Source organism: Nocardia brasiliensis IFM 10847 (genome assembly GCF_000710915.1).
Classification (GTDB): domain Bacteria; phylum Actinomycetota; class Actinomycetes; order Mycobacteriales; family Mycobacteriaceae; genus Nocardia; species Nocardia brasiliensis_A.
This window is the reverse complement of the sequence record NZ_BAUA01000091.1, coordinates 1-56158: the sequence shown is the minus strand read 5'-3', so window position 1 is coordinate 56158 and position 56158 is coordinate 1. Positions and strand designations below refer to the sequence as shown.

At 68.9% G+C, this 56158-nt stretch carries 53 protein-coding genes (1 of these 53 cut by a window edge); 22 read left to right on the top strand and 31 right to left on the bottom strand.

What is annotated here, in order from left to right; translation table 11 throughout:
• Window positions 1-1476 carry the 5' portion of an alkaline phosphatase D family protein gene (locus NBRGI_RS20235; RefSeq protein ID WP_029898613.1) on the bottom strand. 177 nt of this gene lie to the left of the window's left edge, so the window shows 1476 of its 1653 coding nt (coding positions 1-1476); the start codon lies at window positions 1474-1476; the stop codon falls past the left edge of the window.
• 89 nt (window positions 1477-1565) lie between these two features.
• On the bottom strand, window positions 1566-2426 hold the full coding sequence (locus NBRGI_RS20230) for a hypothetical protein (protein ID WP_029898611.1): 861 nt from the start codon (window positions 2424-2426) through the stop codon (window positions 1566-1568).
• Between the two features lie 203 nt (window positions 2427-2629).
• On the opposite strand from NBRGI_RS20230, the gene NBRGI_RS20225 reads away from it, so the two are divergent.
• The 3 genes from NBRGI_RS20225 to NBRGI_RS47585 all read left to right on the top strand — a co-directional run bounded on the left by NBRGI_RS20225 (window position 2630) and on the right by NBRGI_RS47585 (window position 6281).
• Entirely contained in the window at window positions 2630-3025 is a 396-nt protein-coding gene (locus NBRGI_RS20225; protein ID WP_029898609.1) for a PPOX class F420-dependent oxidoreductase, read from the top strand.
• A 159-nt stretch (window positions 3026-3184) separates the two neighbouring features.
• Window positions 3185-5188 (top strand): hypothetical protein, encoded by a 2004-nt coding sequence (locus NBRGI_RS20220; protein WP_370627803.1) that lies wholly within the window; start codon window positions 3185-3187, stop codon window positions 5186-5188.
• Window positions 5189-5369: 181 nt separating this feature from the next.
• Entirely contained in the window at window positions 5370-6281 is a 912-nt protein-coding gene (locus NBRGI_RS47585; RefSeq protein ID WP_148310885.1) for a hypothetical protein, read from the top strand.
• Window positions 6282-6347: 66 nt separating this feature from the next.
• Here NBRGI_RS47585 and NBRGI_RS20210 read toward each other — a convergent pair whose 3' ends face one another.
• The 4 genes from NBRGI_RS20210 to sdhC form a co-directional block, all read right to left on the bottom strand.
• On the bottom strand, window positions 6348-7121 hold the full coding sequence (locus tag NBRGI_RS20210) for a succinate dehydrogenase iron-sulfur subunit (protein WP_029898603.1): 774 nt from the start codon (window positions 7119-7121) through the stop codon (window positions 6348-6350).
• Window positions 7121-8872 (bottom strand): succinate dehydrogenase flavoprotein subunit, encoded by a 1752-nt coding sequence (gene sdhA / locus NBRGI_RS20205; RefSeq protein WP_036560010.1) that lies wholly within the window; start codon window positions 8870-8872, stop codon window positions 7121-7123. Before sdhA ends, NBRGI_RS20210 begins: the two co-directional genes overlap by 1 nt.
• A gap of 30 nt (window positions 8873-8902) precedes the next feature.
• Complete coding sequence (locus NBRGI_RS20200) at window positions 8903-9334, bottom strand: succinate dehydrogenase hydrophobic membrane anchor subunit (protein ID WP_014981896.1); 432 nt, start codon at window positions 9332-9334, stop codon at window positions 8903-8905.
• Between the two features lie 81 nt (window positions 9335-9415).
• Entirely contained in the window at window positions 9416-9814 is a 399-nt protein-coding gene (sdhC, locus tag NBRGI_RS20195) for a succinate dehydrogenase, cytochrome b556 subunit (protein WP_081869145.1), read from the bottom strand.
• A gap of 277 nt (window positions 9815-10091) precedes the next feature.
• On the opposite strand from sdhC, the gene NBRGI_RS20190 reads away from it, so the two are divergent.
• Window positions 10092-10493, top strand: coding sequence for a cytidine deaminase (locus tag NBRGI_RS20190; RefSeq protein WP_029898597.1), 402 nt, complete (start codon window positions 10092-10094; stop codon window positions 10491-10493).
• 24 nt (window positions 10494-10517) lie between these two features.
• Here NBRGI_RS20190 and NBRGI_RS20185 read toward each other — a convergent pair whose 3' ends face one another.
• A complete protein-coding gene (locus tag NBRGI_RS20185; RefSeq protein WP_029898595.1) occupies window positions 10518-10757 on the bottom strand; it encodes a hypothetical protein in 240 nt (79 codons plus the stop codon).
• A 99-nt stretch (window positions 10758-10856) separates the two neighbouring features.
• Here NBRGI_RS20185 and NBRGI_RS20180 point away from each other — a divergent pair, with 99 nt between their 5' ends.
• From NBRGI_RS20180 to NBRGI_RS20170, 3 genes are all read left to right on the top strand, one after another.
• Window positions 10857-12146, top strand: a complete 1290-nt coding sequence (locus NBRGI_RS20180; RefSeq protein WP_029898593.1) for a thymidine phosphorylase — start codon at window positions 10857-10859, stop codon at window positions 12144-12146.
• A gap of 213 nt (window positions 12147-12359) precedes the next feature.
• Window positions 12360-13457 (top strand): adenosine deaminase, encoded by a 1098-nt coding sequence (locus NBRGI_RS20175; protein WP_014981901.1) that lies wholly within the window; start codon window positions 12360-12362, stop codon window positions 13455-13457.
• A gap of 61 nt (window positions 13458-13518) precedes the next feature.
• The gene (locus NBRGI_RS20170) at window positions 13519-14175 is read left to right on the top strand and encodes a hypothetical protein (protein WP_029898591.1); all 657 of its coding nucleotides are present in this window, start codon (window positions 13519-13521) and stop codon (window positions 14173-14175) included.
• Window positions 14176-14273: 98 nt separating this feature from the next.
• On the opposite strand, the gene NBRGI_RS20165 is transcribed toward NBRGI_RS20170, so the two are convergent.
• The 5 genes from NBRGI_RS20165 to NBRGI_RS20145 are packed head-to-tail and all read right to left on the bottom strand — an operon-like array spanning window position 14274 to window position 17723.
• The gene (locus NBRGI_RS20165) at window positions 14274-15524 is read right to left on the bottom strand and encodes a hypothetical protein (RefSeq protein WP_029898589.1); all 1251 of its coding nucleotides are present in this window, start codon (window positions 15522-15524) and stop codon (window positions 14274-14276) included.
• 26 nt (window positions 15525-15550) lie between these two features.
• A complete protein-coding gene (locus NBRGI_RS20160) occupies window positions 15551-15898 on the bottom strand; it encodes a YbaB/EbfC family nucleoid-associated protein (protein ID WP_014981904.1) in 348 nt (115 codons plus the stop codon).
• A gap of 34 nt (window positions 15899-15932) precedes the next feature.
• Window positions 15933-16274 carry a hypothetical protein gene (locus NBRGI_RS20155; RefSeq protein WP_029898586.1) on the bottom strand — a complete coding sequence of 114 codons (342 nt, stop codon included), beginning with the start codon at window positions 16272-16274 and terminating at the stop codon, window positions 15933-15935.
• Window positions 16271-17395: a C40 family peptidase gene (locus tag NBRGI_RS20150; RefSeq protein ID WP_029898584.1), complete on the bottom strand. Its 1125-nt coding sequence runs from the start codon at window positions 17393-17395 to the stop codon at window positions 16271-16273. Before NBRGI_RS20150 ends, NBRGI_RS20155 begins: the two co-directional genes overlap by 4 nt.
• 4 nt (window positions 17396-17399) lie before the next feature.
• A complete protein-coding gene (locus NBRGI_RS20145) occupies window positions 17400-17723 on the bottom strand; it encodes a type VII secretion target (RefSeq protein WP_036560002.1) in 324 nt (107 codons plus the stop codon).
• Between the two features lie 146 nt (window positions 17724-17869).
• Here NBRGI_RS20145 and upp point away from each other — a divergent pair, with 146 nt between their 5' ends.
• Entirely contained in the window at window positions 17870-18493 is a 624-nt protein-coding gene (gene upp / locus NBRGI_RS20140; RefSeq protein WP_029898580.1) for a uracil phosphoribosyltransferase, read from the top strand.
• 8 nt (window positions 18494-18501) lie between these two features.
• On the opposite strand, the gene NBRGI_RS20135 is transcribed toward upp, so the two are convergent.
• Genes NBRGI_RS20135 through NBRGI_RS20125 form a run of 3 tightly spaced genes read right to left on the bottom strand, consistent with a single transcriptional unit; the run spans window position 18502 to window position 21024 of the window.
• Entirely contained in the window at window positions 18502-18726 is a 225-nt protein-coding gene (locus NBRGI_RS20135; protein ID WP_014981909.1) for a hypothetical protein, read from the bottom strand.
• A 21-nt stretch (window positions 18727-18747) separates the two neighbouring features.
• On the bottom strand, window positions 18748-20244 hold the full coding sequence (locus NBRGI_RS20130; RefSeq protein WP_029898577.1) for a phospho-sugar mutase: 1497 nt from the start codon (window positions 20242-20244) through the stop codon (window positions 18748-18750).
• Window positions 20245-21024 carry a purine-nucleoside phosphorylase gene (locus NBRGI_RS20125; RefSeq protein ID WP_029898575.1) on the bottom strand — a complete coding sequence of 260 codons (780 nt, stop codon included), beginning with the start codon at window positions 21022-21024 and terminating at the stop codon, window positions 20245-20247. It abuts the gene before it with no gap.
• A 270-nt stretch (window positions 21025-21294) separates the two neighbouring features.
• On the opposite strand from NBRGI_RS20125, the gene NBRGI_RS20120 reads away from it, so the two are divergent.
• From NBRGI_RS20120 to NBRGI_RS20110, 3 genes are all read left to right on the top strand, one after another.
• Window positions 21295-21999 carry an enoyl-CoA hydratase-related protein gene (locus NBRGI_RS20120; RefSeq protein ID WP_029898573.1) on the top strand — a complete coding sequence of 235 codons (705 nt, stop codon included), beginning with the start codon at window positions 21295-21297 and terminating at the stop codon, window positions 21997-21999.
• Window positions 22000-22103: 104 nt separating this feature from the next.
• The gene (locus tag NBRGI_RS20115) at window positions 22104-23342 is read left to right on the top strand and encodes a M20 family metallopeptidase (RefSeq protein WP_228832789.1); all 1239 of its coding nucleotides are present in this window, start codon (window positions 22104-22106) and stop codon (window positions 23340-23342) included.
• Between the two features lie 77 nt (window positions 23343-23419).
• A complete protein-coding gene (locus NBRGI_RS20110) occupies window positions 23420-24607 on the top strand; it encodes a M20 family metallopeptidase (RefSeq protein WP_029898569.1) in 1188 nt (395 codons plus the stop codon).
• A 55-nt stretch (window positions 24608-24662) separates the two neighbouring features.
• Here the strand turns inward: NBRGI_RS20110 and NBRGI_RS20105 are convergent, their stop codons facing one another.
• Window positions 24663-25136: a gamma-glutamylcyclotransferase gene (locus tag NBRGI_RS20105; RefSeq protein WP_014981915.1), complete on the bottom strand. Its 474-nt coding sequence runs from the start codon at window positions 25134-25136 to the stop codon at window positions 24663-24665.
• Between the two features lie 203 nt (window positions 25137-25339).
• Between NBRGI_RS20105 and NBRGI_RS20100 the strand changes: the two genes are divergently transcribed.
• The 4 genes from NBRGI_RS20100 to NBRGI_RS20085 all read left to right on the top strand — a co-directional run bounded on the left by NBRGI_RS20100 (window position 25340) and on the right by NBRGI_RS20085 (window position 30452).
• Complete coding sequence (locus NBRGI_RS20100; RefSeq protein ID WP_014981916.1) at window positions 25340-26743, top strand: NAD(P)H-quinone dehydrogenase; 1404 nt, start codon at window positions 25340-25342, stop codon at window positions 26741-26743.
• A 400-nt stretch (window positions 26744-27143) separates the two neighbouring features.
• On the top strand, window positions 27144-28082 hold the full coding sequence (locus NBRGI_RS20095) for a hypothetical protein (protein ID WP_235211027.1): 939 nt from the start codon (window positions 27144-27146) through the stop codon (window positions 28080-28082).
• 76 nt (window positions 28083-28158) lie between these two features.
• A complete protein-coding gene (locus NBRGI_RS20090; RefSeq protein WP_029898564.1) occupies window positions 28159-29181 on the top strand; it encodes a hypothetical protein in 1023 nt (340 codons plus the stop codon).
• Between the two features lie 95 nt (window positions 29182-29276).
• Window positions 29277-30452 carry an aminotransferase-like domain-containing protein gene (locus NBRGI_RS20085; RefSeq protein WP_029898562.1) on the top strand — a complete coding sequence of 392 codons (1176 nt, stop codon included), beginning with the start codon at window positions 29277-29279 and terminating at the stop codon, window positions 30450-30452.
• A gap of 37 nt (window positions 30453-30489) precedes the next feature.
• Here NBRGI_RS20085 and NBRGI_RS20080 read toward each other — a convergent pair whose 3' ends face one another.
• Together NBRGI_RS20080 and glpK are read right to left on the bottom strand one after the other, a co-directional pair.
• Window positions 30490-30702: a hypothetical protein gene (locus tag NBRGI_RS20080; RefSeq protein WP_029898560.1), complete on the bottom strand. Its 213-nt coding sequence runs from the start codon at window positions 30700-30702 to the stop codon at window positions 30490-30492.
• Between the two features lie 99 nt (window positions 30703-30801).
• Entirely contained in the window at window positions 30802-32301 is a 1500-nt protein-coding gene (gene glpK / locus NBRGI_RS20075) for a glycerol kinase GlpK (RefSeq protein ID WP_029898557.1), read from the bottom strand.
• Between the two features lie 258 nt (window positions 32302-32559).
• On the opposite strand from glpK, the gene glpD reads away from it, so the two are divergent.
• Window positions 32560-34326 carry a glycerol-3-phosphate dehydrogenase gene (glpD, locus tag NBRGI_RS20070; protein ID WP_029898555.1) on the top strand — a complete coding sequence of 589 codons (1767 nt, stop codon included), beginning with the start codon at window positions 32560-32562 and terminating at the stop codon, window positions 34324-34326.
• 4 nt (window positions 34327-34330) lie between these two features.
• Here the strand turns inward: glpD and NBRGI_RS20065 are convergent, their stop codons facing one another.
• From NBRGI_RS20065 to NBRGI_RS20030, 8 genes are all read right to left on the bottom strand, one after another.
• Complete coding sequence (locus tag NBRGI_RS20065; protein ID WP_051727901.1) at window positions 34331-35638, bottom strand: sensor histidine kinase; 1308 nt, start codon at window positions 35636-35638, stop codon at window positions 34331-34333.
• Window positions 35635-36309 carry a winged helix-turn-helix domain-containing protein gene (locus NBRGI_RS20060; protein WP_029898550.1) on the bottom strand — a complete coding sequence of 225 codons (675 nt, stop codon included), beginning with the start codon at window positions 36307-36309 and terminating at the stop codon, window positions 35635-35637. Before NBRGI_RS20060 ends, NBRGI_RS20065 begins: the two co-directional genes overlap by 4 nt.
• Before the next feature lie 48 nt (window positions 36310-36357).
• A complete protein-coding gene (locus NBRGI_RS20055; protein WP_029898549.1) occupies window positions 36358-36579 on the bottom strand; it encodes a hypothetical protein in 222 nt (73 codons plus the stop codon).
• Between the two features lie 90 nt (window positions 36580-36669).
• Entirely contained in the window at window positions 36670-37239 is a 570-nt protein-coding gene (locus NBRGI_RS20050) for a TetR/AcrR family transcriptional regulator (RefSeq protein ID WP_029898547.1), read from the bottom strand.
• A gap of 101 nt (window positions 37240-37340) precedes the next feature.
• The gene (hpnE, locus tag NBRGI_RS20045; protein WP_029898545.1) at window positions 37341-38702 is read right to left on the bottom strand and encodes a hydroxysqualene dehydroxylase HpnE; all 1362 of its coding nucleotides are present in this window, start codon (window positions 38700-38702) and stop codon (window positions 37341-37343) included.
• A gap of 54 nt (window positions 38703-38756) precedes the next feature.
• Window positions 38757-38942 carry a hypothetical protein gene (locus NBRGI_RS20040; RefSeq protein WP_029898543.1) on the bottom strand — a complete coding sequence of 62 codons (186 nt, stop codon included), beginning with the start codon at window positions 38940-38942 and terminating at the stop codon, window positions 38757-38759.
• Between the two features lie 236 nt (window positions 38943-39178).
• On the bottom strand, window positions 39179-39961 hold the full coding sequence (locus NBRGI_RS20035) for a DNA-formamidopyrimidine glycosylase family protein (protein ID WP_029898541.1): 783 nt from the start codon (window positions 39959-39961) through the stop codon (window positions 39179-39181).
• Window positions 39962-39988: 27 nt separating this feature from the next.
• The gene (locus NBRGI_RS20030; protein WP_029898538.1) at window positions 39989-44641 is read right to left on the bottom strand and encodes an ATP-dependent helicase; all 4653 of its coding nucleotides are present in this window, start codon (window positions 44639-44641) and stop codon (window positions 39989-39991) included.
• 203 nt (window positions 44642-44844) lie between these two features.
• Here NBRGI_RS20030 and NBRGI_RS20025 point away from each other — a divergent pair, with 203 nt between their 5' ends.
• On the top strand, window positions 44845-45390 hold the full coding sequence (locus NBRGI_RS20025; RefSeq protein ID WP_029898536.1) for a histidine phosphatase family protein: 546 nt from the start codon (window positions 44845-44847) through the stop codon (window positions 45388-45390).
• Between the two features lie 6 nt (window positions 45391-45396).
• Here the strand turns inward: NBRGI_RS20025 and NBRGI_RS20020 are convergent, their stop codons facing one another.
• A complete protein-coding gene (locus NBRGI_RS20020) occupies window positions 45397-46023 on the bottom strand; it encodes a TetR/AcrR family transcriptional regulator (RefSeq protein ID WP_029898534.1) in 627 nt (208 codons plus the stop codon).
• A 68-nt stretch (window positions 46024-46091) separates the two neighbouring features.
• Between NBRGI_RS20020 and NBRGI_RS20015 the strand changes: the two genes are divergently transcribed.
• Window positions 46092-47039: a patatin-like phospholipase family protein gene (locus NBRGI_RS20015; RefSeq protein ID WP_029898532.1), complete on the top strand. Its 948-nt coding sequence runs from the start codon at window positions 46092-46094 to the stop codon at window positions 47037-47039.
• Window positions 47036-47872 carry an SDR family oxidoreductase gene (locus NBRGI_RS20010; RefSeq protein ID WP_029898530.1) on the top strand — a complete coding sequence of 279 codons (837 nt, stop codon included), beginning with the start codon at window positions 47036-47038 and terminating at the stop codon, window positions 47870-47872. Before NBRGI_RS20015 ends, NBRGI_RS20010 begins: the two co-directional genes overlap by 4 nt.
• Before the next feature lie 117 nt (window positions 47873-47989).
• Here NBRGI_RS20010 and NBRGI_RS20005 read toward each other — a convergent pair whose 3' ends face one another.
• Window positions 47990-49147, bottom strand: a complete 1158-nt coding sequence (locus NBRGI_RS20005; protein ID WP_029898528.1) for a lipase family protein — start codon at window positions 49145-49147, stop codon at window positions 47990-47992.
• 755 nt (window positions 49148-49902) lie between these two features.
• Between NBRGI_RS20005 and NBRGI_RS20000 the strand changes: the two genes are divergently transcribed.
• Window positions 49903-53376: an indolepyruvate ferredoxin oxidoreductase family protein gene (locus tag NBRGI_RS20000; protein ID WP_029898525.1), complete on the top strand. Its 3474-nt coding sequence runs from the start codon at window positions 49903-49905 to the stop codon at window positions 53374-53376.
• 122 nt (window positions 53377-53498) lie between these two features.
• Here the strand turns inward: NBRGI_RS20000 and NBRGI_RS19995 are convergent, their stop codons facing one another.
• Window positions 53499-53798, bottom strand: a complete 300-nt coding sequence (locus tag NBRGI_RS19995) for a hypothetical protein (protein ID WP_029898523.1) — start codon at window positions 53796-53798, stop codon at window positions 53499-53501.
• Between the two features lie 408 nt (window positions 53799-54206).
• Between NBRGI_RS19995 and NBRGI_RS19990 the strand changes: the two genes are divergently transcribed.
• The gene (locus NBRGI_RS19990; RefSeq protein ID WP_051727900.1) at window positions 54207-54965 is read left to right on the top strand and encodes a helix-turn-helix transcriptional regulator; all 759 of its coding nucleotides are present in this window, start codon (window positions 54207-54209) and stop codon (window positions 54963-54965) included.
• Window positions 54966-55042: 77 nt separating this feature from the next.
• Window positions 55043-55300, top strand: coding sequence for a DUF2283 domain-containing protein (locus NBRGI_RS19985; RefSeq protein ID WP_029898519.1), 258 nt, complete (start codon window positions 55043-55045; stop codon window positions 55298-55300).
• A 67-nt stretch (window positions 55301-55367) separates the two neighbouring features.
• On the opposite strand, the gene NBRGI_RS19980 is transcribed toward NBRGI_RS19985, so the two are convergent.
• Complete coding sequence (locus NBRGI_RS19980; protein WP_029898517.1) at window positions 55368-55664, bottom strand: hypothetical protein; 297 nt, start codon at window positions 55662-55664, stop codon at window positions 55368-55370.
• Window positions 55665-55677: 13 nt separating this feature from the next.
• Window positions 55678-55911 carry a hypothetical protein gene (locus tag NBRGI_RS47580; protein WP_148310884.1) on the bottom strand — a complete coding sequence of 78 codons (234 nt, stop codon included), beginning with the start codon at window positions 55909-55911 and terminating at the stop codon, window positions 55678-55680.
• Window positions 55912-56158: the final 247 nt, after the last annotated feature.

Below are 56158 nucleotides of genomic sequence, written 5' to 3'. Positions count from 1 at the left end.
GCGCCACAGGCCGTGCTCGAGTTGCACGCGGACGTAGCCGCGCTGCGCGTTGAAGAACTTCAGATCGGGATTGGCGGCGAGCAGATTGCGACCGGACGGGTTCATGTCCACCCCGTCGCCGCCGCTGCTGATCGACGTACCGATGAATTCCGAAGCGACGACCGGTGATTCGGGGTCGGCGAAGTCGCGGCGCAGGTTCGCGGCATGGTTCTGGTGCCGGTCGCCGGTGATCACCACGAGATTGCGTACACCGAGGTCGGCGGCCGCGCCGAGCACCGCGTTGCGGTCGGCGACGTAGCCGTCCCACGAGTCGGTGCCGACCGCGGTGACCGGTCCGGCGTCCTGATCGGACTGACCCATCGACACCTGATTACCGAGGATCTGCCAGCGCGCCGCCGAGCCGGCGAATCCGTCTATCAGCCAATCGCGTTGCCGCGCACCCAGTATCGTGCGGTCGGCGGCGAGGCGGTCGGCGCAATCGATGACGGTGTTGCCGTCGCCGCAGGCCTGCTTGTCGCGGTACTGCCGGGTGTCGAGCATGGTGATCTCGGCCAGGTCGCCGAAGGCGTAGCGGCGGTGCAGGTGGATCGACGGCCCGGCGGGCAGCTGCGCCAGCCGCAGCGGTTGATGCTCGTACATCGCCTGGAAGGCGGCGGCCTTGCGGCGGCGGAACAGCGCGGGCAGGCGGTAGATGTCGAGGCCGAGACCGGGGGAGTCGCCCGCCCAGTTGTTGTCGATCTCGTGGTCGTCCATGGTGACCAGCCACGGGAACGCGGCATGTGCGTCGCGCAGCGGCGGCTCTGCCTTGGCCTGTGCGTAGCGCAACCGGTACCCGGCCAGGTCCACCGCCTCGCGCTGCATGTGCGGTTCCATCGACATGCCCGCACGCCCGCGGTTCCAGCCCCGCTCATAGATGTAATCGCCCAGGTGCACAACGAGATCCAGGTCCTCGGCAGCCATGTGCTGGTAGGCGGTGAAGAAGCCCGAGGTCCACGACTGGCACGACGCGAACGCGAAACGCATCCGCGCGGTCGGCCGCCCGGGCGGCGGCGCCGTGCGGGTCCGGCCCACCGGCGAGAGCGCCGATCCGGCCCGGAATCGATAGAAGTACCACCGGTCCGGCGCCAACCCGCTGATCTCGGGATGCACGCTGTGTGCCAGTTCGCGGGTCGCGACCGCCGTGCCGCGCGCCACCACCTGCCGGAACTGCTCGTCGTGCGCGATTTCGTAGTCCACGCTCACCGGGGCCAACGGCATCCCGCCCAGTCCGTCGGGTGCGAGCGGATCCGGGGCGAGCCGCGTCCACAACACCACGCCGTCGGCCGTCGGCTCGCCTGAGGCCACGCCGAGCGTGAACGGGTCGTCGGACCAGCGCGGGGCGCGAAAGCGGGTGCTGCTCGCCGCGGCGGTCCCGACCAGCACGGCAAGCGACCCGGCACCCCCGAATCTCAGCAGTTGGCGTCGCGACAGACCCATACGTCAGGGTATATCGGTAATCTGCGGGCCCGCCGGGCGTTGGCTGCTGGTGGGTCGTGTGCGGGTTGTCCGGCCGAGGCCCGGGGAAGTTACTGCCGCGACCTCAGCTGGGCGGGCCGAGCCGGAGCGGCTTGTACTCGGGTTCGGTCTTGCCGGTGCCGGTGCCGAGGTCGGCGTCCGGGGGTGCCCGCGACCGGTGACGCGGCGCTGAGCGAGGCCATTCCGGCACTGCCGGTGGCGATTCCGGCCGCCATCCCCGCCCCGAGGGCGACGCCGAACGGGACGGCGGCGGCGCTGCCGTTGCCGAGCATGGCGCTGCCCGTGCCCGCCATCGCCGCGAACGGTGCGGCCGCCGCGCCCGCGCCCGCCAGGCTGGCACTGCCCGTGCCCGCCGCCGCGCTGCCCGCACCGAGCATGGCCAACGGGGTGCCGAGGCCACCGCTGGCCACGCTGCCCGAGGCTCCCAGAGCCGCGCTGCCGGTGCCGAGGAACGCCGCGCCGGTACCGAGCACGACGCCCAGCGGCGCGAGTGCCGCGCTGCCGGTGCCCGCCGCGGCGCTGCCGGTGCCGAGCACGGCCGCCCATGGCGCGGCGGCGGCGCTGCCGGTCCCCAGCATCGCGCTGCCGGTGCCGATCAGGGCGGCCAGGCCGAGGCCGAGGGCGGCGCCGCCGGTGCCGAGCGGGCCCGCGGTGTCGACCAGACCCGGATACAGCAGGCTGTTGAGCACCGTGCGGCGCGGTGTCGCGATCGGGACGAGGCCCGGGTACAGCAGCGTGCTGAGCACGGCCTGCGATGTGGCCGCTCCGGGGAGATGGGTGGTGACGACCGCGCTCACTGCGGAATCCCGATGTGGCGCATTCCCGGTCGGCGCGGAGGCCGTCGCCGCCGCGGCGACCAGTGCCGGGCAGGTGAGCAGGGTGGCGGCGATCGCGGTGCGGAGCATGAACATGAATGAGCGCCTTCCTCCGGGCCACGCACGGTGAGCGGTGTGGCGTGGCTGACGATGTATCGGCAACCTGGAGAACACGTCCAAGATCAACTTACCGGCAACCCGGCAGTAGTGCGGGCACATTGCCCTCGATCGCTGCCGGACGGACCAGGCGGCCCGGAAAACGGTCGAGCGGTGCCCGGCGCTTCGCCTACTGTCCAGACATGGGAATCACGCTCAGCCCCGCCACCATCGCCCTGCTCGACGGCAAGAACTACGCGGTGCTCGCCACCCTGAACGCCGACGGCAGTCCGCAGACCTCCACGATGTGGGTGCTGCGGGACGGCAACGACCTGCTGTTCTCCACCTTGGCAGGCCGGCTCAAGCACCGGAACATGCTGCGCGACCCGCGGGTCAGCGTGACGGTGATCGACTCGGCGGACGGTGAGAGCTACGTCGAACTGCGTGGACGCGCGACCATCACACACGACGACGATCTGCGGGTCGGCCACGAACTGTCCTGGAAGTACGACGGTCGCGACCACGCGCTGCCCGCGCCGGGCGAGGTCCGGGTCGCGGTACGCGTCGAAGTGGAGAAGGCGACCGGCTACGCGGCCTGATCCCGCGCGTCCGCGGTCGCGCTGGTCTCTCGGGGCCTGGTTCAACCGGGACTCATGAACCAGGCCCTAGGGTGAGGCGGCATGGACACCGCTGCGGTCGTACCGAAGGTCGGGTCCGGTCGGGACTCGAGTGGCGTGGCTGCGAGTCCGGCGGGTGCAATGCGGTCTGCGGAGAGCGTGGACGCGGCCTTTGCCGCGCGGCCCGACGGCCTCGTGGCCCGCGTCGGCCGGGCTCGGCGCGTGCCGCCAGTCCTGCTCGTCGCAGGTGGTTTGATCGCGCTGCAGCTCGTACTTCGGGGCTGGGTGGCGGCCGGCGGCTACTTCTACTGGGACGACCTGATCCTGGTCGGCCGGGCCGCTCGATATCCGTTGCTGTCCACGCAACTGTTGCTGCACAACCACGACGGGCATTTCATGCCGCTCGCCTTCGTCGTCGCCTGGGTGGTGACGCGGGTGGCTCCGTTGGTGTGGGCAGGACCGGTGCTGGTGCTGGTCCTCGGACAGCTCGCGGTCTCGGCGGCGGTGCTGCGCCTGTTGCGCCTGCTGCTCGGCCTGCGGTGGGCGCTGCTGGTGCCGCTCGTCTTCTTTCTCTTCTCACCGGTGACGCTGCCTGCCTTCGCGTGGTGGTCGGCCGCATTGAACACACTGCCACTGCAATTCGCGCTCGCCTGGGTCATCGGAGACGCGCTGCTTCTGCTGCGCACCGGTCGCCGCCGCTACGCGGTCTCCGGGGTCGTCGTGCTCGCGATCGCACTCCTGTTCTTCGAGAAGTCGGTGATCGTGCCGTTCGTCGCGTTCACGGTCGCGACGCTGACGCAGTACCTCGACCGACAGCAGCACGGTGGGCGGGGATCTGTTGTGCGAGCGCAAGTCGCCGGGCAGCGGGATGGCGGTGGGCGGGAGTCTGTGGCGCTTGCGCGGTGCGGCGCCGAGCAGCGGGGCGTGGGAAGTCGGGAGTCTGTGGCGCTTGCGCAGCGCGGCGCCGGGCAGCGGGGCGTAGGTGGGCGGGGATCGGTGGTGGGCGAGGTGGTGCGAGGCGGGAAACGTCTGTGGGTGGGTTCGGGTTCGGTGCTGGTGTGCTGGCTGGCGGGGTATCTGGCAGTCGTCGGGGTGTCCGGTGTGCACAACAATCCGGAGGGCATGCGGGATTGGTTGCCCAATGCGACCTCGCTCGGCGTGGTGCCCGCCTTGGTCGGTGGGCCGTGGCGGTGGGAGCGCTGGTTGCCCGCCGCGCCCTGGGCCGATCCGCCGAGCGGCGCCGTCGTGCTGGCCTGGGTGGTGCTGATTTCGGTGGTGGCACTGTCGGTGTACCTGCGGCGCGGGGTGTGGCCGGTGTGGGTGCTCGCCGTCGCCTATGTGCTGTTGCTGCAGTTGCCGGTCGCGCTGGTACGCGGCGGACCGAATACGGCCGCCGAACTCATGCAGTCGCTGCGCTATTTCGCCGATCTGGGCGTGACGTTCGCTGTCGTGGGTGCCTTGCTCCTGCGGGCGCGTCCGCGCCGACCGCTACCTCGGCGGTTCGGGTCCCGTACCGCAGTCGCGCTGACGGCGTTGTTCGTCGTCAGCAGCCTGTGCTCCACTTATACTTTCGTGCGCTCCTGGCGCCCGAGTCCGACGAAAACCTATGTCGCGAACGTGAAGTCGGCCCTCGCGCACTGGGACGGGGTACCGCTGCTGGAACAGGAGGTCCCCTGGGACGTGCTGAACCCGCTGGCCTACCCGCAGAATTTGGCCAGCCGGGTACTCGCCCCCGTCGCCGCGCCGGGCACCTTCGCCGACTCGACCCCGCGCCTGCGCATGATCACCGACACCGGCACCGTCGTCGATGCCCAAGTCTGGTGGAACCGCCGCATCCTGCCGGGCCCGGACCCCCAGTGCGGCTATCGAATTCACGGTGGCGACCCGGTCACCGTCCGACTCGACGGGCCCATGCTCGAACACGAATGGACCGCCCAGCTCAACTATCTGGCCGGCCGCGACGGCAAACTAGCCGTCGCCTTCGAGCACGGCACCCCCGTCACCGTCCCGGTCCAGGCAGGCCTCAACACCGTCTACGTCCGCCTGACCGGCAGCGGCTCCGCCCTCCGCATCTCCTCCCGCACCCCGAACCTCACCACCTGCCTCGGCGTCGGCCCCGTAGGCGTCGCCTCCTACGACAACTAGCGGCTCCGCTCTGTACGGACCATCACGGGCCGGACCCGGTTGGACGAGATTCTTCGATCCATGGGTACCCTTCTGAGGCGCGAAACGTGCTATGTGAGTGCGTAATTGGACGCGTGCATAGTTTTGTTAGATCGACGGCGAATAGATCTCAACGTGGCACATCGCGCCGTACCATCATGAAATGGGGGAGATATTCGATCATTTCAGACGTCTGCTGGGGCTCTTCGCCGGAGTGCTCGAGTACCTGAGCCCTTGGGATGTGCCGTGGCCGCTGACCTTCGCTCTGATCTTCCCGATCATCATGGCGGTAATGGCTGGGGCGGTGTGGTGGTCTCGAGGGAAGGCGTGGCCGGTTCCATGCGAGTACCCGCTGACCACCACAGGCCGTCCGTGTCGTAACCGTGTGCTGGGTGAGTGGCAGCGTTGTCACCATCACCGGCCAGGCCGGCGGCGCCGAAATGGCCGCGAGATACATGAGTTGTTACGTTGGCAGACGGTCAGACGCGGCAACCGGATAGAGCGAGACGACATCTTCGGCCGCGGCTTCTTGCGTGGCCGGACCCGGATGCGCGGGCTGCTGTACTTTCGGGGCTTCGCCCGGCCGCCGCGTGACGTCGCCACCTTTTGGCGGACCTGGCTGAGTGAACGCCGCGACGATCTACGTGCGTTACTGGCCCAGTTCCGTGCCCAAGGAGGTTTCAGTGTTCGTGTGCTGTTCACCGGGCCGATGGACCCTGCCGCACGTGAGGGGGTCTCCGATCGCCTCACACAGGTGATATGGGCAACCCGCCTCGTTCTATTGCTGGTTACCGCAGGATTGTTGCTCGTGGCCTTCGGCGAAGTACGCAACTACCAACCGAAGGAGCCGTTCAGCTACCTCCCGACGCTGATGTTCGTCGCCGCGTGGGCCGTTGTTCGATGGGGCATCTGGGTGAGGGCTACCGAAGGACCGCCGCAAGCCGGCTGGCGTGGCAATTGGCTGTGGCAGGCAGCGAGTCAAACTTGGCGATGGTTCGGGTCTTTCGTGATCATCTCGGTAGTAATCGGTCTGCTCCTGGACCACTTGGAGAAGTTTCCGATCAGCCGAGGATGAGCCCGCCCCCGGGAACGGCGAAGGCCGCCTGCATCTTTCGATGGAGGCGGCCTTCGCGGGGGCTGGTCAGCGGGCGAAGAGGAGGGCGCGCTTGACTTCTTGGATGGCCTTGGTGACCTCGATGCCGCGGGGGCATGCGTCGGTGCAGTTGAAGGTGGTGCGGCAACGCCAGACACCTTCGACATCGTTGAGGATGTCGAGGCGTTCGCGGGCACCCTCGTCGCGGCTGTCGAAAATGAAGCGGTGCGCGTTGACGATGGCGGCGGGACCGAAGTAGCTGCCGTCACTCCAGTACACGGGGCACGAGGTGGTGCAGCACGCACAGAGGATGCACTTGGTGGTGTCATCGAAGCGCGCGCGGTCGGCCTGCGACTGGATGCGCTCGCGGGTCGGCTCGTTGCCCGAGGTCATCAGGTACGGCTTCACCGCGCGGAACGCGTCGAAGAACGGCTCCATGTTCACCACGAGGTCCTTCTCCACGGGCAGGCCGCGGATCGGCTCGACGGTGATGGTGAGGGTCTTGTCGCCCTTGGGCAGCATGTCCTTCATCAGCACCTTGCAGGCCAACCGGTTCACCCCGTTGATCCGCATGGCGTCGGAGCCGCACACACCGTGCGCGCAGGACCGCCGGAACGTCAGCGTGCCGTCCAGGTAGGACTTGATGTAGATGAGCACGTTGAGGAATCGGTCCGTCGGCAGCACCGGCACCTGGAACGACTCCCAGTGCGCACCCTTGTCGTCCTCCGGGTTGAACCGGGCCACCTTGACGGTGACCATCACGGAGCCCTCGGGGACCGGCGCGGGCTTGGCCGGAGGGGTCTTCTCGAGTACGGCAGTCATCAGTACTTACGCTCCATCGGCTCGTAACGGGTCTGCACCACCGGCTTGAAGTCGAGGCGGATATCGGAGATCAGATCCGCGCTTTCCTTGTAGGCCATCGTGTGCCGCATGAAGTTCACGTCGTCGCGGTCCGGGTAGTCCTCGCGGGCGTGGCCGCCGCGCGATTCCTTCCGGTTGAGCGCACCGACGACGGTGACTTCGGCCAGCTCCAGCAGGAAGCCGAGCTCGACGGCTTCCAGCAGGTCGCTGTTGTAGCGCTTGCCCTTGTCCTGCACCGTGATCCGGCTGTAGCGCTCCTTCAGCACGTGGATATCGGTGAGGGCCTGCTTGAGGGTGTCCTCGGTGCGGAACACGGCGGCGTTCATGTCCATCGTGTACTGCAACTCGGTGCGGATATCGGCGACCCGCTCGTCGCCGTGCTCGGACAGGATCAGCGCGAGCCAGTCCTGCACCATCTGCGCGGGCTTGTCCGGCAGGTCCACGAACTCGGTGCGGTGTGCGTACTCGGCGGCGGCGATGCCGGCGCGGCGGCCGAACACGTTGATGTCGAGCAGCGAGTTGGTGCCGAGGCGGTTGGAGCCGTGCACCGACACGCAGGCGCACTCGCCCGCGGCGTACAGGCCGGGCACCACGTCGGTGTTGTTGCGCAGCACCTCGCCGCGGATCTTGGTCGGGATACCACCCATCACGTAGTGACAGGTGGGCATGACCGGCACCAGCTCGGTCACCGGGTCGACACCCAGATAGGTGCGCGCGAATTCGGTGATGTCGGGCAGCTTCTCCTCGAGCACGTCCTCGCCGAGGTGGGTCACGTCGATGTAGACGTAGTCCTTGTTCGGCCCGGCGCCGCGACCCTCGAGCACCTCCAGCACCATCGAGCGGGCGACGATGTCGCGCGGCGCGAGGTCCTTGATGGTGGGGGCGTAGCGCTCCATGAAGCGCTCACCGCTGGCGTTGCGCAGGATGCCGCCCTCGCCGCGCACGGCTTCGGAGATCAGGATGCCGAGACCGGCCAGGCCCGTCGGATGGAACTGGTGGAATTCCATGTCCTCCAAGGGAAGACCCTTGCGGAACACGATCGCCATGCCGTCGCCGGTCAGCGTGTGCGCGTTCGAGGTGGTCTTGTACATCCGGCCGGAGCCGCCGGTGGCGAAGATGATCGACTTCGCGTGGAAGACGTGGATGTCACCGGTGGCCAGCTCGTAGGCGACGACGCCGGTGGCGACCTGGCCCCGGTCGGTGTCGCTGAGCACCAGGTCGAGCACGTAGAACTCGTTGAAGAACTCGACGTCGTGCTTGACACAGTTCTGGTACAGCGTCTGCAGGATCATGTGACCGGTGCGGTCGGCCGCGTAGCACGCGCGCCGTACCGGAGCCTTGCCGTGATCGCGGGTGTGACCACCGAAACGACGCTGGTCGATCTTGCCCTCGGGCGTCCGGTTGAACGGCAGACCCATCTTCTCCAGGTCCATCACCGCGTCGATGGCCTCCTTGGCCATGATCTCCGCGGCATCCTGGTCGACCAGGTAGTCGCCACCCTTGACGGTGTCGAAGGTGTGCCATTCCCAGTTGTCTTCTTCGACGTTCGCCAGTGCGGCGCACATGCCACCCTGTGCCGCGCCGGTGTGGCTGCGGGTCGGGTACAACTTGGTCAGGACGGCGGTACGCGCCCGGGGCCCGGCCTCGATCGCCGCGCGCATGCCGGCGCCACCGGCACCGACGATCACGACGTCGTAGCGATGCTCCTGAATCCGCGATTCACTCATCGAAGTGGCCTGTTCCTAACTGATGTTGGGGTCGAAGGTGAAGATGACGTACGTGCCGACGGCCAGGATCAGGATCATCGAAATGGCCAGCAGGGTGTTCAGCCAGAACCGAGTCGAGTCCTTGCGGGAGTAGTCCGCGATCACCGTGCGCAGGCCGTTGCCGCCGTGCAGCTGGGCGAGCCAGAGCATGGTCAGGTCCCAGATCTGCCAGAACGGGCTGGCCCAGCGGCCGGCGACGAAACCGAAGTTGAGCCGCTTCACGCCGCCGTCGAGCAGCAGCATGATCGTCATGTGGCCGAGCACGAGGACGATCAGCAGCAGGCCGGAGAAGCGCATGAACACCCAGGCGTACATCTCGAAGTTGTTCTTCGAGCGGGCGCGGGGCGAGCGCGGCGAATCGAGGCTGGCCGGCCGGTCATAAGACTTACCAAGTACAGGTGCGCTCATGCCTGCACCTCGCTGACGCTCGGCTCCGGCATGACCGCACTGGCGGCTGTTGTCATTTTTTGCTCGCTTCGCTCACGCATCTCAGTGCTCCGTGAAGAGGTAGAAGAACTGGCGACCGATGGCGGGAACCGCCAGCACGAACCAGATCGCGAGGATGATCCAGAGCATCGTGCGCTGGTACTTGGGGCCCTTGGCCCAGAAGTCGACCAGGATCACGCGGACGCCGTTGAGCGCGTGGAAGAGCACGACGACGACCAGGCCCATTTCCATCAGGGCGACGATGGGCGTCTTGTAGGTCTCGATCGCCTGGTTGTAGGTGTCCGGGCTGACTCGGACCAGCGCGGTATCCAAGACGTGCACGAAGAGGAAGAAGAAGATGGTGCAACCGGTGATCCGGTGCAGCGCCCAGGACCACATTCCGGGGTCGCCTCGGTACAGCGTCTTCCGCTTCGGCTGGGCCGGAGCTTCTATCGTGGTCATAGAGTGCGGTGCCTCCAACGTCGTTGATGGACCCGGTTCGCTGATTCGACGCCGGCTGCGTTCCGGGGCATATGCCCAGGTGGCTGCGTTGCGGCCCGCTGCCGGGAACCTGAACCGATCTATTTGGACTCTAATCCTCTCGGTTTGCCGGAACTAATTCGGCGTGCCGTGCGTTGCGCTACAGTCGGGCGGGTTAGGTTTGCCTTTCTTGATGCGTGAAGGGTTCCGCTGAGGGCCCGTTGCGGCCAGGTCGGGCTCGCTCGAGAAGGGGTTCACGATGCCGGAAATCGACTGGAAATCCCTGCGTGACAACGCAATTCAAGTAATGCGTAATGCCTATGTACCGTACTCGCGGTTTCCGGTCGGAGCAGCGGCTCTCAGCGCCGATGGTCGAATTGTGCGGGGCTGCAATGTGGAAAATGTCTCATATGGTTTGACCCTGTGTGCCGAATGCGTACTCATCGGTAACTTGCATTCCGGCGGTGGGGGCCGGTTGCTCGCCCTCGCCGTATGCGATTCCCGCGGCGAAATCCTGATGCCCTGTGGGCGCTGCCGCCAGCTCCTCTACGAGCACGGCGGGTCCGACCTGCTGGTCGATCACCGCCGTGGTCCCGTCCGCCTCGCCGCCCTGCTTCCCGACGCCTTCGGCCCCGACGACCTGGACGCCGGCCAGCTGTAAGCCGTTCGACCAGGCTGGTCGGCCTCAGCAGTCCGCGTCGAGGGCAGCGTCGATGTCGTCCTCCGTGGCGCTGGTGATCGCCGGGATGTCCGCGGCGGGGACGCCGATATGGCGCAAGAGGAGGGCGAAGCTGCGGCGCTGCACCAGTTCTATCCCGGTGACGCGGCGCTTCAGCTCGTACAACGACTCGCTGTGCGTGTCTTCGATATCGGTGACGCGCGTCGCCAGCTCGCGGACGCGGCGGTCGAGGTGTGCCGATGTCATTGGTCCCCCTTGCCCCGTGTTCGATTGATGCGCTGAGGCTATCGGAGGGTACCGACAAGAACCAGCTATCGGCGGCCGGCTCGTGCCAGACTGGCGAATGTGACGGCACTGGACGCGGTTTCGATCATCACTGCCAAGCGTGACGGCGGCGCGCTGTCGGACGCCCAGATCGACTGGGTGATTGACGGGTTCACCAAGGGGGTGGTGGCCGACGAGCAGATGTCGGCCCTGGCCATGGCGATCGTGTGGCGAGGGATGACCCGGCGCGAGACCGCGCGCTGGACCGCCGCGATGATCGCGTCCGGCCGCCGGATGGACTTCACCGATCTGCCCCGGCCCACCGTGGACAAGCATTCGACCGGCGGGGTGGGCGACAAGATCACGCTGCCGTTGGCGCCGTTGGTCGCCGCGTGCGGCGCGGCCGTTCCGCAGCTGTCCGGGCGCGGGCTCGGTCACACCGGCGGCACGCTCGACAAGCTGGAAGCGATTCCCGGCTGGCAGGCCGACGTTTCGGTGCCGCGGATGCGCGAGTTGCTCAGTGACCCCGCTGTCGGCGCGGTGGTGTGCGCGGCGGGCGCCGACCTGGCACCGGCGGACAAACGGCTCTACGCACTGCGTGATGTCACCGGCACCGTGGAATCCATCCCGTTGATCGCCAGTTCGATCATGAGCAAGAAGATCGCGGAGGGCACCGCGGCCTTGGTGCTCGACGTGAAGGTCGGCGCGGGCGCGTTCCTGAAGACGCTCGACGGCGCGCGCGAATTGGCCACGGCCATGGTCGAATTGGGCACTGACGCGGGCGTGCGCACGGTGGCGCTGCTCACCGCGATGGACACCCCGCTCGGCCGGACGGCGGGTAACGCGCTGGAGGTGGCCGAGTCGGTGGAGGTGCTCGCCGGGGGCGGGCCCGCGGACATCGTCGAACTCACCGTCACGCTCGCGCGCGAGATGGTCGCACTGGCCGGGCTCGACGTCGACCCGGCCGACGTGCTGGCCGACGGGCGGGCGATGGATCACTGGCGCGCGATGGTCCGGGCGCAAGGCGGCGACCCGGATGCCGCGCTGCCCACCGCGAAACACACCGAGGTGATCAAGGCCGAGCGTGCCGGCGTGCTCACCCGCCTGGATGCCATGGGCGTCGGCATCGCGGCGTGGCGGCTCGGCGCGGGCCGGGCCAGGCAGGGCGATCCGGTGCAGTTCGGCGCGGGCGTCGAAATGCATGCCAAGCCAGGCGATTCCGTCTCTGCCGGGCAGCCGTTGCTCACCCTGCACACCGACACCCCCGACGCGTTCGCCGGGGCGCAGGACGCGCTGCGGGAGGCTGTCGCCATCGGCGACACCGGTGAGAAGCCCACCGCCCCTTTGCTCCTCGGACGAATCGGCGTCTGAGCGGCCCGCACGGCTCGACGCACGGCGGCTCCGGCTGCACGAAACAGCCTGGTGGACAACGGGAGCACTGCCGCACGCAGCACCGGCTCCGCGAGCAGACCGAGCGTCTGTCCGGTGTCCGGGTGTGGGCCGTCACGGGATGGGCGGGCAACGAGATGGTTGCCACTACGTCAGTCGGGTGCCGTTGCGGCGAGGTGCGGCTACCGTCATTACATGACTGGACCGACCGCATTGACCCTTGCCTCGATCCGACAGGCGCCAAAAGCGCTGCTGCACGACCACCTCGACGGTGGTCTACGGCCCGCCACGGTGCTGGAGCTGGCCGCCGAGTGCGGCTATGCGGACCTACCCGCCACGGACGAGGCGGCGCTGGCCGCCTGGTTCCGCGACGCGGCCGACAGCGGATCGCTGGAACTGTATCTGGAAACTTTCGCGCACACCGTCGCCGTCATGCAGACGCCGGAGGGTCTGCGCCGGGTCGCCCGCGAATGCGCGGAAGACCTCTCCGCGGACGGGGTGGTGTACGCCGAGGTGCGTTTCGCCCCCGAACAGCACCTCGAGCGCGGACTGACCCTCGACGAGGTCGTCGAGCACACCCTGGCCGGCTTCCGGGAGGGCGAGGCGGCGGCCGCGGCCGCAGGCCGCCCGATCGTGGTGACCTGCCTGCTCACCGCCATGCGGCATGCGGCACGCTCGCGCGAGATCGCCGAGCTCACCGTGCGCTTCCGGGATCGCGGCGTGGGCGGCTTCGATATCGCGGGTGCGGAGGCCGGGTTCCCGCCCAGCCGGCACCTGGACGCATTCGAATACATGCGCGCCAACAGCGCGCACTTCACCATTCACGCCGGCGAGGCGTTCGGGCTGCCCTCGATCCACGAGGCGCTCGCCTTCTGCGGCTGTGACCGGCTCGGCCACGGCGTGCGGATCACCGACGACATCAGCGTGCCCGGCGCGATCGAGGACGCCCGCCTGGGACTGGTCGCGAACTACGTGCGGGATATGCGCATCCCGCTGGAGCTCTGTCCGTCGTCGAACGTGCAGACCGGCGCGGTGCCCTCGCTCGACAAGCACCCGTTCGACCTGCTGGCCCGGCTGCGCTTCCGGGTCACGGTGAACACCGACAACCGGCTGATGAGTGACACCACCATGAGCAAGGAGATGCTCAAGCTGGTCGACACGTTCGACTACGGCTGGAGCGATCTCGAACGTTTCACCATCAACGCGATGAAGTCGGCGTTCATCCCGTTCCCGGAGCGGCTGCGGATCATCGACGACATCATCAAGCCGGGCTACGCGGTGCTGCTCGGTTAGGCGGTGTGAACCGGGTGACAGTCCGTGAGTGACTGCACCCGGTTTCGCTAGCGTGGCCGCTATGGCGACACTGCGCATTCCGAGTCGATTCAACGGCCCGCCCGGCACCGGTAACGGCGGATACGTGGGCGGCTTGCTCGCCGAACAGCGCGACGAGGCCGCGGTCACCGTGATCCTGCGCAACCGCCCGCCGCTGGACACTCCGCTCGACCTGCGTGACGGGCACCTGTACGACGGCGATACCCTGGTCGCCGAAAGCAGGGCCGGTGAATTCGACCGCGCCGCACCGCAATCGGTGCCCTACGCGACAGCCGCGGCGGCCGCGAGTTCGTACCGATCCAACGAGATGTTCGCGTCCTGCTTCGTCTGCGGCAGCGGCCGCGCCGACGGCCTGCGCATCGAGGCGGGCGCGGTGGACGCGGGCCGGGTGGCGGCACCGTGGATTCCCGACGCCTCGCTACCGCTCGGCCCCGCCATCGTGTGGGCCGCCATGGATTGCCCCGGTGGCTGGTCGCTGCCCGACATGATGGACCGGCCCGCCCTGCTCGGCTCCATGACCGCGACGGTGCACGACTTGCCCTCGATCGGGGAGCAGTGCGTCGTGGTCGGCGAGGCGCACGGTGCGCAGGGCCGCAAATCGTTCGCGTCCACCGCCGTCTACGGCGCCGACGACCGGCTGCTCGGCCGGGCCGAGCAGATCTGGATCCGGCTGAATTGACCACGGCGGTGAATTGACCACGGCGGCAACCGAAGCCGAAACAAGCCGAGCCCCCGTCGCGGATGCGGCGGGGGCTCGTGGCTACTGCGGGTCCGGGTCTACTGCGGGTTGAGCCGGGATTCGAAATTGCGTTCCAGCTCCCGCCAGGACTGCGCCTCGGCGGCGAACGGCGGGTTGGGCGCCATCCGGCTCGGGTCCGGGTTCAGCAGGTACGACACATACCAGCCGAGCGGAGTGGACTGGGCCAGGGCCTGTTCCACGACATCGTCGCCCGCGTAGTCGGAGGCGTCGGTGAACAATTCGACCGCCAGGTCGAGCTGTTCGATGTCGACCGCTTCCGGGCCCTCGGCCAGATCGTCGGCCAGCCCGGGTAGTACGTAGACGTTCTCGTCGGTGACCTCGACCTCCAGCGAGCCGTCCACCGCGGCGGTCTGCACATCGGTGAAGGTGCTGACGCGCGCCAGGTCGTGCTCGTGATCGTCGGCCAGGTAGCGGGCCAGCGCGCGCTCGGAGGTGAACACCGTGATCGCGTTGTCGCTGCCGAGGAAGATCGGCTCGTCGTCCAGGTAACAGCGCAGCGTGAAGTACGTGCCGTCCGAGGTGACGATCTTGACCGGGTCGATGCCGACCTCGTTCCAGAACGATTCGTCCTCGTCTTCTTCGTCCTCGTCGTCGGCATCCAGGTCGACGGGCTCGAACTCGTCTTCTTCGTTGTCCGCCGCGTCGTCGGCGTCGACCACGTTCTCCTCGGCGGCCAGCAGTTCGGCCTCGGCGACGGCGACCGCCTCCGCGTCGACGTCGGGGGTCTGCACGACCGAGTCGATGGCGTCCAGCACGTCGTCCCAGCCCTTGGCGATGGCGGCGCCGATCTGGTCCCACAGCTCTTCGCCGTCGCGGCCGAGGAAGGCGTTCACACCGCCGGGCAGCGCGCCGAGCACCGGATGCGACCCGAAGAACTTGGTCACCGTCTCCAGTTCGCACACCTCGCCGATGTTGCGGACCATGCTGAGGGTGTCTTCGAGCTCGGCGATGGTCTCCACCTCGGGCTCGCCCGCCGCCAGCTCGGGCACGGCGACCAGATCGAAGGAGAAGTTCTCCTCCGGCTCCAGTTCCACCGCCGACAGCCCGGCGACGACCTTCCACGCCGGATGGTCGACGAGGTCGTTGTCGGAGTTGGTCCGGATGAACGCGGCCAGCTCCGCAACGGTCTCGAAACCGTAGAGGGAGTCCTCGTGTCCGAGGAACGCCTCCCACTCGTCGTCACCGTCTCGCCAGCGCGGTGCCCACAGGGTGACGAGATCGCCGTCGGTCAGGCCGAGCTCGATCGGGACGATGTCTCCAGAAGCCATGAGCGGAAGCCTATCTACCTTCCGCGTCAGGCACTATCCGGCCCGCCCCCAATGGTTCCGCCGGCGGGGTTCGCCGGCGGAACGAACGACTCGTTCAGTGTCGCAACGACCTTCGAGCGCTGGTTGCCCGCGTCCTCCGCGGCCTGCCTGCACGCCCAGACGATCAGCTGTCCGACCTCGGCCGGCGGCAGCGAGGTGACGGTCTCGGCGAGGCTCAGCGCGACGAGCGCGCCGTCGCTGTCCACCTCGACGGTGACCGAGCCGTCGTCGGTGGTGTGGCGACCCCGGACCTGCTTGAGGCCGTACAGCGCCGCCTCCAGCGCCTCCAGCTTCTGCGTCGCGTTGGCGACCAACGCGTCCATCTCGGCACTCATGCGGCAGTAACCATCGCTCGCTCGCTCCGCTCGCTCATACGGGCCTCATCCAGGTCGTCGGTCCGGTGTCCGCGTCGTCGATCCGGTCCAGCTCGTCGACCGCGGCCTGCCGGGTGGGCAGGCCGAGCCGGTCGAGGATGTCGGCGGGCATGCCGGCCTCGGCCAGCAATTCGCGCCTGCGGGCTTTCGCGGCGACGGTGGAGCGCTTGGTGAGCCGCAGGATCTCGTTCGCGAGAGTCTGAGCACCGTAACGGTATTCGCTGCGCTCGAACTTGATCTCCACCGGCATGCCCTGATCGGTGGCGCGCACCGAGATGGTCCCGGACCGGTTGGTGCTGGCGGCCACCGTGACGTTCGGAATCTGCGGCTGCGTCATGAGGTCGGCCGGTAGAAGCCGTGGAAGCCCATTCCTGAGTTCTCCGTTCGAATAGAGCTGATCTGGACCGGGTCACCGGCCTCGACGAACTGTCCGTTGCCGATCACCATGGCGACGTGGCCATCCCAGATGGCCAGATCGCCGGGCATCAGGTCGCCGGGGGAGACCGGACTTCCGGTGGCCTGATCGGCGGCCAGTCTAGGGATGTCGACGCCGGCCTCGCCGTAGGCGAATTTGGTGAGTCCGCTGCAATCCAATCCGGCGCCGGGGGTGTTGCCGCCCCACACATACGGGGTGCCGACCGCGCTGATCGCCGAGCGGACGGCGGTCGCCGCCTTTTCGTTGGGCGCCTCGACGACGCTGCCGTCGGGCAGCGTGATCTTCACGCCCTTGCCGTCGGCCGACAGACCCGACGAACCCGTGTTGGGCTTCGTGGTGGTGCTCGGCGCGTTCTGAGTGTTGGCGGTGGTGCTCGGCATCGACGCCGGGATGGTGGACATCGCCGAACTCATCAGGCCGCTCGCCATCGAACCCGCACCGCTGAGCGCGCTGGTCGCGGTCGACACGAACTGCTGCGCGCTCGCGGCGGAGGTGGCGGTGCCCGCGAGCGACGGCGTGGACGGCGGCGGCGTCAGCTCGGTCATCGAGGCGGTCTGCGTGTCCAGCTCGCTGCGCACCCGGCCGACCACGTTGAGCGCCTGCCCGAGGTGGTCGATCGCGGAACCGACGATCATCGTCATGCCCGCCGGCGTGGCCAGCGCGGGGCCCGCGCTGACGGCGGTGTTCACGAACGATTCGACGATGCCGGTGAGTTCCTTCTGGCCCGTCTCGACCTGGGCCGCGGCCTGATTCACCACGGTTGCCATGTCGTTGCCACGGTCGGAGATGGTGGCGGCGGAGGTCTGCACCCGCAGCGCCTTGGCGGTGGCGGCGTCGGCGGCCTGGCCGTCCCAGGCCGTGTTCATACCGTTGATGCTGTCGCGACCCATCTGGTGGATCTGGTCGACCACGCTGGACGTGCCGCGCAGCGCGTCGGACGGTCCGCCGGACGGCAGTACGCCGGAACCGAAGCTGGACAGCAGCTCGATGATCGGTTTGGCCAGTGCCTCGATATCGATCACGAGCTCACCCGTCCAGTTCGGCGGCCGCGCTCTGCAGCGATCCCGCGTGGTCGACGTCGGTTTCGGTGAGTACCGTGGCTGCGCCGGTGGCCGCGCCGCCCATGCTGGTCAGCACCGCGGACAATTGCCCGATGGCGGCGACGTGCCCGGCGTGCGCCGCGGCGTAAGCGGCCATGAAATCGCCGCCGATGAGTCCCATGATCGGGCCCAGTAATACGGGTTCGGCCGCCGCCGCGCCGGCCGCGGCCGTGGCCATTTCGCCGGCCATCACATGCGCGGTCGCGCCGTAGGCCGCGATGCCCTCGGTATCCGCCGACATCTTCCGCATCAGAGCTTCCCCCATCCTTGTTCCCAGGCAGAGTACGTCATCCACTTGGTTCGACGCGCGCTCTTCCCGTTCGGTTCCCACCGATGCGAAAAAACTTTCGGGGCGAGCTTTCGGCGGCAGACCCTGACTCACTTTATCGTTCCCTCATGCGTACTGACACCGTGGACCACCCGCTCGCCGCCGCCCTGTTGACCACGATGCGAGATGCGCGAACCGACAATTCCGCCTTCCGTACCGCGCTGCGCGATCTCACCCGCATCCTCATCTACGAGGCGCTGCGCGACGCGCCCGCGCAGCGATTCGAGATCAGCACGCCGGTGGCCGTCACCCAGGGTGCGCGGCTGGCCCAGCCGCCGCTGCTGGTGCCGGTGCTGCGGGCGGGCCTGGGCATGGTGGACGCGGCCGCCGAGTTGGTCCCCGACGCCAGGGTCGGCTTCGTCGGTATCGCGCGCGACGAGCAGACCCATCAGCCGGTCCCGTATATGGAGTCGCTGCCCGACGATCTGGCCGGACTCCCGGTCTACGTGCTCGATCCGATGCTGGCCACCGGCGGCTCGATGCGGCACACCCTGGAACTGCTCGCCGCCCGTGGCGCCACCGACATCACCGCGATCTGCGTGGTCGCCGCACCGGAGGGGGTGGCCGCGCTGGCCGCGTCGGGGCATCCGGTACGCCTGGTCACCGCGGCCGTCGACGAGGGCCTGAACGAGAACGCCTACATCGTCCCCGGCCTCGGCGACGCAGGCGATCGGCAGTTCGGCCCCCGCTGAGGCGCTTCTTACTTCTCCTGGGGCCTGGTGAACAGGACCAGGTGCGAGCAGTCCCGACATCGGTAGGCATCGACCAGCCAGTGGGGCCGGCCGGTGCGGATGGCGCCCCAGGAGCCGATCTCCAGGGCGCCCTCGGTCCAGCGGACGTGGCCGCGGGAACTGTCGCCGGAATCCTCGATGAAACCGGGGACCAGGCCGTCGCCGCCGCAGTGAGTACAGTGCATCGCCGTCATCAAATGATGATGCCTGGGCGATCAGAGCTGTCGGCAGTATTCGCGCAGGACGGAAAGGTGTTGTCCCGCAGTTGTCCTGGCGGTGGCCAACTCGGACCGGTCGCCGACCGGGGTCAGCACCTCCAGATAGCACTTGAGTTTCGGCTCGGTGCCGGACGGCCGGACCACCAGACGCGTGCCCGCGCCCTCGAAGATCAACGCGTCGGTGCGCATCCGCCCGCGCACCTGGAGCAGATCGGTGTACTTCACCGGCTCGCCCGCGATCTCGTCCGGCGGGTTCGCCCGCAGTCGGGCGACCACGTCGGCCGCGGCCGCGGGTGAAGCGAGGCGCAGCGACACCTGGTCGGTGCTGTACAGGCCGAATTGGACGGCGTAGTCGTCCAATTCGTCGCGCAGCGTGCGATCCGCCGCCTTCAGCCGCGCCACGAGGTCCACGGCCAGCACGGCGGCCGAGATGCCGTCCTTGTCCCGGACCGTCGCCGGATCGACGCAGTGGCCGATCGCCTCCTCGTACGCGTAGACCAGGCCGTCGCCCGCCCGGGCCAGCCATTTGAACCCGGTGAGCGTCTCGGCATACCGCGCACCGCGCGCAGCGGCGATCCTGGAGAGCAGCCGGGAGGACACGATCGTCGTCGCCACCAGCGCGTCCGGCGGGGCGGTGCGCAGCACACAGTCGCCGAGCAGCACGCCGGTTTCGTCGCCGCGCAGCATGCGCCAGGTGTTGTCCGGCAACGGAATTCCCACGGCGCAGCGGTCGGCATCGGGATCCAGCGCGATCGCCACGTCGGCGTCGACCCGCGCGGCCAGGGCGAGCAGGAGATCGGTGGCGCCCGGCTCCTCCGGGTTCGGGAACGCGACGGTCGGGAAGTCGGGATCCGGTGCGAACTGTTCCTCGACCACGTGCACATCGGTGAAACCCGCCGCGGTCATCGCCTGCCGCACCAGCTCGCCGCCGACGCCGTGCAGCGTGGTGAGCGCGATCCGGATCGGTGCGCGCGCGCCGGGACCGCCGATCAGGGCCGGCAACGACGCCACTCGGGCCAGGTAGCGCCGCACTACGTCGTCGTCCGACGGTACGACCGGCGTGCGTGCGATCGGCTCGGTGACCGCGTCGATACAGCGTTCGATCTCGGTGTCGGCCGGGGCGAGCAACTGGGAGCCGCCGTCGAGATAGACCTTGTAGCCGTTGTCGGTGGCGGGATTGTGCGAGGCGGTGATCTGCACCCCGGCCACCGCGCCGAGTTCGCGCACCGCGTAGGCGACCACCGGGGTGGGCAGCGGGCGCGGCAGCAAGGTCACCGGAAAGCCCGCTGCGGCGAAGATTTCCGCGGTAGCCGTGGCGAACTCGGCGGACCCGTGCCTGGCGTCGCGGCCGACGATCACCGTGCCACCGCCGAGGCAGCGGCCGCGCAACCATTCGACCAGGCCCGCGCTGGCCCTGGACACCGTGTGCACGTTCATGCCGTCAGGGCCGTCCTGCAGCGGACCCCGCAGGCCGGCGGTGCCGAAGCGCAGCATCTAGACCCGTTCCAGCACGCCGCGCAGCAGTTTGCCCAAACGCGGTGCGGCGGCGTGCCCTTCGGCGAGCACCTCGGCGTGCGACAGATGTCCGCCGGTGACACCGGCGGCCAGGTTGGTGACCAGCGAGATACCCAGCACCCGCGCGCCCAGCGCCCGGCACGCGATCACTTCGAGCACCGTCGACATGCCGACCAGATCGGCGCCCATGGTGCGCAACATCCGGATCTCCGCGGGCGTCTCGTACTGCGGGCCGGTCAGGCCCGCGTACACGCCCTCGGTCAGGCTCGAATCGATTTCCTTTGCCAGGGCACGCAATTCGGGATCCCAGGCGTCGACCAGATCGACGAAGGTGGCACCCGTCAGCGGGGTCCGCCCGGTCAGGTTCAAGTGATCGTTGATCAACACCGGCTCGCCGACCCGCAGCCCCTCGCGGATACCGCCCGCGGCGTTGGTGAGCAGCACGATCTCGGCTCCCGCCGCGATCGCGGCACTGACCGGATGCACCACATCACCTGGCTGGTAGCCCTCATAGAGGTGCTGACGACCCATCAACAGCAGCACCGGCGTGTCACCGACGCCGACCGAATGCACCATGCCGCCGTGCCCCTGCGCGCTCGGCATACCGAAGCCGGGCAACTCCGACATCGGAACCGAGGCGACCGGTGAACCGATCTCGGCCGCCGCCTCCTGCCAACCCGATCCGAGCACCACCGCAACGCGATGACGCGGCACTCCAGTACGTTCGGCGATCGCCTCGGCGGCCTGTTCGGCAAGCATGGAATCACACGATAGTCGTGTTGTCGGCCGCGCGGGCGCGGCGTTGTTCGCGGCCCCTGGTGTCGCGACGGCCGCGAACGGGTCGCTCGTAAGACTCGCTCCGTGGTGGGGACTTTCGGTGGGGGAGTGGCGGCGTTGTGCCGCGGGTTGCGTGTTGCGGACTGCGCGGTTGGGTGGGGTGGTGCAGTGGCTTCGGGGTGCCCAACTCGGCAACTGTGATGTTGCTACCCATGAGTAGGAAGTTCGGTGTGCGCCGGATACGCTCCTCGCATGCCGTATCTGGAACGTGAAGGGGAAGTGTTCGTCGTGTACCTCGGGAACGAGGGACAGACCGACAGCGAGAACCGCTTCCACCCGGACTGGATCGATGAGTTCCACCGGGTGCTGGACAAGGTGGAGGGCTCCGAGGGCCCGGCCGCGCTGGTGACCGTGGCGACCGGCAAGTTCTACAGCAACGGGCTCGACACGGACTGGCTGTTCGGCAACCTGGACAAGACGCACGCCTACCTGGACCGCGTGCACACGCTGTACACCCGCTTGCTGCAATTTCCGATGCCGACGGTGGCGGCGATCAACGGTCACGCGTTCGGCGCGGGCGCGATGCTGGCCACCTCGCACGACTTCCGGGTGATGCGCGCCGACCGCGGCTTCTACTGCCTGCCCGAGGTGCACCTGGGCATGCCGTTCACGGTCGGCATGAACGCGCTGCTCACCGAGCGGCTGGCGAATCAGGTCTGCGTGCAGGCGATGACCACCGGCCATCGCTACCCGGCCGACGAGGCGATCGCCGCGGGCATCGTCGACGGCAAGGCCGATGCCGAGTCGTTGCTGGCGACCGCCGTCGCGCGCGCCGCCGCCCTGGCGAGCAACCGCAAGCCCAACCTGCCGGTGATCAAGAGCGCGCTGCACGCCAAGGCGCTCGCCGGTCTCGCGGTGCCGACCACCCCGGACAACCTCGCCTTCGCCGCGGGCTGACCGCTCCCGCGAACAGCCGAATCCGCAGTTCGGGCGAGGTTGCCCGAGTAGTAGCCGCGATCTGAGCCACGCTCGGTTTGCGGTGCAGTGCAAGACTGTGTGCCATGCCACCACCGCGCAGCGGGCACCAGGAATCACGCAGCGACTACCGCAGCGCGCGTGCCGAGGCCGTGCAGCTGTCGGACGCCGCCATCAAGACCGCGGGCGATCTGCTGATCGATCTCTCGCACTCGATCCACGCCGAACCGGAGCTGGCGTTCGAAGAGACGCGCAGCATGGCCAAGACCATCGCGCCGCTCGCCGAGCGCGGCTTCGAGATCCGGACCGGCGTGGCCGAGCTGCCGACCGCGTTCCGCGCGAGCTTCGGTAGCGGTCCGCTCACGGTCGCGCTGTGCGCGGAGTACGACGCGCTGCCGGGCATGGGACATGCCTGCGGGCACAACATCATCGCCGCCGCGTCGGTCGGCGCCGCGCTCGGTCTCGCGGAGGTCGCCGACGCGCTCGGGCTGACCGTGCTGGTGCTCGGCACACCCGCCGAGGAGAGCGGCGGCGGCAAGGTGCTGATGCTGGAGCGCGGCGTCTTCGACGATGTGGCGATGGCGATGATGGTGCATCCCGGGCCGCTGGATATCGCGGGCGCGCATTCGCTCGCGATGGCCGACCTGTCGGTGGTGTTCCACGGTCGTGAGGCGCATGCGAGCGCCGCTCCGCACCTGGGTCTGAACGCGGGCGACGCGGTCACCGTCACCCAGGTTGCCCTCGGATTGCTGAGGCAGCATCTCCAGCCTGGCCAGCAACTTCACGGTATAGTCGGCGACGGTGGGGTAGCCCCCAACATCGTGCCCGGACGTGCGGAACTGCTGTATTACCTACGTGCAGTCGACTCGGCGTCACTCGACAATCTGATGCGACGAGCGTCGGCGTGTTTCGAGGCGGGCGCCCTCGCGACCGGCTGCCACCAGGAAATCCGGACTGTCGCGCCGACATATACCGAGCTGACACCCGATCCGGAGTTACTGTTTGCCTACCGCGAACAGATAACCGGATTGGGGCGAGTGCCGATCGCACCCGAGCTCGAGGCACAGCGGCCGCTCGGAAGCACGGACATGGGCAACGTCACCAACGTCATTCCGGGCATCCACCCAGTTATCGGCATTGATGCCGGTGGCGCGGTGACCCACCAGCCAGGTTTCGCCGCGGCGAGTGTCAACGCCTCGGCAGATCGAGCGGTGCTCGACGGTTCGCTCGCACTCGCGCGTACCGCGATCACCGCCGCGGGCGATGAAGAACACAGGGACAGGTTGTTGCAACGGCTCGTTCAACGACAGGAGGATATTCGGTGAGCAATACCGGCCGTTCGGCGGCGCGAGGTTCAGAGGCGGGGGCGTGCCTGGTCACGATGGGCCCCGAGAGCATCGCGATGCCGGACACCACGGTAACCGGGCGGGCGGCCGTCGAAGGATGGCTGGCCGAGCACGCGGTCGATCTCGTGCAGTGGCGTCGGCACATCCACGCCCACCCGGAACTTTCCCGGACCGAGTTCGCCACGACCGAGTTCATCTCGTCGTGGCTGACCAAGGCGGGACTCACCCCGCAGCTGTTACCCGGTGGCACCGGAATCATCTGTGACATCGGCCCGGAAGGCCCGCGCATCGGCCTGCGCGCCGATATGGACGCGCTGCCGCTGCAGGAGTTCACCGGTCTCAGCTTCGCCTCCACCGTGCCCGGCGTCTCGCACGCGTGCGGCCACGACGCGCACACCACGATCCTGCTCGGCACCGCGCTCGCGCTGTCGGAGGTGCCGGAACTGCCGGTCGGCGTGCGCCTGGTGTTCCAGCCCGCCGAGGAGGTGATGCCGGGCGGCGCGATCGACGTGGTCGCCACCGGCGCGATGGAGGGCGTGGAGCGGATCTTCGCGCTGCACTGCGATCCACGCCTCGAGGTGGGCCGGATCGGCATCCGGGTCGGCGCGATCACCTCGGCCGCCGACACCATCGAGTTGGTGCTCGACTCGCCGGGCGGGCACACCTCGCGCCCGCACCTGACCAGCGATCTGGTCTACGCCATCGGCACCGTGATCACCGGCCTGCCCGGTTTGCTCAGCCGGCGCATCGATCCGCGCACCAGCACCGTCATGGTGTGGGGTGCGGTGAGCGCGGGCAAGGCGCCCAACGCGATTCCGCAGACCGGCATGCTCACCGGCACCGTCCGCACCGGCGATCACGCCACCTGGTCGCTGCTGGAGCCGATGGTCCGCGAGATCGTCGACGGGCTGCTCGCGCCGACCGGCGTGCGCTACCAGCTGAACTACCGGCGCGGCGTGCCGCCGGTGGTGAACGACGAGGAATCCACCCGGATGTTCGAGGACGCGATCCGGATGATCGGCCCGGACGCGCTGGCCGACACCATGCAATCCGGTGGCGGCGAAGACTTTTCGTGGTACCTGGAGGAGGTGCCGGGCGCGATGGCGCGCCTCGGTGTCTGGTCCGGGCACGGCGAGCAGCTCGATCTGCATCAGCCGACCTTCGACCTGGACGAGCGGGCGCTCGCGGTGGGCGTGCGGGTGATGAGCAACATCGTGCTCAACACGGATCCCGACCTGCGCTGATCTTCGATTCGGACGACGTGGCAGGCCTGCGGGCCCGCCACGTCGTTCTCGTCTGTCAGCCGAAGTTGCCGGGGCCCACGTTGCGGCTGTTCCGGGTCCGCAGCGAGTGCACGTAATCCTCTGGCGCACCGGCCTTTTCGGCCGCGTCGGCGATGACGCCGATGTAGCGCGCGGACGGCAGCCCACCCTCGTACGCGTCGAGCACGTACAGCCACGCCAGCGTCGGGTCGGCGCCGCTCTCGCTGCGGGTCACGCGCAGCCGGATCTTCTTGTGGATGCCGAAGTCCGAGCCCTCCCAGCGGTCCAGCCGCTGCTCGTCTTCGGGTGACACGTCATAGAGGACGACGAAGACGCGGGAGCCCGGCTCCTCGACCACCGTCGCCAAGGGTCCTTCCCAGCCGATGTCGTCACCGGCGAAGGTGAGCCGCCAGCCTTCCAGCCAGCCCGTTCCGGACATAGGCGAGTGCGGGCAGCGCTCGAGCATCTGGGTTGAGTCCATGTTGGACCCGTAGGCGGCGTAGATCGGCACCAGCAAAGGGTAGCCAATAAGATCCTGGGATCGACTCTATCCCGGCCAGATGCGGTATTCCTGTGGCGCGCCCCGGCGCGGCGACCTGGGAGACGGCGACGTACGCGGCAGGCCGGGCGGGCAAACATGATGTGACCTGTCTCGCCCGATAACGTTGACAGGTACCGGAGATCCCGGTGCGCAACCCTGAAGCGGAGGTATCCATGACCCGCATTGCGATCATCGGTGGCGGACCGGCCGGCTACGAGGCGGCGCTGGTGGCGGCCCAGCACGGTGCGTCGGTGACGCTGATCGATAGCGACGGCATCGGCGGGGCATGTGTGCTCTGGGACTGCGTTCCCTCGAAGACCTTCATCGCGTCCACCGGCGTGCGCACCGACCTGCGCCGGGCCCGGGATCTGGGCATCACCCTCGACCCGAACCAGGCGACCGTGCAGCTGTCGGAGGTGAACGGTCGCGTCAAGGCGCTCGCGCTCGCCCAGTCCTCCGATATCCGGTCGAAGTTGCAGACCGTCGGCGTGACGGTGCTCGCCGGTCGCGCCGAGCTGGTCGGCCCCGCCACCGGTCTCGCCGCGCACCAGGTGCTCGCCAAGCTGGCCGACGGCACCGAGGCGACCATCGAGGCCGAAGTTGTGTTGATCGCCACTGGCGCGAGCCCGCGCGTGTTGCCGGGCGCCGAGCCGGACGGCGAACGCATCCTGAACTGGCGCCAGCTCTACGACCTGGAGGAGCTGCCGGAGACGCTGGTGGTGGTGGGTTCGGGTGTCACCGGCGCCGAATTCGTCTCGGCGTACACCGAAATGGGCGTCCGGGTGCGGCTGGTGTCCAGCCGGGACCGCGTGCTGCCGGGTGAGGACGCCGACGCCGCGCTGGTGCTCGAGGACGCGCTCGCCGAACGCGGTGTGGAGCTGGTCAAGCACGCCAGGGCCGATGCGGTGGAGCGCACCGCGCAGGGCGTGGTGGTCAAGCTGTCCGACGGGCGTACGGTGTCCGGTTCGCACGCGCTCATGACCGTCGGCTCCACGCCGAACACCGAGGGCCTCGGCCTGGACCGGGTCGGCATCGAACTCGACCGCGGCGGCTACCTGCGGGTGGACCGGGTCTCGCGGACCTCGGTGCCGGGCATCTACGCCGCGGGCGACTGCACCGGCCTGCTGCCGCTGGCCTCGGTGGCCGCGATGCAGGGCCGGATCGCGATGTACCACGCGCTCGGTGAGGGCGTCAGCCCGATCCGGTTGAAGACCGTGGCCTCCGCGGTGTTCACCCGCCCGGAGATCGCGACCGTCGGCGTGAGCCAGACCGCGATCGACAACGGCGAGACCCCGGCGCGCACGGTGATGCTGCCGCTCAACACCAACCCGCGCGCCAAGATGTCGGGCCTGCGCCGCGGCTTCGTGAAGATCTTCTGCCGCCCGGCCACCGGTGTGGTCATCGGCGGCGTGGTGGTGGCGCCGATCGCCTCGGAGCTCATCCTGCCGATCGCGCTCGCGGTGCAGAACAATCTGACCGTCAACGACCTGGCGCAGACCTTCTCGGTGTACCCCTCGCTGACCGGGTCGGTCACCGAGGCGGCCCGCCAGCTGATGCGGCACGACGACCTGGATTGAGGACCGGATCGAACCTTGTTCGAATGGGGTTGCGTTCCAGCGCGGTTCGTGCGGACTTTAGGTCTCCATTCACATTGCTCATCAGGCCTACATATGGTTCACTTCCCGCAGAGATGCGATCGGCGGGCGGTCGCGTGGTTCGGTGTTCGGGGGGATGGATCTTTTCCCAGTCGAAACGGCGAACGACCATCGCGTCGTTCGGCGACCGGGCGTCTCGACAGAGACAACTGTGTGTGGCCGAACCTGGTCACACCCGGGAAAGGGAATGCGAAAAGTGAAACATCGTAAGCCGAGTCGGGCGCAGCGAGCGATGGCTAGCACCTCGTTGCCACTGGCTACCGCGGCTGCCGTGGCCACTCTGTTCGCGGCGCCGGCGGGGGCAGCTCCAGGGGATCCGACCGTGCCACCCACCACCGCGCCGCCGGCTCCGGCACCGGCGCAGCCCGGGGTGAACGAGGCTCCGCCGAGCCCCGACACCACCAAGCCGGATCCGAACAAGCCGACGGACCCGAACAAGCCGACCGTGCCGCCGGCGCCGAGTCCGAGCCAGCCGGGCGTCACCACCCCGGACCCGAACCAGGTCATGCCGAATCCGCCTAAGGATCCGAAGCTGGCCCAGCCGACGCAGCCGGGTGTCACCACCCCGCGTATCGCGCCGCTGCCGGTGCCGGGCCAGAAGGACCAGCCCGCGGTCGCGCCGGACGCGCCGGCCGGTGAGCAGCAGCCCGGCGAGCAGTCGGGCGAGCCGAAGCAGGCCCAGCCGGGCACCAACGCGCCGGGTACTCAGGCGCAGCCGGGCACGGGCGAGAACGCGCAGGCCCAGCAGCCCGAGACGCTGGTGCAGCCGCAGCAGCAGCCGCGCTGGCAGGCGCCGCAGCTGCAGGCCGCGCCGCCCGCGCCGGTGGTCGAGATGACCGGTCCGCACCAGGAGATCGGTGCGAACATCGACGGTGGCGCCGTGCTGCCCGGTTACGTGGCGAACACGCACCACTTCAACAACGAGCACGGCTACGTCGGCACCGTCGGCTACCGCACGCCGACCGGCGCGGGCGAGGCCGGCGTCTCGGTCGAGTACGTCGACGCCAACACGGTCAAGGTGACCACCTACACCGGTGGCGAGGGCCTGTCCGACAACAAGACCATCTCGGTGTTCGACACCACCCAGGCCAACCTGGCCAAGGCGGCGGTGGAGAACTGGATCCGGGAGCAGCCGGGCGGCGCCGCCGCACTCGAAGCCGCTGCGCAGGTTAAACTTCCACTCCAGCCGGGCGATTTGGCACCGCAGACTGTCGATGTGGGTGGTGTCACCACCCAATGGGGTGGTTCACTCCAGTACTGACACGATCTGATTTTTCGACGGGTGGGGCGGTCGTTCACGACCGCCCCACACGTGTGTCCTGGGGAAAGGATGGGGTGTGACCTCCGACGGTGATCCGAGGAAGGACGAAACCGACGACCGGTCCGCGTCGGATTTCGGCCCGCCGGTGGGCGAATTCGGCCCGCCTGTTTCGGAATTCGGGCCGCCCGTTGCCGAGTTCGGTCCGCCGATGGGCGATACCGGGCCACGTTGGCCGGTGCCGGAGCAGACCGCCGATCATCCCGAATTGGTGTGGCGGCCCGCCGACGAGTGGGAGCCGACGACTCCGCCCGCACCGCAGTATCGCGCGCCCGACGCCACGACGACGCCCCCGGCGCCCGGTCCACGGCCGAGCCCGCCCGCGCCGCAGCCGGACCGGGCACAGCCCGCGAGCCCGGCCGCCGACGCCGACAAGGACTCGTGGTGGACCCGCCCCACCGATACCGGCAGCGTGCCGAAGCCGCCGCCGCTGACCTCGCCCGGACTGTCCTGGGCGGACGATCCGATCGCCCAGCGGCTGGCGCCGAGCACGCCGGCGGCAGCTCCGCCCCCGCGCCGGACCAGCTCGCACAAGGGCCGCAACGTGCTGGCCGGCCTGTTGGCGGTCGTCATCCTGATCGGCCTGACGGTGACCGTGATCGTGGTGTCCAGGAACGGCGGCGACGACGGCCCCGTGCCGCCCGGCTCGACCACCGCTGCCGGATTGACCTGTCCGACCGGCAAGGACGGCAAGGTGACGGTGGGTAACGGCAACGGTGACACCGCGAGCGGGCCCGGTGCGATCCTCGGTTTCCAGTACGCCTTCTACGTCCAGCGCAGCGGGGCACAGGCCAGGGCCTTCGTCGCGCCCGACGCGGAGAACGTCTCGTCGGCGGAGATCATCCAGGGTGGCATCAATGCCGAGGTGCCGGTCGGGACCAAGCACTGCCTGCGGATCACCGAGGTGGCGAGCGACACCTTCGACGTGGACCTGACCCAGCGCAAACCGGACGGCACCGAGACCATCTACCACCAGACCATCACCACGGCGGTGCGGGACGGAAAGGTGCTCGTCTACTCGATCAAGCCGCGCGAGGTGTGAACGTTTCTCAGAATATGAGAAATTCGTTTCATATATTGGTCGGCGCCGTGCGAAAGTAGACTTTCGCACATCTGGCGTTCGTTCGGAGGTTTCTCATGTCGCCGACCCGTCCCGCGCTCGCGGCCAAGCTCGCAGGATTGCAGAGCTCGGCGATTCGTGACCTGCTCAAGCTCACGGCTCGTGCCGAGATCATCGGGCTCGCCGGCGGCCTGCCCGACGCCGCGCTGATGCCGCGCGAGCGGATCGCCGAGGCCGCGGACGCCGCGCTGCGCAACGCGGCCTGCCTGCAGTACACCGAGTCGCCGGGCTGGGCGCCGCTGCGTGCGGTGCTCGCGGAACGAGAATCGGCGCGCCTCGGCCGGGCGGTGCCGGTCGACGAGGTCTTCGTGACGCACGGTTCGCAGCAGGCGCTGTCGTTGCTCGCCGAGGTGCTGCTCGATCCGGGCGCGCTGGTGATCGTCGAGGATCCGGCGTATGTCGGTGCGCTGCAGGTCTTCCGGGCCGCGGGCGCGCGCATCGTCGCCGTGCCGCTCGATGCCGAGGGAATGCGCACCGACGTGCTCGCCGATCTGCTCGCTCGGGGCGAGCGTCCCGCGGTGGTGCACACGGTGAGCAATTTCCACAACCCGGGCGGGGTCACGATGAGCCCCGCCCGCCGCGCCGAACTCGCCGAACTCGCTGACGCGCACGGTTTCTGGGTGATCGAGGATGACCCGTACGGCGAGCTGTGGTTCGACGAGCCCGCACCCGCTCCGGTGGCCACCTACTCCCGCAACGTGATTCGGCTGTCGAGTTCGTCGAAGATCCTCGCGCCGTCGCTGCGGGCCGGCTGGCTGGTCGCGCCGAACGAGGTGTGCCGCGCGGTGGAATTGCTGAAACAGGGTGCGGACCTGTGTGGTTCGGCCCTGACCCAGCAGATCGCGGCCGATCTGCTCGCCGACCGGGACTGGTTGGCCGCGCACATCGATCACGTGCGTACGGCCTACGGCGAACGCGCCAAGTCGCTGGTGCACGCGGTGCGCACCCGCTTCGGCGACCGGGTGCGCTGCACCGACGCGACCGGCGGGATGTTCGTCTGGGCCGATTTCACCGACGGCACCGACACCCGCGAGCTGCTGCCGCGCGCGCTGGACGCGGGTGTCGCCTACGTGCCGGGCGCGGCCTTCGCGGTGGACGGCGGCTACCGGAACTCGCTGCGCATGTGCTTCACCACCTCCGACGCGGACACCCTCGCCGAGGCGGTGCGCCGCCTCGCCCTCGCCGCGGAATAGCCTGCCCACCTGACGGTTTCGTCGGCGCGCGGACGCGTCAGCGCTTGTTGATGCCCGGCTGCTTGCCGCCGATGGGCAGCCACACGTTCCCGTTGCCGCCCCAGGCGCAGACGAGATTCTGCTCCCGCAGGGTCTGTCCCGCGATCGGGCACGGCTCGCCCTGCTGGGCGGCTTGCGCAGACGGCGCGACGAGGGCGACCGCGCCGACGGTCAGAGCGCCGATGGCAAGCGCAGATAGGGTGCGGCTCATGGCTTTTCATGCCTTTCGAGAGATGATCGGTACGTTGGGTTCGACGGCGGGCGCACCTCGGCGGTTCCGTCGAGTGGCGCAGATCACCGCTCGGCTTGCTCAGTCGGCCCAGCCGTAGGTGCGCTCGACGGCCTTGTTCCAGGCCCGCAGATGCTCTTCGCGGTCCGCGTCGGACATCGTGGGCTCCCAGGTCTTGTCGGCGGCCCAGTTCTCTTCGATGTCCTCGGTACTCGCCCAGAAATCGACCGCCAGGCCCGCGGCGTAGGCGGCGCCGAGCGCGGTGGTCTCGTTGACCACCGGACGCACCACGGGCACGTCGAGGATGTCGGACTGGAACTGCATCAGCAGATCGTTGCCGACCATGCCGCCGTCCACCTTCAGGGTGGTGAGTTCCAGGCCGAGTTGCTCGGATTCGGCGTCGGCGCGCATGGCGTCGACCACCTCGCGGGTCTGGAAAGCGGTGGACTCCAGCACCGCTCGGGCCAGATGGGCCTTGTTCACGAACCGGGTGAGCCCGGCGATCACCCCGCGTGCGTCCGGTCGCCAGCGCGGCGCGAACAGCCCGGAGAAAGCGGGCACGATGTAGGCGCCGCCGTTGTCCTCGACGCTGCGCGCCAGCGGTTCGATCTCCTCGGCGGCGGAGATGATGCCCAGGTTGTCCCGGAACCACTGCACCAGTGAGCCGGTCACCGCGATCGAGCCCTCCAGCGCGTACACCGCGTCCGCGTCACCGAGTTGGTAGCAGACGGTGGTGAGCAGGCCGTGCTTGCTCACCACCGGCGTGGTGCCGGTGTTGAGCAGCATGAAATTGCCGGTGCCGTAGGTGTTCTTGGCTTCGCCGGGCGTAAGGCAGGCCTGGCCGAAGGTGGCGGCCTGCTGGTCGCCGAGGATGCCCGCGACCGGCACCCCCTGCAGCGGACCGGAATTGATCTCCGCGTACACCTCGGAGGAACTGCGGATCTGCGGCAGCATCGCCTCCGGCACGCCGAACTCGGCGCAGATCTGTGCATCCCATTGCCGGGTGCGCAGGTCCATCAGCATGGTGCGCGAGGCGTTGGTCACGTCCGTGATGTGCTCGCCAGTGAGGTTCCACAGCACCCAGCTGTCGATGGTGCCGAAGCAGAGCTCGCCGGCCTCGGCCCGGTCGCGGGCGCCGTCCACGTGGTCCAGGAGCCAGCGCAGCTTCGGCCCGGCGAAGTAGGTGGACAGCGGCAGCCCGGTGCGTTCCTGGTACCGGGTCGGCCCGATATCGCCGCCGAGTTCGGTGGTGAGCCGGTCGGTGCGGGTGTCCTGCCACACGATGGCGTGGTGGATCGGCTTGCCGGTGGCCCGCTCCCAGACCACGGTGGTCTCGCGCTGATTGGTGACCCCGACGGCGGCGATGTCGCCTGCGCTCAGATCGTGCTCGTCGAGCACCTCGCGGAGCACTGTTTCGGTGTTCTGCCAAATGGATTCGGCGTCGTGCTCGACCCAGCCCCGGCGCGGGAAGATCTGCTCGTGTTCGCGCTGGGCGACGCCGACGACGCGCCCTTGCCGATCGAAGACGATGCACCGACTCGAGGTCGTGCCCTGGTCGATGGCGGCCACATAGCGACGCATTCGTGCAGGTTACTAAACGTGCAACGCGCTGAGGCCGATTGTCGTGCGCGCGGGTTGCCGCCGGTTTCACATCGCCGGGGGCGCGCGCCTCGAGTAGGTTGGTAGTAGTTACCGCCGGGTAGCGTTCGACGACACGGGCGGACGTCGCGGTCGACGAGATCGCGGGCCGGTCGCCTAGCCTGTTAGCAGAGCAGCTCGAGCTATGCCCGAAGAAGACCACAACGTCGTCGGCAACCGGCGCGGCTGGAGGAGTCGAGCATGACCAAGAAGCCGGAATCCCAGTTCCTCGGTCCGGAGCAGCGCAGGACGGCCTGGGAACGGTTCGGTAAGGACCATTTCGACGTGGTCGTCATCGGTGGCGGCGTGGTCGGCGCGGGCATCGCCCTGGACGCGGCCACCCGCGGCCTGCAGGTCGCGCTGGTCGAGGCCCGTGACCTCGCCTCCGGCACGTCGAGCCGGTCGTCGAAGATGTTCCACGGCGGCCTGCGCTATCTGGAGCAGTTGGAGTTCGGCCTGGTGCGCGAGGCGTTGCGCGAGCGCGAGCTGGCGCTGTCCACGCTGGCGCCGCATCTGGTGAAACCGCTGCGGTTCCTCTACCCGCTCACCCATCGGGCCTGGGAACGCCCGTACGTCGCGGCCGGTCTGGTGCTCTACGACACCATGGGCGGCGCCAAATCCGTTCCCGGTCAACGGCATCTGACCCGGATGGGGGCGTTGCGGCTCTCGCCCGGACTCAAGCGCAGCGCGCTGATCGGCGGCGTCAGCTACTACGACACCGTCGTCGACGATGCCCGGCACACCATGACGGTGGCACGGACCGCCGCGCACTACGGCGCGGTGATCCGCACCTCCACCCAGGTGGTCGGCTTCCTGCGGGAGGCGGACCGAGTGGTCGGCGTGCGGGTGCGCGACAGCGAGGACGGCCGCACCGCGGAGGTGCGCGCGCACGTGGTGATCAACGCGACCGGCGTGTGGACCGACGAGGTGCAGGCACTGGCGCATCAGCGGGGCCGGTTCCATGTGCGCGCGTCGAAGGGCGTGCACATCGTGGTGCCGCGGGACCGGATCGTCAGCGATGCCGCGATCATCCTGCGCACGCCGACCTCGGTGCTGTTCATCATTCCGTGGGGCACCCACTGGATCGTCGGCACCACCGACACCGACTGGAATCTCGACCTCGCGCATCCGGCCGCCACCAAGGCCGATATCGACTATCTGCTCGACCGGGTCAACGAGGTGCTGGTCACCCCGCTCACCCACGACGACATCGACGGGGTCTACGCGGGGCTGCGGCCGCTGCTGGCGGGGGAGAGCGACGAGACCTCCAAGCTGTCGCGCGAGCATGCCGTGGCCCGGGTCGCGCCCGGGCTGGTCGGCATCGCGGGCGGCAAGTACACCACCTACCGGGTGATGGCCTACGACGCGGTCGACGAGGCGGCACAGGATATTCCGGCCCGGGTTTCGCCGTCGATCACCGAGAAGGTGCCGCTGCTCGGCGCAGACGGCTACTTCGCGCTGGTCAATCAGACGGTGCAGTTGGCCGAGGCCTACGGCGTGCACCCGTACCGGATCAAGCATCTGCTCGACCGCTACGGCTCGCTGATCGATGAGGTGATGGCCATGGCGGAGGGCAAACCGGAACTGCTGCAACCGATTCCGGATGCGCCGTCGTATCTGCAGGTGGAGGCCGTCTACGCGGCCGCGGCCGAGGGCGCGCTGCACCTGGACGACATCCTGGCCAGGCGCACCCGCATCTCCATCGAGTACTCCCATCGCGGCGCCGACTGCGCCGAGCAGGTGGCGCAGCTGGTCGCTCCGGTCCTCGGCTGGGACGACGCCGAAATCGACCGTGAGGTAACGACCTATCGGGCGCGGGTCGAGGCGGAGATCCGCTCGCAGACCCAACCCGACGATGCCTCGGCAGACGCGTTGCGCATCGCGGCGCCCGAACCGCGGCCGGAGATCCTCGAGCCGGTACCGGCCGACGGCTCGGCGACCAAGGCTGCGCGGCAACCGAATTCGTAACGGTTCAGTCCAGGCCCAGCGTCGGCGGCGGTAGCGCGATGGTCGCGAGAGTGCCGCCGCCCGGCGCGGGCTCCATCGTGGCTGTGCCGCCGTGCAATTCGGCGATCCAGGCGACCAGCGCGAGGCCGATACCGCTGCCCCGGCCGCCGGTGACACCTCGCTCGAACGGATTGCTCGACAGCTGCGGGTGCAGGCCGGCGCCGTGATCGCGCACGCTGACCCGGCCGTCGGCGACGTGCACCTCGATCGGGGCGCCGGGATTGATCGCGCCGTGCGTGATCGCGTTCTCGAGCAGATTGCGCACCGCGAGGCTCAGCAGGTTCGGGTCGCCGACCACGACGGTGGGATTGCTCTGCACGATGATGGTCGCCTTGAATTCCTCGACGACCGACTCGGTGAGTTGATCGAGCAGCAACTGCACGCGCTCCATCGTCGTCACCCCGGCCTGCATCCTGGCCCGCGCGAGCAGCCCCGTGACGATCCGTTCCATCCGGGCGCCGAGCGCTCCCGCGTCGGCCAGCGCGCGTTCCACCTCGTGTGGATTGCGCCGCCGCGGCGCGGTGACCAGCCCCAAAGTGGTGAGCGGCGTACGCAACTCGTGTGCGGCGTCGCCGAGAAACCGTTCCTGTTCCTCGATCAGCACCATCGCCTGCCGCATGCTGCGACCCGAAAGCGCATGGGCGGCAAGGGCGGACAGAGCGACCAGGGTCAGGCCGCCGACCACCAAACCCCACAGCAGCAGGGCCCGATCACGGTCGCGCAGACCGGGATTCGTACCCGCGATGACTACCGCCTGGGTCGTGGTGTCCTCCCAGGACACCGGCGTCGCGGCCAATCGCACCGGCCGCCCCGCGCTGTCGCGGTCGTCCTGGAAGACGGTGCCCGAGGCGCGGACGGCGTCGTCGGCGAGCGCCTCGGCGCCCACCGACGCGGGCAACCAGGAACGCAGGTGCCCGTAGATCTCGCGCCAGTGCCCGTTCTCGTCGGTGCGCACGATCAGCACCGCGGTCTCCCCATTGGCGAGGTCGTCCCGTTTCACCTGTTCGAGATCGATTTCCTGCGCGTCGAGGTCGAAGTCGATGCTGCGCCACAGGCCGGTCACCACCCGGTCGAGACTGTTGTCGATCGCGTTGTGCCGCGAGCGCGCGTCGATGGTCGCCGCGACGACGCTGAGGATGATCAGGCACGTCGCGGTGATTCCGGTGATGAGCGCGGTCAGCAGCCACCGGGTGCGGCGCAGCCGGGCCACCGCGGGCCGCGCGCCGGTGAAACCGGCCGAACGGATGCCGCCGCGGCTCGGGCCGGGACTCAACGTGCGAATGCTGCACTTCCGATCATGAAGCCGGTGCCCCGTACGGTCTCGATCACCTGCGGCGGCCCGAGTTTGCGGCGCAGCTGGGCGATGACGGCGTCGACCACATTGGAGACGGGCTCGGCCATCTCGTCCCAGCAGCACTCGATGAGCTCGCTGCGCGACACCACGGTGCCCGCGCGGGTGGCGAGCAGTTCGAGTACCGCGAACTCCTTCGGCGTCAGCGAGCGCAGGATGCCCGCGCGCTGCACCCGGCGTCGCGGCAGGTCGATATCGATGTCACCGAGCACGATGCGCGCGGGCGCCGGGTGTTCGCGGCGGCGGCTCAGTGCCCGCACCCTGGCGGCGAGTTCGGGCAGCGCGAACGGTTTGACCAGATAGTCGTCGGCGCCGTGGTCGAAACCGGCGATGCGGTCGGCGAGCCCGTCGCGTGCGGTGAGCATCAATACCGGCACCCGCAGGCCTGCCGCGCGGTGGTGGGCGACGAGCCGCAGGCCGTCGCCGTCGGGCAGGCCGCGATCGACGACGAGGACGTCGTAGGTGTTGACGGAGATCTTCAGATCGGCGTCGGCGAGCCGCCCGGCCAGATCCACCGCGAAGCCCGCCGCGCGCAATCCGGCGGCGACTTCGATGCCGAGACCCTCGTCGTCCTCCACCACCAGCACACGCACGAGGTCTGAGAATAGGGCATTTCAGACCTCGTGCGCCCGTCGGCCGGCTCAGTTGGTGGAGTAGTACAGGTCCCACTCACCGGTCGGGGTCTGCTGGCACTCCCACCACTTCCAGTCGGGGTGTGCGGGGGCGTCGGCGCCGTCGGCGCGGCAGGCCGCCTCGGTGCCGTAGGTGCCGACGTAGATGGTCTCCGCGTTGGCCACCGCCGACCCCCCGGCGACGAGGCCCGCCGACAGCGCGACGGCGGCGAGCAAGGTACTGATCTTCATTGGTTTTCCTTTCTCCCTGGCGCGTGATCCGCGCCCGGCATCAGAAAACCAAGCTGTCCGTGAGAATTTCGTGATGGACCGCGCGGGCGATCAGTGCGGCGCCTCCTGCCGGACCGCCCAGCCGACCAGCGAGCGCAGATAGCGCAGCACCATTTCCTCCGGATAGGCCGCCGGATCGGTGAGGTGCAACCGGGCCAGTTCCTCCATGGCCGCCAACAGGATTCGTTCGGTCGGGCCGTCCGGATCCACGGTGACACCGGTATATCGGGACAGGTGCCGCGCGCCGATCGCCCTGGCGTAGGAGCGGCCGAGTTCGAGCCGGGCGCGCAGATCGGGCGGGCCGCCGTCCGGTGGACTGAGGATGATCCGCCAACTGGTCGGGGCCGCATGCAGATACGCGAGGATGCCGCGGCCGACCTGATCTATGTCGATCTCGCCCGGCCAGTCGACCGTGCCGATGCCGGCCAGCGCGATCGCCGATTCCCGGTCGAGCAGCGCGGTCATCAGCCCGGACAGATCGGTGAACTGCTGATACACCAGCGCCCGCGCGACCCGCGCCGTGCGGGCCACCCGATCGATGGTGACCGCCGCGAAGCCGTCCTCGGCGACGATGTCGCGCGCGATATCCAGCAATTGGGCGCGTCGGTCGGCGGCCGACATCCGGCGCTTCGGGGCTGCCGGACCGTTCGGCGGGTCTGTGGCGGCCCGGGATCCAGCGGGCGGGGATTGAGCGGCGAGCTCGGACGTGGCGCGATCCGTGGTCACCGCACCGACGGTAGCGCAAGCAGTAGGTCCACCGCCGTGGCCGCGCTCTGCACCGCGCTCTCCATGGTCGCCGACCAGTCGGTGGCGGTCCAGTCACCGGCCAGGACCAGGGTCGGCACCGAGGTCCGCTGTTTCGGACGCAGTCCGTGTGTGCCCACCACCTGGGAAAACGTCGCCTTCGGCATGCGCACCACGTGACCCTGCAGCACCGTCGCCTCGCGTGCCGCCGGATAGTAGCGGCGCAGCAGTGCCAGCTGTTCGGCGACGATCTCCTCGTTCGATTTGTGGATCTGCTCGTAGGCGCCGCTGGTGGTCAGGCAGTACAGCCAGGCGCGCTCGGTGCTGCGGCCGGTCATCCGCTGGCGGTCGAAGACCTCGTCGATCACGCCGGTGCCGCCGATGAGCGCCTCGAATTCGGCCGTCGTCCCGAGCGGCCGATCCAGATAGAGGTTAGTGCTGACAATCGGCGTGTAGCCCAATTTGTCCGCGGCCGAGTATATTTCGGCGTGCTCGGGTAGATCGTCGAGCAGTCCGTTGATGTTCGAGTTGGGTACCGCGCAGACCACCGCGTCGGCGGGCACGGTGCTGCCGTCCGCCAGCGCCACCCCGGTCACCCGGCCGTCGGCGATGTCGATCCGTCGGGCGACGGCGCGGTGTCGCACCTGAACTCCGTGTCGGGCAAAGACTTTCAATGCGCCGGTGACGTAGAGCGTGTCCAGATCGGTGGTCGGGTAGCCGATGGTGGCGGGCCGCCGGTGCTTGATGCCGAGGCGGATGCCCGTCGCCATCACATCGGCGAGCACCTTGGCCGATTCCTGCTGCACCGGTTCGGCGGCGACGCCGAGCGCCAACCAATCCCACAGCGCCTCACGGGCTTTGGCTGGCATGCCGACCCGGGTGAACCATTGCTCGGTGGTCAGGTCGGGCAGATCCGCGGGCTGGTGCAGGCACTGCCAGCCTAGTCTCGCGGTGGCGACGGCGGCGCGGGCGCGCTCGAGCAGGGAGGCGTCGGGGTGGGCGCCGGACAGCGTGCGCAGCGCGCCGAACCCCCTGGTGCGCATGGTGACGCTGCGCCCGTCCGGCCAGCGCAGCGTGGCCTGGTGCGGAAAGGCGACGTACTGGCGGGTGCCGACGCTGGTGAGGTACCGGAACAGGTGCTCGTAACCGCTGGCGATCACGTGCTGTCCGTTGTCCGGCAGATCGTCGGCGGCCTCGACCCGCATCGCGTGGGTGCGGCCGCCGAGCCTGCCGCGTCGTTCCAGCAGGGTGACCTTCTTGCCCGCCTCGGCGAGCCAGACCGCGGCCGCGAGCCCGGCCAATCCGCCGCCGATGACCACGTACTGCCGTGGATCGTTCATGCCGCACTCCTCGATAACTTACATATTGCAAGTTATGTGGGCGGGCTCACTTCGTCAAGGGTGCGGGGAGACCGTGGACACCGACGGGAGCGGCGCCTGCGGCGTCGAGCCCTGGGCCGAATTCGGGTGCAGCAGCAGGTAACTGAACAGCACGGTGGCCAGCGTCGCCAGGGTGGCGAAGAACAAGCGTCCGGCGATCGCGAGGAACAGTCGCCCGCTCGTTCTCGGTACCGTCGTCATGGCTTGCTCCTGTGCTGTGTCGTGACTGCCACGGATGTAGTCGTGTCGCGCGCGCCGAGCATTAGCAACTGAGTGGCAAATTACAGTGCCGGTCGGGTGATAGCGCGTTGGCACGCCGGTATTCGCCATGTTCGGACGGTAGGAGCCAGGGGCCTTCGTCCGGAAGCGGTGATCAACTGGGGAGGCGGTGACCTGCGTCGACGCCGCGGATCGGCGGCAACTGGGCAGGGACTGGCTCAGCCGGCGGGCTCGGGCTGGCAGCGCGGGCAGAAGTAGATGCCACGCTCGCGTTTGGCGAGCCGATCCGTCTCCGGCGCGGTATCGCCGAGCAGACGTACGGTGATCTGGGTGCCACAGCGCTGGCACGGCCAGCGGGTGCGCCCGTAGGCCAGTGGGCGCCAGGGTGGTTCGTGCACCGCCTTGTTCAGCACCCGGTGTGCCTCGTGCACGAGCGCGAGCAGATCGGGCACCGCGCCGACGGGGGTCGCCGGATGCACGCGCCGCAGGTAGCAGATCTCGCTGCGGTAGATATTGCCGATACCGGCGAGGTTGCGCTGATCCAGCAGCGCGACCCCGATCGACTGCTCCGGCTGCCGCTGCAATCGGGCCATCACCTCGGCGACATCCCAATTCGGTCCGAGCAGGTCGGGGCCGAGGTGATCGATCACGGTGTGCTCGTCGGCCAGGCGCAGCACCTCGACCTTGCCCAGCGAGAACCCGACGGCCTCCACCTCGTCCGTGCGCAACACCAGCCGCGCGGTGACCCGCGGCCTGGTCCAGCGCTGTCCGCAATGGAAGACCCGCCAGATGCCCTCCATCTTGAGGTGCGTGTGGACGCTAACCGTAGGGGTCCGGATGAAGAGGTGCTTTCCGTAGCTGCCGACGCTCTGCACCACCTGATCGCTGAGATCCACCGTGGCATAGCGGGGCACCCGGAAGTCACTGCTGGTCAAGGTCTTTCCTTCGAGCGCGGCGCGCAGCCGGGCCGCGGCGAAGTAGACCGTGTCACCCTCGGGCATGACACCACCGTGCCGGGTGGGCGCCCCTCACGGCCGCGTCCGCAGGCGCAGGCCGCGCGGGGTGGCGGAGAAGCCCGCTTCGGTGAGGAAGCCCGCGAAGGTGTTGCCGTGCACCGTTTCCCCGTCCACCTTGTCGATGACGAGGGAATCGACGCGCCTGCTGTGCACGAGCCCCGCCATGGCGTGTGCGGCGGACTGGCGGGCGTCCGGGTCCTCGGTGAAGGTGAGCAGTGTCTTGCCGCCGCGTTCGAGATACAGCACCAATTCGCCGTCGACGAGCACGACGATCGCGCCCGCCTTCCGCCCCGGCCGATGTCCGCCGTCGCCCTCGCCCTTCGGCCACGGCAGTGCTGCGCCATAGGGATTGGCCGGATCGCAGGCGGCCAGTGCGAGGGCCTGGCCGGTTTGGGATTTGGTCTCCGCCGGCCGGCGTTCGGTGTCGAACGAGCGCAACCGGTCCACCACGTCGGTGGTGGAGAACTGGGCGCCGCCGAGCGAGTCGACGAAATAGCCACGGCGGCATCGGCCACGGTCTTCGAACTCGGTGAGCACCCGGTACATCAGCGCGAAACCGCCCGGGATGCCTTCGTTCTGGACCGAGCCCCTGGTCAGCACGCCGTACCGTTCCAGCAGCAGATCGGCGGTCGCGTGCGCGCGAACGGTGTTGTCCGACACCCGCTCCGGCAGCAGTGACCATCGACCGGCCACCATCGGCGGACCGGACCGGGTCGGCATGCTCGGCCGCGGCAGATACGCCCGTCCGCGCGGGGCACGGCGCGGGGTCCGGTGCGCGGTCGTGGTGCGCGTGGTGCCGGACAGCAGTGCGCGCACCGGTGCGAAGGTATCGCCGGAAACCATTCCCGCCCAGACCAATTCCCACAGTGCCGCGGCAACTTGCGTGTCATCCAGCAAACCGGTGGCGTCGGAGAGTTGACGGAAGAAGTAGGCGCCCCCGCCGTGCAGGACCGGAGCGAGCCGGGGCGCCGGGGCGCCGGCCCCGGGCGGTGCCCCGGTGGTCGTGTCGAGATCCAGTTCGACCGGTTCCTGATGAGGTAGCGCGGAATTCGCCGGTCGCGGCACGAGCGTCGCACCGAGCGCGGCGAGCAGGCTGAGCTGCACCTCGGAGAGTTCGATGTCGTCGGGCGGCGGCAGGGTGAACGGGGCCTGGTCGGTCAAGTGCAGGGCGATCCAGCCGTCCTTCGCCGTGATCGAGCCGTGGCCGGACCAGCTGACCTCACCGGTGGCCATCAGCTCGTCCAGCATGGCGGGGGAGTAGTCGCGCACCCGCGCGGGCAGGATGAGCGATTCCCAGGCCGAGGCCGGAATCGGCACGCCCGCCAGCTGTTCCACCACCGCGGCCACGCCGTCGACGCCCCGGAGTTCACCACTGCCGATGTGCTGCCAGGCGGGCAGGAAACGGCCGAGCGTGGCCGTCGACACCGGTTCGACCTCGTGCCGGGCGGCCGCGAGCGAGCGGCGGCGCAGCCGGCGCAACACCTGCGCGTCGCACCACTCGGATCCCGCCGCGCCGGGCGTGAATTCGCCTTCCACGAGCCGTTTTTCGGTGGCCAGCCGGTGCAGCGCGGTGGCGGCGACCGCGGTGCCGAGCCCGAACCGGGCCGCCACCGCCTCCGTGCCGAACGGGCCGTGCGTGCGGGCGTAGCGCCCGACCAGATCGCCGAGCGGGTCGGCGACCGGTTCGATGAAGGCCGCGGGCGTCCCGATCGGTAGCGGCACGCCCAGCGCGTCCCGCAGCCTGGATGCGTCCTCCACGGCCACCCACCAGCTGCGGCCCGCGAAGGTCACCTCCATGGCGCGCCGCGCCGCCAGCAGGTCGGCGAACCAGCCGGCCGGATCGTCCACGCAGCGCTCGGCGGCCTCCGCGGCGGTGAGCGGACCGAGCAGGCGCAGCAGATCGGCCAGACCCTCGGCGTCGCGCGCGTGGCGCTCCGGGGTGAGCCGCTGGAGTTCGCGTTCGGTCAGCTCGAGCACCGAGGCGTCGAGCAGTTCGCGCAGCTCCACGCGTCCGAGCAGTTCGGCGAGCAAGCCCGAATCGAGCGAGAGGGCGGCGGCACGGCGTTCGGCCAGTGGACTGTCACCGTCGTACATGAACTGGCCGATGTAGTCGAACAGCAGGGCGTTGGCGAACGGCGACGGAGTCGCCGTCTCCACCTCGACGAGTCGCAACTGCCTGCGCGCCACCCGGCTGAGCACGTCGCGCAGCGACGGCAGATCGTAGACGTCGCGCAGACATTCGCGCACCGTCTCCAGCAGGATCGGGAAATCGGGGAATTTGCGCGCGACGTCCAGCAGCTGCGCCGAGCGTTGCCGTTGCTGCCACAGCGGGGCGCGCTTGCCCGGATCGCGGCGCGGCAGCAGCAGCGCGCGGGCGGCGCACTCGCGGAAACGCGAAGCGAAAAGCGCTGAGCCGCCGACCTGTTCGGTGACCACGTCGTCGATCTCGTCGGGTTCGAAGACGAACAGCTCGGCGCCGGGCGGATCGTCGGTGGTGTCGGGCAGGCGCACCACGATGCCGTCGTCGGAGGCGTTGGGCGCCGCGTCCACGCCGAACCGTTCGCGCAGTCGCGCACCGATCGCCAACGCCCACGGTGCGTGCACCGGCAGGCCGTACGGCGAATGCAGCACCAGGCGCCAATCGCCGAGCTCGTCCCGGAAGCGCTCCACCACCAGGGTCTTGTCGCTCGGCAGGTGGCCCGTCGCAGTGCGTTGCTCGTCCAGCAGGGCACCCAGATTGCTGGTCGCGAAGGCGTCCAGACCCGCTGCGGCCGTGAGCTTTTCCAGGTTCTCCGGGTGCTGGCCGACCTTGCGCACGAATTCGCCGAGCGCGCCGCCGAGTTCGGCGGGGCGGCCCAGGCCGTCGCCGTGCCAGAACGGCAGCCGGCCCGGCTGCCCGAACGCGGGTGTCACCAGCACCCGATCGAAGGTGATCTCCTCGATCCGCCAGCTGGTCGCGCCGAGCGCGAAGACGTCGCCGACCCGCGACTCGTACACCATCTCCTCGTCGAGTTCGCCGACCCGCGAGGCCTTTTCCCCGACCATGTACACCGCGAACAGGCCGCGGTCGGGAATCGCGCCGCCCGAGGTCACCGCGAGCCGCTGCGCGCCGGGCCGTCCGGTGAGGGTGCCCGCGTCGCGATCCCACACCAGCCGCGGGCGCAGTTCGGCGAACTCGTCGGACGGGTAGCGCCCGGACAAGAGGTCGAGCACCGACTCGTAGGCCGAGCGGGGCAGCGTCGCGTAACTGCCGGTGCCGCGGACGATCTCGAACCAGGCGTCGACGTCGATGGGTTCCAGCGCGCACGCGGCCACCGTCTGCTGGGCCAGGATGTCGAGCGGGTGCGCCGGGATCTGGATGGCCTCGATCTGGCCCGTGGTCATCCGCTGGGCCGCGACCGCGCAATGGATCACGTCGGTGCGGTGCTTGGGAAACAACACGCCGCGCGAGATCTCGCCGACCTGATGCCCGGCCCGACCGACCCGCTGCAGGCCGCTCGCGACCGAGGGCGGCGCCTCCACCTGGACCACCAGGTCGACCGCGCCCATATCGATGCCGAGTTCGAGGCTGCTGGTCGCGACCACGCAGCGCAGCCGCCCGCTCTTCAGGTCGTCCTCGATCAGCGCGCGCTGCTCTTTGCTCACCGATCCGTGATGCGCCCGCGCGAGCAGCTGGCTCGCGCCGTGTACCACCTCGGTGGACGCGCCGAGCTGGGCGGGCGGCTTGTGCTCGAGTTCCACCGGTGCGCCGATCCGCTCCGCGTAGGTCTCGTTGAGCCGTGCGGTGAGCCGCTCGGCCAGGCGTCGCGAATTCGCGAAGACGATCGATGACCGGTGCTCCAGCACGAGATCCACGATGGCCTCGTCCACGTGCGGCCAGATCGAGCCGGGCTGATCGGAGTCCCCTGGCTCGGTCATGTCCGCGACCGGCACCCGCACGGACAGGTCGAAGGTCTTCGGCGCGGGCGGTGCGACGATGGTGATCGGCGCGTTCCCGACCAGGAAGCGCCCGACCTCGGCCGGCGGCCGCACGGTCGCCGAGAGGCCGATGCGCTGGGCCGGACCACTCGGTGCCCGGCCGTCCTCGTCGCGCGGTTCGGAGGTGAGCAGGTCCAGCCGGGCCAGTGAAAGGGCCAGGTGCGCTCCGCGTTTGGACCCGGCGATCGCGTGTACTTCGTCCACGATCACGGTGCGCACGTCGCGCAGCGTCTCCTTGGCCGCGGAGGTGAGCATCAGGAACAGCGACTCGGGCGTGGTGATCAGGATGTCCGGTGGGGTGCGCTGCATCGTGCGCCGGTCGGCCGCGCTGGTATCGCCGGAGCGCACGCCGACCCTGATCTCCGGGGGATCCAGGCCGAGTCGCTTGGCGGTCTGCGTGACGCCGACCAACGGCGCCCGCAGATTGCGCTCCACGTCCACCGCGAGCGCCTTGAGCGGGGACACGTACAGCACCGACGTGCCGGTGCGCTGCGCGGACTGCTCCCGGGTCGCCAGCTGGTCGATCGCCCACAGGAACGCCGACAGCGTCTTGCCCGAGCCGGTCGGCGCGATCACCAATGTGTGCTCACCCGCCGAGATCGCCTCCCACGCCCCCAGCTGCGCGGACGTCGGCGCCGGGAACGCGCCGTCGAACCACTCCTGGGTAGCCGGGGAGAACTGAGCCATGTCCTCAGTCTGCACCCGACCACCGACACACTTATCGGTGTCAACCACCCTGACCACTGATCTCGTTCGCACATGGGTAACTCACCGGGGACGGGCTGAGCGGGATCGCCGCCCGACCGCCGGTCGCCGACGTCGGTGTTCGCGCACCTGAGTCTGGCCTGAATACGCGGAGAGGCGGAACAGATAGCCGTACGCTTCTGGGCGTGCACAAGGTGCTGAGACTCGACCTGGTCAGCCATGGAATGACCGAGGCGATGCGGAAGGCACGTTTTCCAGTCGACGAATCGCTGACCGAAGCAGGCCGCCGCGCCATCTCCGGCAGCACCGCGCTGGCCGCTCCCCGGGTGCTCACCGGTCCGGAACGCCGGACGGTCGAAACGGCGGCGCTACTGGGCCTGCCGGGCGAAGAGGACACCCGACTACGTGATCTGGATGCGGGGGCCTGGCGCGGTGGCGCGCTGATGTCGGTGCCGCAGGACGAGCTGTACGCGTGGCTCACCGACCCGAAGTTCCGCGGCCACGGCGGTGAGTCCGTGGTGGACGTGATCGAGCGGACCAGATACTGGATGGCCGAGATCGCCTCCGAGGGGAAATCCACCATTGCCGTCACCCACCCCGCGGTGATCCGGGCGGCACTGCTGGTGACGCTGGACGCGCCGCCGAAGTCGTTCTGGCGGATCGATATTCCGCCGGGCAGTGTCACCCGGCTGCACTACCGCGGGGAATGGACGCTGCACTTCACCGCATGACGGCCGTCACGACGTGGCGGTGCTCTTCGCGGCGAGCGGACCCGTGCCGAGGGTGAGCAGCATGCGCAGCGCATCGGTGATCAACCTGGCCGGGATGGACGGGTCGATGGCGCGCTGCATACCCAGGCCGATGCCCATGCTGAGGATTCCCGTCGCGGCGTCCTCGACCGGGACCGGCAGCTCTATCCCGATCGTGTCGGCCAGCGTCTGGACCTGCGCGGCAACGGCGCCGCGCAGCACGCTGAGGCTGGACACCAGCGCCGCCTGCAGTGCCGGGTCGTCCCGGGCGACGGTGGCGAACTCGAATTCGAGCATGGTCCATCCGACGTCGCCGACGGTGCGCTCGGCCCACTCCTGGAATCGCTCCAGCCGCTCGTCGAAATCGTCGCTCGCCGCGAGCAGGTCGGTCACCTCTTGGAACTTGGTCGCATGGATCAGCTCGAGCACCTCGAGGCCGAGCTCCTTCTTGGTGCGGAAGTTCGAGTAGACGGCGCCCTTGGAGTACCCCGCCTCCTCGGCGACCCGTTCCAGGCTGGTGCTGGCGTAGCCGTCGGCCAGGAAGAGGTCGCGGGCCGTGGCGATCAAGTCCGCGCGGGTGCGGGCCTGGCTCTCGGATCGGGTCAGTCGTGCCATGCCGTGATTCTACGTACCGGAAGATTTCAGATACTGCTGGTATTTGAATTCTGCTAGTGTTTGAAACCATGGGTAACAAGAACGGGTCGCAGCGACGCGGCCTGGCCATCGGCTGTGGTGGCACGCTCGGTGCCGCGTGGATCGTCGCGGCGCTCGCCGCGGTCCGCGAAGTGCTCGACTGGGATCCGCGCGAGGCCGACGTCCTGATCGGCACTTCGGCGGGGGCGGAGCTGGTCACCATGCTCGGCAGCGGTGTCGCGGTGCCGGAGCTGGTCGCGATGCAGGACGGCACCTCGGCGAACCCGATCCTCACCGCGCACCTGCGGTCCGGTCCGGGGCGATTGCCGCCCGTGCCGCGCCCGCGCCTCGGCTCTCTCCGATTGCCGTTGCGGCGCACCGGGTCCGGGCAGCGGCTGCTCACCGCGGGCAGCGGGTTGCTGCCGGTCGGCGGCGGCGACGCGAGCTGGTTGCAGCAGCTGGCCGAGCGGCTGAATCCCGGCCGCGCCTGGGTGCCGCATCCGGCGACCTGGCTGGTGAGCATGGATTACGAAACGGGACAGCGGGTTCCGTTCGGTGCGCCCGACGCACCGACGGCCCCGCTGGGGGCCGCGTTGCGCGCCTCGTGGGCGGTGCCCGGGTGGTTTCCGCCGGTCGCGATCGACGGTCGCCGGTTCATCGACGGCGGCGCGGGTTCGACCGCCTCGGTGGATCTGCTCGTGCCGGCGAAGTTGGACGAACTCGTCGTGCTCGCTCCGATGGCCTCGAGCGGGAAGATCCCCGCGAGCGGGCCGGGTCACTTCCTCGAACGGCAGCTGCGCAATCGCATGAGTGCCGCGCTCGATGCGGAGATCGCCCAGCTGCGCGCCACCGGTACCAAGGTGCTGCGCATCGACGCCACCGCCGCGGATCTCGCGGTCATGGGCCCCAATTTCATGGACGGCCGCCGCCGTCTCGACACCTTCCAGCACAGCCTGACCAGCACACGCCGTGCGGTCGAACAAGGAGCCTTCGCATGAGAATTCTCGGTCACGGTTACCCCGGCATCGATCTGAAAGGCGCGCGGGTGCTGATCACCGGCGCCGGCCGCGGCATCGGGCAGTCCACCGCGGAACTGTTCGCGGCCAAGGGCGCCGAGGTGGTGATCGCCGATGTCGATACCGCGGCCGCCGAAACCGCCGCTGCCGCACTGGGCGCCGCGTCCGTCGAGCTCGACGTGCGTTCCCGGGGCCAGTGGGACAAGGTGATCGCCGATCTCGGCGGCGTCGACATCCTCGTCAACAACGCGGGTGTGATGCCCGCTGGTGCGTTCCTCGACGAGCCGGATGTGGTGGGGCAGGCCACGATGGACATCAACGTGTGGGGCCTGATCCACGGCATGCGCGCCGTCGCGCCCGGCATGATCGAGCGCGGCCGCGGCCATATCGTCAACGTGGCCTCGTTGGCGGGCAAGATCCCGGTGGCCGGTCTGGCCGTCTACAACGCGAGCAAGTTCGCCGCCGTAGGCCTTTCCGCCGCAACGCGTTTGGAGTTCGCGCCGCAGGGCATCAGCGTCAGCTGCGTGCTGCCCTCCGCGGTGCGCACCCGGCTCTCCTCCGGCCTGACCCTCGGCCACGGCATGCCCACCGTCGATCCCGAGGACGTCGCCGCCGCCATCGTGCGCACCGTCGACACCCGCAAGGCCGAGGTCGCCGTCCCCAACTACCTCGGCCCCATCGACGTCGCCCTCGCGGCCGCCCCCGAACGCGCCGTGCGCCTGGTACGCCGCCTCTTCGACGGTGACCGCGCCCTGCACCCCGCCGACGAGAAGACCCGCGCCGAATACGAAGAACAAGTCCGCAATATCAGCTGAGCCGCCCGGTATTCCACTTCGCACGCCGGCTTGGTCTGAACCACGAACGCCTGGCCTGATGGTCGGGTATGGCAGTGGCCCCGGAGTCGAACTCCGGGGCCACTTTTCAGGAAACGGTCAGCAGGTGGTGGGGGCGGGGTCGCCGCGGAAGCGGGCTTCCACGTAGTTCCAGGCTTCGACGAAGCCCGCGGCGGCGGTGGTCAGGTGTTCGGCGATCTCGTAGGGGCGGAACTCCACTTGTGCGCCCGCCTTGCAGTAGCGGTCGACTACCTCGGCGACCGGTGGGAAGAAGGTCATTTCATCGAAGCGGCCCTGCCAGATGAAGGTGGGGATGCTGGGGACGCCGTCGTAGTAGCGCAGGCTGTTCTCCCGCAGCACCTGGTGCGCGACCGGGCTGTCCATCAGGCTCTTCGACGCGGCCATCTGCTCGGCGTTGCGGAACGCGCCGTGGAACAGCAGGAACCGGCGGCAGGCGTCATGGGTGAATTCCCGGAACCACAAACCGTTTTCATTGAGCTGATCCGAAACCGGCAGCCGCTCAGGGTATTCGCGTTCCAGGCCCATCGCAGCGGCGAAGGCCAGGCCGAAGCCGGGGTGCGGCGCGAAGCCCAGCGCCATCGCCATCTCCTCGAGATCGGCGGGGATACCGCCCGCGACGGCGGCGGTGAGCTTCAGGTCGGGGGCGTAGGTGGGCTGCAACGCGGCCGCCCACGCGGTGGCCATGCCGCCGCCGGAGTAACCCGCAATGGCGACAGGCGAATTGCCGAGTCCGAGTTCGGTCACCTTCTGCACGGCTTTGACGCTGTCCAGCGTCATCATGCCGCTGAGCCGGGCGGCGCCGTAGGCCGAGGTGGGGCCGAGGTAGTCGGGTAGCGAGACCGCCCAGCCGCGCCCGATCGGCAGCATCGCGCCGACCGCGTCCTGGAGTTCGCCGTTGAACAGCGAGCGCGACGGGTTGCACTGGGTGCCAAGGGAGTTGATGAGCGCCTGGTAGGAGACCAGCGGCGGGTTCTTGACGCCGAGCGGCAGCAGCACCGTGGTCACGCCCATGACCGGCTTGCTCTGGGAGTTGGTGGACCGGAAGGCAACCTGCCAGCCCTCGGTCCCGACGTACGGGCCGGTGTCGATCTTGCGGGAACGCACGACATCACCGGGTTTCAGGTCCGCCAAATTCGCTGGCGCACTGTAGAACACATCCGGGTCAGGGGTGGGGTAAAGCGGCTGAGCGGTCGTCGCGGGCAGGCCGACCAGGCCCATCGAGACGATGCTCAACATCAGGATCGCGATCCTGAACGGAACTCTTCGCACGGCTTTCCTTCGAATATCGGCCGTCATCGACTCGCCGACCCCGACTTTCGTTCGGCAGTTCGGACGGACCACCACTGCATGGAGATCGCGGCGAACGTCGTCGTTCGCTGCGCGGACGGTAAGCAGGAACCCACAGCCGCACCGAGGGGCGGACCGGCACACCACCTTTCGACTCGACGCTGCGGATCGCCGCAGCAGGCGGCACCATCCGCAGCGAAAGTAGCGTCGCGACCGCGGCCCCGCGCACCCGGCCCCGGCATATTGGACAAGTAACAATGCGCTACCTGTGCACCTGCACAAGATCACTATTGCCAAACCGGCGCAACTCCTGCCCGTCGGCGACGGAAGCCGTTTGCTATCACCGCAGCAGGGCTGGCGTGGCGAAACGCGGTGGGCGGCGGCGCGCACGCCGACCGGCGCTGTCGCCGCCGATAGGGCGGGTCGCCGAGTCGTCGCTCCGCGCGTTCGCCGGGATGTCGCCGCGATCTGCGCCGTGCCGATTGCGCCGCGGGCGTGCGGGCCGCGCGGCACGGCCGAGTGGTGGCAGTCACAACAGACCGCACATCATGCATAGTGTGTGCCCATTCACAGGTGATCGAATTGGGCAACATGCTCAACAAAGTGAACAAAGGTTGTTCAAGTAGCGCTTTAAAGGCAGGGTATGCGGCAAGAAGTGCTCAACTAGGAAGGCGCCCGATCGGTGCTGACCGGAGGTGGACCGAATGACCGAGCTCGCCGATCACGACCTGATCCCGGCTCCGTATGACCTCGCCGACCGTTACCGCGTCGGCGCGGGCACCGTTGTCCTCACTGGCGTCCAGGCGATTGCCCGACAGCTGGTGGAACAGCACGTGCGCGATCTGCGTGCCGGGCGCCGGGTCGGCACCTTCGTTTCGGGATACCAGGGCAGCCCGCTCGGCGGCGTCGACAAGATGCTCAGCGGCATGCCGAATGTGCTGGCCGAGCACGACATCGCGTTCGTCCCCGGCTTGAACGAGGAACTCGCGGCCACCTCGGTGTGGGGGAGTCAGGCCGACCTGCCGGCCGGTACGGCCACGCACGACGGCGTCGTCGGCGTCTGGTACGGCAAGGGCCCCGGTCTGGACCGCGCGACGGATGCGTTGCGGCACGCCAATATGTACGGCGCGAACGCGCGCGGCGGCGTGCTGCTGCTCGTGGGCGATGACCCGGCCTCGAAGTCCTCGACGGTGCCCGCGGTGAGCGAACGCTCGCTGGCCGCGATGGGCATTCCGGTGCTGTTCCCGCGCAATGCCCGCGAGATCATCACGATGGGCCTGCACGGAGTCGCGCTGTCGCGCGCCTCCGGCTGCCTGGTCGCGCTGAAGATCGTCGCCGATGTGGCCGACGGCGCCTGGACGGTCGAGGGCAACGTGGGCGACATCGACATCACGGTGCCCGAGATCACCTGGGAGGGACGCCCGTTCAGCTACCTGCAGCGTCCGATGGCCGCGCCGACCGACAGCGTGATCGCCGAGGCGGACCTGTACGGGCCGCGCTGGGAGACGGTGAAGGCCTACAGCACGCTCAACGAACTCGACGTGATCGAGGTGAACCCGGCCCAGGCCACGATCGGGATCGCGGCCACCGGAACGACTTTCGACGCGGTCCGGCAGGCGCTGATCGACCTGGGCGTGGACGACGAGGCGCTCCTGCGGGCCGGTGTCCGGCTGCTGCGCATCGGAATGCCGTATCCGATTGCGCCGGAACGGGTCCGGGAGTTCGCCAAGGGTCTCACCCGGTTGGTGGTGGTCGAGGACAAGACGGCGTTCATCGAGACGCAGCTGCGCGAAATCCTCTACGGCACCGCCGATGCCCCCGAGATCATCGGTAAGCGCGACGCCGCGGGCCGCCCGCTGTTCAGTCAGGACGGCGAGCTCACCACCGGCCGGATCGCCAAGCCGCTGTGCCGCGCGCTCGACGGTTTCGTGGACATGAAACGACCGCTGCCACAGCCGTTGTCGCTGGCCGTGCTGCCCGCAAAGCGCGCAGCCTACTTCTGCAGCGGGTGCCCGCACAACCGCTCGACCGCCGTGCCGGAGGGTTCGCTGGCGGGCGGCGGCATCGGCTGCCACACCATGGTGACCATGTCCGGTCGCGAGGACAGCAAGGTCACCGGTCTCACCCAGATGGGCGGTGAAGGCGCGCAGTGGATCGGTCAGGCGCCGTTCACCGACGTGCCGCACCTGTTCCAGAACATCGGTGACGGAACGTATTTCCACTCCGGCCAGCTCGCCGTGCAGGCGTGTGTCGCGGCCAAGGTGAACATCACCTTCAAGCTGCTCTACAACGATGTCGTCGCGATGACCGGCGCACAGGATGCCGAGGGCGCGCTCGCGGTGCCGCGGCTGACGCACAAGCTCGCCACCGAGGGCGTCGCGCAGATCATCATCTGCGCCGACGAGCCGAAGAAGTACCGCAAGCGTGACCTGGCCGCGGGCACCCGGCTGTGGCACCGCGACCGGCTCGACGAAGCGCAGCGCATCCTGCGCGAGATCCCCGGCGTCACCGTGCTCATCTACGACCAGCACTGCGCCGCCGACGCGCGCCGTCAGCGCAAGCGGGGCACCCTGCCGGTGCGCCAGACCCGGGTGGTCATCAACGAGGCGGTCTGCGAGGGTTGCGGTGACTGCGGCGTGAAGAGCAACTGCCTGTCGGTGCAGCCGGTGGACACCGAGTTCGGCCGTAAGACCCGGATCGATCAGACCTCGTGCAACACCGATTACAGCTGCCTCGACGGCGACTGCCCGTCCTTCGTCACGGTGGAACTGCCCGATCCCGGGAAAGCCAAGAAGCGCAAGAGCATTCAGCGTCCGACCCCGCCGGTGCTGCCGGACCTGCGGCAGGATCCGCCGACCACGACGCAGAATGTCTTCCTCGCCGGCATCGGCGGCACCGGCATCGTCACCGTGAACCAGGTGCTGGCGACCGCGGCGCTGCGCGCGGGTTACGACGTGGCCAGCCTGGATCAGATCGGGCTCAGCCAGAAGGCGGGCCCCGTCGTCTCGCATCTGCGGTTCGTCGCGGGCGAACTGGAGCCCGCGAACCGGCTGACTCCCGGCTCCGCGGACTGCATCGTCGCCTTCGACCTGCTCACCGCGACCGACAACAAGAACCTGGCCTACGGGTCGAAGGAGACCACCCTCTCGGTCGCTTCCACCAGCAAGACTCCGACCGGTGACATGGTCTACGACAAGTCGGTGCAGTACCCGGAGACGCCCGCGCTGCTGTCCCGGCTCGAGCAGGCCTCGCGGGAACTGCGTTCGTTCGACGCGCTCGGCGCGGCGGAGGTGCTGTTCGGCAACACCGCGGCGGCCAACTTCCTGATGGTCGGCGCCGCCTACCAGCTCGGCGGTCTGCGGCTGCCCGCGGCGGCGATCGAGGAGGCCATCGAGATCAACGGGGTCGCCGTGAACGCGAATATCGCGGCCTTCCGGTGGGGTCGGGTCGCGATCGCCCGTCCGGACGAGTTCGCCGCGGCGTTCGGCCGTCCGCAGGCCGAGCGGGCCGAGATCGAGGTTCCGGCAGACCTTTTCGACACGCTGACCGCCACCGGTGAGACCCGGCGGCTGGTCGAGCTGCGCGCCGCGGAGCTGATCGGGTTCCAGGGCGTTCGGGTCGCCCGGGACTACGTGACGACGATGCAGCGGGTGTGGACGGCGCAGGAGCAGGTCACCGGTCGTACCGAGTTCAGCGAGCAGGTGGCGCGGGGTCTGTTCAAGTTCACCGCGTACAAGGACGAGTACGAGGTCGCGCGGCAGCTGATCGACCCGGCCTTCCTCGACCAGGTGGCGGGTCAGCTGCCCGAGGGCACCAACCTCACCTACAAGCTGCACCCGCCGATCCTGCGCGCGATGGGCCGCAAGAAGAAGATCGGCATCGGGCCGCGCGGGCACTTCGCCCTCAAGGTCCTGGCCAAGGGAAAGCGGCTGCGCGGCACCAAGTTCGACATCTTCGGCTACGCGCATGTTCGTCGCGTCGAGCGGGAACTGCTGGCCCACTACACGGAAATGGTGCTGGCACTGGCGGGTTCGCTCGACGAGGCGGGTTACGACCGCGCGGTGCAGGCCGCCGCGCTTGCCGACACGGTGCGTGGCTACGAGGGCGTCAAGCTCGCCAACGTGGAGGTGTACCGGAACAGCCTGCGCGAGCTCGGAATCGAGCCGCCGCAGGTGTGAAGCGGCGCGGCCTGGGCAGTAGGCCGCGCGCCTGGTCGAGCGTAAAGGCCACGCTCCCAGGCATATGAGAAGCGACCCGGAACCACATCGGTTCCGGGTCGCTTCGCTGTCGGGACCGTGCCTCAGGCGCCCGGCCTGCGGTGGCGGCAGACGGTGACGGCCAGGGTGGCCGGCGGGGTCAGCGTGAGAATCCCGAGCACGGCCACCACCAGCGGCGCCTGCGCGGGCAGGGCGAGGCACAGGGCGACCACGCCGGCGGTGATGACGAGGGCGAGTACGGACACGCCGAAGCCGTGCCAGGTCCGGCGGATGCCGAGCGCGCGGCCGCGCGGGGCCGGCACCGGGGCGAACGGCGCGGGATCGGGTGCGGGACCGGCCGCGGCGGCATCGCTGCGGACGGGATCGGGCGTGAGCAGAGGCACTGTCGTCTCTCAGGGTTCAGTGGACAAGTCGCGCAGGCAATACCCGTTCGCCGGCGGCTCAATCAGCCCGAATCGGACTGATTTTTCGGACACCGCCGTGGTCTGCCGACCCGGGATCGTGCGCCGGGTTCGGTCGAGGGCGACGAGCTTCGGGCCGGAGGCAATGCTGGATGGCCCGTCGGCGTGGTGCGGGGATCTCGTTGCCGCACGCTGAAGTTCGTACCTGACGTGCAGTCATCATAGCTTATGCGCATGGGGGCCTGTGCTGCGGCAACGTCTTCCGCGCGACTGTCGCCGGGGTCGCCGAGAGAGCTTCTCAAATCTGTTGCCCCGAAATGGAACCGATCGGGCATCGGCGGCGTCTAATCCCGTGACTAGACACAGTAAGGACAAAAGGTGGGGGTTTCCATGAACGCTTTGCAGCTGAGTCAGGGCATCGAGGCGACGGCCACGACCACCGCGTTCGCGCATCCGAGCCTGCGCGACTATCTGGATCCGGCAGACGGGCGGTGGGGCAGTCTGTTCGCCGCACCGTTGCGGCTCGAGTTCGCCGAGTACGACGAGTTGGGCGTCCGCCACGACACCGAGGGGGCGCCGATCGTGCTCCCCGTGCACACCGAGTGCCAGGCCGAAAAGCTGCGCTCGATCCGGGCGCGGCACGCCATGACCCTGCTCGTCGCGGTCACCAACGACGTCACCGGTCATTCGACCTACCTGGCGATCCGGGCCGGCGCCAACTTCGTCATCAACCTCGCGATCTCGATCGATCGGCAAGCCGAGGTCCTGCGTGCCCGGCTGCTCGACCATGTCAGCGCGCAGCCGAGAAGGCCGCGTCCGCCGGTCCTGGGCGCGGTACCCGATCGCGCCCCCGCCGCTCGCGAACCGCGCCCCGCCCGCGACACCGCGCCCGTCGCCCCGAACGGCCTGCGCGCCGCCACTCCGATCGGCCGCCCCGAGCTGGACGAATTCGACGCCCGCCTCCTGCGCATGCTGAAGACCTCGATGACCGTCGCCGAAATCGCCAGGCAGAATTACCTTTCGGAGCGGTCCATGTATCGGCGCATCCGTAATCTCTACGACGTCCTGGGCGTCTCGGGCCGCAACGACCTGGTGAACGCGGGTGCGCTCGAACCGGCCCGTGCTCCGCTCACCGTGCTTCGCGGCTGAGCTGCACGCCGATACGCACGAGCGAACGGCAGCCGACCGCGACAGTTGCCCAGAACCATGAAACCGAGGACCCGACTATGAACTCCGACCTCATCGATTACGTGAGCTGGGACGAACAGCACAACGTCGCATATCTCGCGCTACGGCAGAACACCGCCGGCCCGCGCTACGCCGCACGAACGCTGCCGGTCCAGGACGGTACGGGCCACGAAACCGTCGCCGCTCTCGATTTCGGCGCGGACGGCGAACTGATCGGCATCGAACTCCTGCGGGCCGACTCGCAGTTGAGCGCCGCACTGAAGGCGAAGGCGCGCACAGCATCCGACAAGGATTGATGAATCGTTCGGTGTGAACCGCACGGCACGTCGCCCAACGGCTGCCATCAGGGGTTGGCCGAGTGAATCAGTCGGCCGCAGTGGTGGACTCGGCCCAATCATCGAGTTCGGCCAGCCGGTCGGTGAGCACGAGCCGATTGTTCGCGGTGAGTTCGGTGCCGTCGAGAATCTTCTGGAACAGGTGGCGGTACAGCTCGACTGTCGCGCGGTCGTATTCGTAGCGGAACGCCGACTGGTCGTCGACACCGTTCGCCGCTTGTTCGATGCCGCTGTCCGCGGCGAATTGTGCCAGGCGAGTCACCTGTGCTTCGGTCAGACCGTCCGGGAACAGGATCTGCCACCGATGGGTATCGGTCTCGGTCATACGCGGCTCCTGCCTAATCGAAATCGAAGAACGTGGTGTCGGCGTCGTAGATCTCTTCGCGCGGATAGGCAAGGGCGCGTAGCCATTCGTCGAACCGGTGCACAGCGTCGCGCAGCGGGTCGAGATCCGTGGCGGTCAGCGGCTCGTCGGCCAGCGCTTTGCGCAGGACCCGACGGTGCGCGTCGACCTCGGCGCGGTCCAGTGCGCCGGAGTACCAGTAGCGCGGATCCCGACCCGCACGGAGCAAGTCCGCTGAGCCTGTCTCGCACATACCCTCCGCGACGGCGAAATCCGCTATGCGCGCGATGTTTTCCTTGGTGGTCCCCGGCTCGAATCGGATTTGCCACTGTCCGGCAGCGGCCGACCGCGCTGCTTCCGCAGCAGAACCCTCCGGCGTACTCGTCACTGTCGGCCCCCTGTTGCTGTCGATGTCCCGTCGCACCTACCGAAGCAGAAAAGCGGCCCGGAACTTGAAGTTCCGGGCCGCTTTTCGT

Coding starts and splice junctions, on each gene's coding strand:
- NBRGI_RS19990 (WP_051727900.1), top strand. CDS start 54,207: ATGAACGCTTTGCAGCTGAGTCAGGGCATCGAGGCGACGGCCACGACC.
- NBRGI_RS20040 (WP_029898543.1), bottom strand. CDS start 38,942: ATGACGACGGTACCGAGAACGAGCGGGCGACTGTTCCTCGCGATCGCC.
- NBRGI_RS20130 (WP_029898577.1), bottom strand. CDS start 20,244: ATGCTGCGCTTCGGCACCGCCGGCCTGCGGGGTCCGCTGCAGGACGGC.
- glpD (WP_029898555.1), top strand. CDS start 32,560: ATGACCAAGAAGCCGGAATCCCAGTTCCTCGGTCCGGAGCAGCGCAGG.
- NBRGI_RS20220 (WP_370627803.1), top strand. CDS start 3,185: ATGCGGTCTGCGGAGAGCGTGGACGCGGCCTTTGCCGCGCGGCCCGAC.
- NBRGI_RS20050 (WP_029898547.1), bottom strand. CDS start 37,239: ATGTCGGCCGCCGACCGACGCGCCCAATTGCTGGATATCGCGCGCGAC.
- NBRGI_RS20165 (WP_029898589.1), bottom strand. CDS start 15,524: ATGGCTTCTGGAGACATCGTCCCGATCGAGCTCGGCCTGACCGACGGC.
- NBRGI_RS20210 (WP_029898603.1), bottom strand. CDS start 7,121: ATGACTGCCGTACTCGAGAAGACCCCTCCGGCCAAGCCCGCGCCGGTC.
- NBRGI_RS20190 (WP_029898597.1), top strand. CDS start 10,092: ATGCCGGAAATCGACTGGAAATCCCTGCGTGACAACGCAATTCAAGTA.
- NBRGI_RS20225 (WP_029898609.1), top strand. CDS start 2,630: ATGGGAATCACGCTCAGCCCCGCCACCATCGCCCTGCTCGACGGCAAG.
- NBRGI_RS20145 (WP_036560002.1), bottom strand. CDS start 17,723: ATGCGGAAGATGTCGGCGGATACCGAGGGCATCGCGGCCTACGGCGCG.
- NBRGI_RS20135 (WP_014981909.1), bottom strand. CDS start 18,726: ATGACGGCGATGCACTGTACTCACTGCGGCGGCGACGGCCTGGTCCCC.
- NBRGI_RS20155 (WP_029898586.1), bottom strand. CDS start 16,274: ATGACGCAGCCGCAGATTCCGAACGTCACGGTGGCCGCCAGCACCAAC.
- hpnE (WP_029898545.1), bottom strand. CDS start 38,702: ATGAACGATCCACGGCAGTACGTGGTCATCGGCGGCGGATTGGCCGGG.
- NBRGI_RS20010 (WP_029898530.1), top strand. CDS start 47,036: ATGAGAATTCTCGGTCACGGTTACCCCGGCATCGATCTGAAAGGCGCG.
- NBRGI_RS20230 (WP_029898611.1), bottom strand. CDS start 2,426: ATGTTCATGCTCCGCACCGCGATCGCCGCCACCCTGCTCACCTGCCCG.
- NBRGI_RS20160 (WP_014981904.1), bottom strand. CDS start 15,898: ATGAGTGCCGAGATGGACGCGTTGGTCGCCAACGCGACGCAGAAGCTG.
- NBRGI_RS20085 (WP_029898562.1), top strand. CDS start 29,277: ATGTCGCCGACCCGTCCCGCGCTCGCGGCCAAGCTCGCAGGATTGCAG.
- NBRGI_RS20185 (WP_029898595.1), bottom strand. CDS start 10,757: ATGACATCGGCACACCTCGACCGCCGCGTCCGCGAGCTGGCGACGCGC.
- upp (WP_029898580.1), top strand. CDS start 17,870: ATGCGTACTGACACCGTGGACCACCCGCTCGCCGCCGCCCTGTTGACC.
- NBRGI_RS19980 (WP_029898517.1), bottom strand. CDS start 55,664: ATGACCGAGACCGATACCCATCGGTGGCAGATCCTGTTCCCGGACGGT.
- NBRGI_RS47585 (WP_148310885.1), top strand. CDS start 5,370: ATGGGGGAGATATTCGATCATTTCAGACGTCTGCTGGGGCTCTTCGCC.
- NBRGI_RS20125 (WP_029898575.1), bottom strand. CDS start 21,024: ATGCTTGCCGAACAGGCCGCCGAGGCGATCGCCGAACGTACTGGAGTG.
- NBRGI_RS20110 (WP_029898569.1), top strand. CDS start 23,420: ATGCCGGACACCACGGTAACCGGGCGGGCGGCCGTCGAAGGATGGCTG.
- glpK (WP_029898557.1), bottom strand. CDS start 32,301: ATGCGTCGCTATGTGGCCGCCATCGACCAGGGCACGACCTCGAGTCGG.
- NBRGI_RS20030 (WP_029898538.1), bottom strand. CDS start 44,641: ATGGCTCAGTTCTCCCCGGCTACCCAGGAGTGGTTCGACGGCGCGTTC.
- NBRGI_RS20015 (WP_029898532.1), top strand. CDS start 46,092: ATGGGTAACAAGAACGGGTCGCAGCGACGCGGCCTGGCCATCGGCTGT.
- NBRGI_RS19985 (WP_029898519.1), top strand. CDS start 55,043: ATGAACTCCGACCTCATCGATTACGTGAGCTGGGACGAACAGCACAAC.
- NBRGI_RS20170 (WP_029898591.1), top strand. CDS start 13,519: ATGGCGACACTGCGCATTCCGAGTCGATTCAACGGCCCGCCCGGCACC.
- NBRGI_RS20080 (WP_029898560.1), bottom strand. CDS start 30,702: ATGAGCCGCACCCTATCTGCGCTTGCCATCGGCGCTCTGACCGTCGGC.
- NBRGI_RS20200 (WP_014981896.1), bottom strand. CDS start 9,334: ATGAGCGCACCTGTACTTGGTAAGTCTTATGACCGGCCGGCCAGCCTC.
- sdhC (WP_081869145.1), bottom strand. CDS start 9,814: ATGACCACGATAGAAGCTCCGGCCCAGCCGAAGCGGAAGACGCTGTAC.
- NBRGI_RS20055 (WP_029898549.1), bottom strand. CDS start 36,579: ATGAAGATCAGTACCTTGCTCGCCGCCGTCGCGCTGTCGGCGGGCCTC.
- NBRGI_RS20115 (WP_228832789.1), top strand. CDS start 22,104: ATGCCACCACCGCGCAGCGGGCACCAGGAATCACGCAGCGACTACCGC.
- NBRGI_RS20120 (WP_029898573.1), top strand. CDS start 21,295: ATGCCGTATCTGGAACGTGAAGGGGAAGTGTTCGTCGTGTACCTCGGG.
- NBRGI_RS20175 (WP_014981901.1), top strand. CDS start 12,360: ATGACTGGACCGACCGCATTGACCCTTGCCTCGATCCGACAGGCGCCA.
- NBRGI_RS20000 (WP_029898525.1), top strand. CDS start 49,903: ATGACCGAGCTCGCCGATCACGACCTGATCCCGGCTCCGTATGACCTC.
- NBRGI_RS20020 (WP_029898534.1), bottom strand. CDS start 46,023: ATGGCACGACTGACCCGATCCGAGAGCCAGGCCCGCACCCGCGCGGAC.
- NBRGI_RS20100 (WP_014981916.1), top strand. CDS start 25,340: ATGACCCGCATTGCGATCATCGGTGGCGGACCGGCCGGCTACGAGGCG.
- NBRGI_RS20035 (WP_029898541.1), bottom strand. CDS start 39,961: ATGCCCGAGGGTGACACGGTCTACTTCGCCGCGGCCCGGCTGCGCGCC.
- NBRGI_RS20005 (WP_029898528.1), bottom strand. CDS start 49,147: ATGTTGAGCATCGTCTCGATGGGCCTGGTCGGCCTGCCCGCGACGACC.